Annotated in this window: 38 protein-coding genes and 2 riboswitches (1 of these 40 only partly in view); of the genes, 21 read left to right on the plus strand and 17 right to left on the minus strand. The window is 71.7% G+C overall.

All coding sequences use genetic code 11. The annotated features are described in order from the left end of the window. Positions 1–294 (plus strand): 5-formyltetrahydrofolate cyclo-ligase (locus MXD61_RS03425; RefSeq protein ID WP_248811405.1); only part of this gene is annotated, 294 nt, incomplete at its 5' end. 44 nt (positions 295–338) lie between these two features. After that, a complete protein-coding gene (locus MXD61_RS03430) occupies positions 339–728 on the plus strand; it encodes an FmdB family zinc ribbon protein (RefSeq protein WP_248811406.1) in 390 nt (129 codons plus the stop codon). Between the two features lie 547 nt (positions 729–1,275). Here MXD61_RS03430 and MXD61_RS03435 read toward each other — a convergent pair. After that, positions 1,276–1,506: a hypothetical protein gene (locus MXD61_RS03435; RefSeq protein WP_175084860.1), complete on the minus strand. Its 231-nt coding sequence runs from the start codon at positions 1,504–1,506 to the stop codon at positions 1,276–1,278. A gap of 76 nt (positions 1,507–1,582) precedes the next feature. On the opposite strand from MXD61_RS03435, the gene MXD61_RS03440 reads away from it, so the two are divergent. Together MXD61_RS03440 and MXD61_RS03445 are read left to right on the plus strand one after the other, a co-directional pair. Then, complete coding sequence (locus tag MXD61_RS03440) at positions 1,583–1,870, plus strand: hypothetical protein (protein WP_163548924.1); 288 nt, start codon at positions 1,583–1,585, stop codon at positions 1,868–1,870. 382 nt (positions 1,871–2,252) lie between these two features. Continuing rightward, positions 2,253–2,399 carry a hypothetical protein gene (locus MXD61_RS03445; RefSeq protein ID WP_175084859.1) on the plus strand — a complete coding sequence of 49 codons (147 nt, stop codon included), beginning with the start codon at positions 2,253–2,255 and terminating at the stop codon, positions 2,397–2,399. 246 nt (positions 2,400–2,645) lie between these two features. Here the strand turns inward: MXD61_RS03445 and MXD61_RS03450 are convergent, their stop codons facing one another. Continuing rightward, positions 2,646–3,284 carry an alpha/beta fold hydrolase gene (locus MXD61_RS03450; RefSeq protein WP_248811407.1) on the minus strand — a complete coding sequence of 213 codons (639 nt, stop codon included), beginning with the start codon at positions 3,282–3,284 and terminating at the stop codon, positions 2,646–2,648. Positions 3,285–3,681: 397 nt separating this feature from the next. Between MXD61_RS03450 and MXD61_RS03455 the strand changes: the two genes are divergently transcribed. From MXD61_RS03455 to MXD61_RS03470, 4 genes are read left to right on the plus strand one after another with little or no spacing between them, the layout of a single operon-like run. Then, complete coding sequence (locus MXD61_RS03455) at positions 3,682–4,461, plus strand: GntR family transcriptional regulator (protein ID WP_248811408.1); 780 nt, start codon at positions 3,682–3,684, stop codon at positions 4,459–4,461. Positions 4,462–4,498: 37 nt separating this feature from the next. Further along, positions 4,499–5,353, plus strand: coding sequence for a cysteine hydrolase family protein (locus MXD61_RS03460; protein ID WP_248811409.1), 855 nt, complete (start codon positions 4,499–4,501; stop codon positions 5,351–5,353). Positions 5,354–5,366: 13 nt separating this feature from the next. Then, positions 5,367–7,349 (plus strand): allophanate hydrolase, encoded by a 1,983-nt coding sequence (atzF, locus tag MXD61_RS03465; protein WP_248811410.1) that lies wholly within the window; start codon positions 5,367–5,369, stop codon positions 7,347–7,349. Positions 7,350–7,383: 34 nt separating this feature from the next. After that, on the plus strand, positions 7,384–7,665 hold the full coding sequence (locus tag MXD61_RS03470; RefSeq protein WP_163547498.1) for a metal-sensitive transcriptional regulator: 282 nt from the start codon (positions 7,384–7,386) through the stop codon (positions 7,663–7,665). Between the two features lie 66 nt (positions 7,666–7,731). Here MXD61_RS03470 and MXD61_RS03475 read toward each other — a convergent pair whose 3' ends face one another. Continuing rightward, the gene (locus tag MXD61_RS03475; RefSeq protein WP_248811411.1) at positions 7,732–8,202 is read right to left on the minus strand and encodes a MarR family winged helix-turn-helix transcriptional regulator; all 471 of its coding nucleotides are present in this window, start codon (positions 8,200–8,202) and stop codon (positions 7,732–7,734) included. Between the two features lie 207 nt (positions 8,203–8,409). Here MXD61_RS03475 and MXD61_RS03480 point away from each other — a divergent pair, with 207 nt between their 5' ends. Then, the gene (locus MXD61_RS03480; protein WP_248811412.1) at positions 8,410–9,075 is read left to right on the plus strand and encodes an alpha-ketoglutarate-dependent dioxygenase AlkB; all 666 of its coding nucleotides are present in this window, start codon (positions 8,410–8,412) and stop codon (positions 9,073–9,075) included. Here the strand turns inward: MXD61_RS03480 and MXD61_RS03485 are convergent. The 3 genes from MXD61_RS03485 to MXD61_RS03495 all read right to left on the minus strand — a co-directional run bounded on the left by MXD61_RS03485 (position 9,065) and on the right by MXD61_RS03495 (position 16,133). After that, the gene (locus tag MXD61_RS03485; RefSeq protein ID WP_248811413.1) at positions 9,065–10,474 is read right to left on the minus strand and encodes a serine/threonine-protein kinase; all 1,410 of its coding nucleotides are present in this window, start codon (positions 10,472–10,474) and stop codon (positions 9,065–9,067) included. The genes MXD61_RS03480 and MXD61_RS03485 overlap by 11 nt on opposite strands. A 462-nt stretch (positions 10,475–10,936) precedes the next feature. After that, positions 10,937–11,575 (minus strand): two-component system response regulator, encoded by a 639-nt coding sequence (locus tag MXD61_RS03490; RefSeq protein WP_248811414.1) that lies wholly within the window; start codon positions 11,573–11,575, stop codon positions 10,937–10,939. A 172-nt stretch (positions 11,576–11,747) separates the two neighbouring features. After that, positions 11,748–16,133 carry a HAMP domain-containing protein gene (locus tag MXD61_RS03495; protein ID WP_248811415.1) on the minus strand — a complete coding sequence of 1,462 codons (4,386 nt, stop codon included), beginning with the start codon at positions 16,131–16,133 and terminating at the stop codon, positions 11,748–11,750. A 174-nt stretch (positions 16,134–16,307) separates the two neighbouring features. On the opposite strand from MXD61_RS03495, the gene MXD61_RS03500 reads away from it, so the two are divergent. The 3 genes from MXD61_RS03500 to leuS all read left to right on the plus strand — a co-directional run bounded on the left by MXD61_RS03500 (position 16,308) and on the right by leuS (position 22,534). Further along, positions 16,308–18,500: a SpoIIE family protein phosphatase gene (locus MXD61_RS03500; protein WP_248811416.1), complete on the plus strand. Its 2,193-nt coding sequence runs from the start codon at positions 16,308–16,310 to the stop codon at positions 18,498–18,500. Positions 18,501–18,674: 174 nt separating this feature from the next. Beyond that, positions 18,675–19,694, plus strand: coding sequence for an ATP-binding protein (locus MXD61_RS03505; protein WP_248811417.1), 1,020 nt, complete (start codon positions 18,675–18,677; stop codon positions 19,692–19,694). 335 nt (positions 19,695–20,029) lie between these two features. After that, on the plus strand, positions 20,030–22,534 hold the full coding sequence (gene leuS / locus MXD61_RS03510; RefSeq protein WP_251079385.1) for a leucine--tRNA ligase: 2,505 nt from the start codon (positions 20,030–20,032) through the stop codon (positions 22,532–22,534). On the opposite strand, the gene MXD61_RS03515 is transcribed toward leuS, so the two are convergent. Beyond that, positions 22,497–23,945 (minus strand): alanine racemase, encoded by a 1,449-nt coding sequence (locus MXD61_RS03515; RefSeq protein ID WP_248811419.1) that lies wholly within the window; start codon positions 23,943–23,945, stop codon positions 22,497–22,499. The two genes, leuS and MXD61_RS03515, sit on opposite strands and share 38 nt — an antisense overlap. Before the next feature lie 532 nt (positions 23,946–24,477). Here MXD61_RS03515 and MXD61_RS03520 point away from each other — a divergent pair. The 6 genes from MXD61_RS03520 (at position 24,478) to MXD61_RS03545 (ending at position 34,561) form a co-directional block, all read left to right on the plus strand. Then, positions 24,478–26,013 (plus strand): diaminobutyrate--2-oxoglutarate transaminase family protein, encoded by a 1,536-nt coding sequence (locus tag MXD61_RS03520; RefSeq protein ID WP_248811420.1) that lies wholly within the window; start codon positions 24,478–24,480, stop codon positions 26,011–26,013. Next, positions 26,010–27,605 carry a pyridoxal-dependent decarboxylase gene (locus MXD61_RS03525; protein ID WP_248811421.1) on the plus strand — a complete coding sequence of 532 codons (1,596 nt, stop codon included), beginning with the start codon at positions 26,010–26,012 and terminating at the stop codon, positions 27,603–27,605. The genes MXD61_RS03520 and MXD61_RS03525 overlap by 4 nt, the downstream gene beginning before the upstream one ends. Beyond that, the gene (locus MXD61_RS03530; protein WP_248811422.1) at positions 27,602–29,437 is read left to right on the plus strand and encodes an IucA/IucC family siderophore biosynthesis protein; all 1,836 of its coding nucleotides are present in this window, start codon (positions 27,602–27,604) and stop codon (positions 29,435–29,437) included. The genes MXD61_RS03525 and MXD61_RS03530 overlap by 4 nt, the downstream gene beginning before the upstream one ends. Continuing rightward, complete coding sequence (locus tag MXD61_RS03535; RefSeq protein WP_374628376.1) at positions 29,434–31,035, plus strand: lysine N(6)-hydroxylase/L-ornithine N(5)-oxygenase family protein; 1,602 nt, start codon at positions 29,434–29,436, stop codon at positions 31,033–31,035. Before MXD61_RS03530 ends, MXD61_RS03535 begins: the two co-directional genes overlap by 4 nt. Next, on the plus strand, positions 31,032–33,020 hold the full coding sequence (locus tag MXD61_RS03540; RefSeq protein ID WP_248811423.1) for an IucA/IucC family siderophore biosynthesis protein: 1,989 nt from the start codon (positions 31,032–31,034) through the stop codon (positions 33,018–33,020). Before MXD61_RS03535 ends, MXD61_RS03540 begins: the two co-directional genes overlap by 4 nt. Positions 33,021–33,133: 113 nt before the next feature. Continuing rightward, complete coding sequence (locus MXD61_RS03545; RefSeq protein WP_374628418.1) at positions 33,134–34,561, plus strand: glutamine synthetase family protein; 1,428 nt, start codon at positions 33,134–33,136, stop codon at positions 34,559–34,561. 180 nt (positions 34,562–34,741) lie between these two features. Here the strand turns inward: MXD61_RS03545 and MXD61_RS03550 are convergent, their stop codons facing one another. The 9 genes from MXD61_RS03550 to MXD61_RS03590 all read right to left on the minus strand — a co-directional run bounded on the left by MXD61_RS03550 (position 34,742) and on the right by MXD61_RS03590 (position 50,459). Then, positions 34,742–37,060, minus strand: coding sequence for an MMPL family transporter (locus tag MXD61_RS03550; RefSeq protein ID WP_248811425.1), 2,319 nt, complete (start codon positions 37,058–37,060; stop codon positions 34,742–34,744). A 144-nt stretch (positions 37,061–37,204) separates the two neighbouring features. Then, positions 37,205–38,275 (minus strand): hypothetical protein, encoded by a 1,071-nt coding sequence (locus MXD61_RS03555; protein ID WP_248811426.1) that lies wholly within the window; start codon positions 38,273–38,275, stop codon positions 37,205–37,207. A gap of 680 nt (positions 38,276–38,955) precedes the next feature. After that, the gene (locus tag MXD61_RS03560) at positions 38,956–39,708 is read right to left on the minus strand and encodes an FkbM family methyltransferase (RefSeq protein ID WP_374628378.1); all 753 of its coding nucleotides are present in this window, start codon (positions 39,706–39,708) and stop codon (positions 38,956–38,958) included. A gap of 513 nt (positions 39,709–40,221) precedes the next feature. Beyond that, entirely contained in the window at positions 40,222–43,224 is a 3,003-nt protein-coding gene (gcvP, locus tag MXD61_RS03565; RefSeq protein WP_248811428.1) for an aminomethyl-transferring glycine dehydrogenase, read from the minus strand. A gap of 60 nt (positions 43,225–43,284) precedes the next feature. Then, positions 43,285–43,413: riboswitch (glycine riboswitch) on the minus strand. Next, positions 43,414–43,509, minus strand: a riboswitch (glycine riboswitch). A gap of 138 nt (positions 43,510–43,647) precedes the next feature. Further along, the gene (locus MXD61_RS03570; RefSeq protein WP_248811429.1) at positions 43,648–44,397 is read right to left on the minus strand and encodes a PIG-L deacetylase family protein; all 750 of its coding nucleotides are present in this window, start codon (positions 44,395–44,397) and stop codon (positions 43,648–43,650) included. Positions 44,398–44,603: 206 nt separating this feature from the next. Further along, positions 44,604–44,813: a hypothetical protein gene (locus tag MXD61_RS03575; RefSeq protein WP_163547483.1), complete on the minus strand. Its 210-nt coding sequence runs from the start codon at positions 44,811–44,813 to the stop codon at positions 44,604–44,606. Between the two features lie 20 nt (positions 44,814–44,833). Beyond that, positions 44,834–47,365, minus strand: coding sequence for a transglutaminase-like domain-containing protein (locus MXD61_RS03580; RefSeq protein WP_248811430.1), 2,532 nt, complete (start codon positions 47,363–47,365; stop codon positions 44,834–44,836). Further along, a complete protein-coding gene (locus MXD61_RS03585) occupies positions 47,362–49,092 on the minus strand; it encodes a DUF58 domain-containing protein (protein WP_248811431.1) in 1,731 nt (576 codons plus the stop codon). The genes MXD61_RS03580 and MXD61_RS03585 overlap by 4 nt, the downstream gene beginning before the upstream one ends. Before the next feature lie 362 nt (positions 49,093–49,454). Further along, on the minus strand, positions 49,455–50,459 hold the full coding sequence (locus MXD61_RS03590) for an AAA family ATPase (RefSeq protein WP_374628380.1): 1,005 nt from the start codon (positions 50,457–50,459) through the stop codon (positions 49,455–49,457). An 830-nt stretch (positions 50,460–51,289) separates the two neighbouring features. On the opposite strand from MXD61_RS03590, the gene MXD61_RS03595 reads away from it, so the two are divergent. Continuing rightward, positions 51,290–53,119, plus strand: a complete 1,830-nt coding sequence (locus tag MXD61_RS03595) for a hypothetical protein (RefSeq protein ID WP_248811432.1) — start codon at positions 51,290–51,292, stop codon at positions 53,117–53,119. A 96-nt stretch (positions 53,120–53,215) separates the two neighbouring features. Here MXD61_RS03595 and MXD61_RS03600 read toward each other — a convergent pair whose 3' ends face one another. Next, positions 53,216–53,596 carry a hypothetical protein gene (locus MXD61_RS03600; RefSeq protein ID WP_163550855.1) on the minus strand — a complete coding sequence of 127 codons (381 nt, stop codon included), beginning with the start codon at positions 53,594–53,596 and terminating at the stop codon, positions 53,216–53,218. Positions 53,597–54,107: 511 nt separating this feature from the next. Between MXD61_RS03600 and MXD61_RS03605 the strand changes: the two genes are divergently transcribed. Both MXD61_RS03605 and MXD61_RS03610 read left to right on the plus strand, forming a co-directional pair. Next, entirely contained in the window at positions 54,108–55,058 is a 951-nt protein-coding gene (locus MXD61_RS03605) for a zinc-binding dehydrogenase (RefSeq protein ID WP_248811433.1), read from the plus strand. Positions 55,059–55,438: 380 nt separating this feature from the next. After that, positions 55,439–57,671: the 5' portion of a phosphoketolase gene (locus MXD61_RS03610; RefSeq protein WP_248811434.1), read on the plus strand. It continues 173 nt past the right edge of the window; only the first 2,233 of its 2,406 coding nucleotides appear in the window; its start codon is at positions 55,439–55,441; its stop codon lies off the right edge, out of view.

The raw sequence follows: 57,671 nt of genomic DNA on the forward strand, positions 1-57,671 counted from the left end.
CCCCCGCCCACCCCCCCGGCGCGCTCGTCGCGGGGGCGCGGAGATGTGTATAAGAGCCCGGGCCGGGGCGGGGCCGGCGCCGGCGCCGGCGCCCGCGGCTCCTACGACCGGGCGCTCGTTCGGGTGGCCGCACAGGCCACGGTGATCGCCGTGGTGCACGATCAGGAGCTCCTGGATCATGTGCCCACCGCACCGCATGACCGTGGCGTCCACCTTGTGGTCACCCCGAGCCGTATCCTGCACTGCGAACCGGACGGCGTGACCGGGGAACATCCGGAGCCGTCCACAGGCTAAAGTTGGCAGTCGTCACTTCTGAGTGCCAACTCCGGGAGGAGTACGTGCCTACCTACCAGTACCGCTGCACCGACTGCGGCCGCGACCTCGAGGTTGTGCAGAGCTTCAGCGACGCGTCACTGACCGAGTGCCCGACCTGCGCCGGACGACTTCGGAAGGTGTTCGGTTCGGTGGGCGTGGTGTTCAAGGGCAGCGGTTTCTACAAGAACGACAGCCGTTCGAGTTCGTCCGGCGGGTCGGTCCAGCAACGCCCGAAGGACACCCCAGGCGAGTCGACCGGCGCCGGTTCCAGCTCCGGCGCGGGCGGCTCCAGCGGCAGCGACACGTCCTCGTCGTCCTCGTCGGACTCGTCGTCGTCCTCGTCGACCGGTGTGACAGCGGGCAGCGGAGCGGGCAGTTCGTCGCCCTCGACCTCGAGTACCGCGGCGGCCTGAACAGCCGCGACCCCGGTTCGTCACCGTGAAGGCGCCCCACCCCCGGCAGGGTGGGGCGCCTTCACGGCGTACGAGGACCTCACCGACCCCCCGGGGACGTCACCCCGCCCGCCGTGTTCGCCGTGCTCTGGGGCTTCGCCGTGCCCCGGGGCTTCGCCATACCTGGGCTTCGCCGTGTCCGGCGGCCGAACGCGGCTGATGGCCGCACCCGGCCAGTCGAGCCGCCCGCATCACCCGATCGGGCCAGAGCACACCGAACAGGCACGACTCGTGCCACAGGCGCCGCCGGCGCTCGACAGCCGCCGGACGCCCCCTGCCGCCGGGCCGACCGAGCAGCACTGATCATCACGGCACGTGGTACGCCCGGCCCGTCCGGGGTGTACCGCTTCCATTCCCCCGCGACCGGGAGAATGCACCAACCGACATGCTTCGTCCTGATCGCACGCTTTTTGCTGCATCGCCGAGATCGGCGCCACGATCGGACGTGCCGGCCCGCCGGCGTGGGATCAGACCATCCCACCCACGCCGCCGTCACCAGGCAAAACGCCTACTGTTTGCGCCGCCGATAGTGCTCCACGATCCAGGCGTCTACCTCTCGCTTGCGCCAAACCCGAGTGCCTTTGGCACCACTACCGGTCGGTGCGTTGATGACCTGCAAGGGCGCCGGAAACCGAGCGTCCTTGCGAGTCCAGTAGTCCACCGCCTGGCGGGTGATCTTGAGCTGGAACGCGATGTCCCCGATGCCGACCAACTGCTCACCGTCGTCCACGAGGAACATCGTAACCACTTTGCTCTTCCCCAAGAACCTCGCTAGGGTCTAATTTGCTGGTCAGCAAATTAAGGAGGAGGAAACCATGCACCCCACAGCACGGCGCGCAGACGAGGTCGGAGCCCTGATAGATCGCGACGAGGAGTACGACGAGGAGCCCGTCGGAGATCCTCCGATCACGGTCGCGCGGTACCGCGCGGCTATCCGCGCGGCCCTGTCCGCCAGGCCACCGGAACCCGGAATCGTGGCCACTGCCTGGTCCCAGCGCGAGGCGGACGCCTATCTGGCCGGTAGCCGGGCGGCCCTGCGCCTCGTCATCGAGGTGCTCGGCCATGCCCTCACCACGCCACCCCCCGCCCGCGAAGGGCACTGACCCACACGCCGAGCGGCTGACTGTTCCCGCGCCGATGCGCCCCGCGTGCCCTGCTGCGCCCGCGTGCCCTGCGTCCCATGGCCCTGCCCTGTCCCAGGGCCCTGCGCGGCTCCCATGGGCCCTGCGCGGCCCGCGCGCCTGCGCCGGAACGGCGGTGTGGTGCCGCTGCGGCGGTCAGCGCGACGCCGGCGATCACGACCGGGCCCACGCAACCAGGCTCACAGGTATGCCCATTGCGCCGGTGCCTCACCGCCGACAGGCTGGAACGAGGCTTGGCAGTAGTGGGTCGCGAGGCGCGGCAGACGGATACGAGGTTCTATCCGATCCGGCGACACCGCCATCGTGACAGTGCGTCCACCGCACCGAAGGGGAGAGGAGAAGAATGACAACACCGCGTGACGACTGGTCCGACGACGACCGCGGCGACGATCGCGACATCGGATGGGGAGACGAGTCATTGTCCGAAGGCGAGGACTCCGACATCATCCGGCTACGTGACGATGTGCCCCCGCACCACGTCGACCGCTGACCCTCGATCCCGCGTCAGCGCGACGCGGCGCGGCGCGGTCAGAGCGAAATAGCGACCGATGGCCTTCCCCGCCGGCCCGTCAACTGATTGCGCGTGCGGGCCGTGGCCAGGACTGAATCCGCTATCGGATTACGGTGGGTCCGGCGTCTACGGTCCACCGACCACGGGCCATCGGATCGAGCGGGGAGAAGGGGACCGTGGGGTCGGCCGGATTCATCGCCACATGAATTCGGTTGACCCCACGAATCAGCCGCGGTGGACCATTGCGAGCAGGCGGGCGAAGGCGGCTGGCGCCTCCAGATGGGCGGCGTGGCCACACCCTGGGATGACCCGAACGGGCAGTTCCAGTCGATCGTGGAGCACCGCGGCGGCGCGATGACGTACCGGCGGCGAGTCCGCGCCGACGGTGATGATGATGGGGATGGCCCGATCGGGCAGCGGTCCCGGTTCGAACTCGAGGAACATCGCCAGGTCCCGCTCGACGGCCCCCGGGTCGGACGGTGCGTCCGTCAGCTGCCAGGCGGGGCCGTACAGCGTCCGGGCGAGTGCGGGCACGCCGCCCGCGGCGTAGGCCGCGGCGACCGGCGCGAGCAGGCCCGGCAGCAGCGAGCCGACCGCCGGCTCGTGCAGCACCACGCCGGCCAACGGCACCCCGGCCGCGAGCAGCGCCAGGCCCAGCGTCGCACCTCCACTGACCCCGCCGTAGACGGCGCCGTCCACCCAGGGCCGCAGTGCCGCCAGTTCGGCAGGCAGACTGCCGCTGGACGGCCGGTCCGGCGCGCTGACCCGCCGTCCGACGAGTTCCCGACGCACCCGTCCCCAGATCGCCCCGGTCGTCGCCGTCCCGTGCACCAGGACAACGGGCGGTGCCGCGACCTCACCCACCGACCCCGGGCATCCCGCGGAACCGTCATGCGCAGCCCGGGCTACACCGCCCGCCGTCGCGTCCGGCGCCATCTCGCTCCTCCATCCCGATGTCGCCCCCTCCGACATCCTGGCGAGCCCCGCCGGCGCCGACCGATCAACTGGCCGGTTAACGCGGTCGCAATAACAGTCGGAGTGAACGTAACAACTTCCCGGTTGATGAGAAACGCATTGGTCCTTTACCGTTCTCATCATGTACACGGTCCTGTATACAGGTCAGTATGCAGTGCTGCGGGAAGGGTCGCCACGATCGTCGTCGGGCGCCCTCGGGCAGACCCGGCGTCGGCATCGGCGTCGGGCCGTCGCCGTCCGCAGGCGGTCGGCGCGTTCGGGTCGGCGATGGCGGATGCTCGGCGGTATGACTTCGACGTCCCCCACTGGTCCCCTGTCCACGGGCGCCACCGCAGCGGGGCCCATCGCTGCCCGGCCCGGGTCCGCGCGACCCGCCGCCGGCAACCTGCGCGACCATGCCTATGTCGCGTTGCGTAGTCAACTCATGTCCGGCGAGTTCTCCTTCCGGGACCGGCTTACCGAGGAGCGGCTCGCCGCGCTGCTCGGGGTGTCCCGTACGCCGGTGCGGGAGGCGCTGACCAGGCTGGCCAGCGACGGCCTGGTGGAGAAGCGGCCCGACGGCGGTTACTACCCGGCCGAGCCCGACCTCGGCGGCCTGCGGGATCTGTACGAGATCCGGGTCACCCTGGAGCTGCGGGGGCTGCTGCGGGCCGTGGAGACCGGCACGGCCCATGATCCGGCGTTGCTCGAACCGTTGCGCGATTCCTGGCGGGCGCTGCGGGAAAGCCCGCCGGTCCCCGACCCCGACTTCGTCGCGCTCGACGAGGATTTCCACCTCACGCTGAGCCGCGCCTCCGGCAATGCGGAACTGGCGAACCTCCTGGACTCGGTGAACGCCCGGATTCGGCCGGTGCGGATGCATGACTTCGTGACCGCGGACCGCGTCCACCTGACGATCAGTCAGCACCTCGAGATCGTCGACCGGGTGCTCGCCGGTGATCTCGAGGGCAGCGTCGTCGCGTTGCGCCAGCACGTCGGCGAATCGATGGACGTCGTCGAGAGGCGCGCGGCCCAGGCGATCACCCAGATGGTGCTGCGCCGCAGCCGCCCGTCCGGGCGGCCCTGACCTCGAACCGTCCCCGTCAGAAAGGGCCACCTTCGTCATGACCCTCGCTCCCTCGGCCGCGACCACCGCGACCACCGATGCCGATGCCGATGTCCTGGCCCAGCCGGGCCAGACGCGCCCGGCCGTCTCCGTCGGACCGGCGCTGCCGGAGCCCGGACGCCTCGCCGCGGCCGGGTCACTGCGGATCGGCCCGGTCGAGGCGGCGCCGTACGCCTGGCCCTATGACGGGTCGTTCAGCCCGGCGACCACCGCCGTGGTCAACATCGACTGGCAGGTCGACTTCTGCGGGCACGGTGGCTACGTGGACGCGATGGGCTACGACCTGGCCCTCACCCGTGCGGGCCTCGCGCCGACCGCCCGACTGCTGGCGTTGCTGCGGCCGCTGGGCTTCCTCATCGTGCACACCCGGGAGGGGCATCGCCCGGACCTGGCCGACTGCCCGCCGAACAAGCTGTGGCGCTCGAAGCGGATCGGCGCCGGCATCGGTGATCGTGGCCCCCGCGGGCGCATCCTCACCCGCGGCGAACCCGGCTGGGAGATCGTCCCGGAGGTGGCGCCGCTGCCCGGCGAGGTGGTGATCGACAAGCCCGGCAAGGGCTCGTTCCACGCGACCGACCTGGAGCTCGTCCTGCGCCGGCATGGCATCACCCACATCATCCTGACCGGCATCACGACGGACGTCTGCGTGCACACGACGATGCGCGACGCCAACGACCGCGGGTACGAGTGCCTGTTGCTGTCGGACTGCACCGGTGCCACCGACCCGGCCAACCACGCGGCGGCGCTGCACATGGTCACCATGCAGGGCGGCGTCTTCGGCGCGGTGGCGGACTCCACGGCGGTCGGTGCCGCCGTCGACGCCGCGACCCGCGCCGCGCAGCTGGCCGGCTGACCCGCACCGATCGATGACGACCGAGCTCATGACCGGCCCGCGTCCAGACGGCCTGGTACCGGTCCCCGACCTTCAGGCGACGGTCCTGCGGGACGGCTACCACCGCGGCACCCTGCGGGTCACCGAGGTGATCGCCGCGGTGTACGACCGGATCGAGACCCGCGGCGACGACGCGGTGTGGATCTCGATGGTGCCGCGGCCGCAGGCGATGGCCCGCGCCGCGGCGCTCGACGCGATGCGCGATGCCCTGTTCGGGCCAGCGGGCGGTGGGCGGGCAGGCGCCGACTCGCGGTTGCCTGCCCTGTTCGGACTACCGTTCGCGGTCAAGGACAACATCGACGTCGCCGGGCTGGCGACGACGGCCGGCTGCCCCGGGTTCGCCCGCGAGCCGACCAGTGACGCCCCCGCCGTGGCCGCGCTGCTCGCCGCCGGCGCGGTCTGCCTGGGAAAGACCAATCTCGACCAGTTCGCGACCGGCCTGTCCGGGGCCCGCTCTCCCTATGGCACGCCGGTGTCTCCGTTCGACCCGGAGATGATCGCGGGCGGTTCCAGCTCCGGCTCCGGTGTCGCGGTGGCCGCCGGACTGGTGACCTTCGCGGTGGGGACCGACACGGCGGGGTCGGGCCGGGTGCCGGCGGCACTGACCAACGTCGTCGGCATCAAGCCGTCCCGTGGGCTGGTCAGCACCCGCGGTCTGGTGCCGGCGTGTCGCTCGCTGGACTGTCCGAGTGTCTTCGCGCTCAGCGTGGCGGACGCTCGGCTGGCCCTGTCGGTCATGGCCGGCTACGACCCGGCTGATCCGTACTCCCGCAGGCTGCCCGGCGTCGCCGGGCCCGTGTGGCCGACCGTGTCGAGCTCCGGGCGGCGCCCGCGGGTGGCCATGGCCCGGCCGCGGGAACTGACCTTCTTCGGGGACGCGGGCGCCCGGGCCGTACACGAGCACGGCCTGTCGCTGCTGCGTGAGCTCGGTGTCGAACTCGTCCCGGTGGATCTCGAACCGTTTCTCGCCGCGGGCCGGCTGCTCTACGAGGGGCCGTGGCTGGCCGAACGGTTCGCGTCCGTGGGCGAGTTCGTGCTGGCCCGTCCGGACCAGGTGCACCCCACCGTCCGGGCCGTGATCGAGCCCGGCGCGGCGATCACCGGGGTCGAGGTCCATCGTGGCCTGACCAGGCTGCGCGTGTTGCGTCGGCAGGCGGATGCCCTCTGGCAGGACGTGGACGCGCTGGTACTGCCCACCGTGCCCACCAGCTACCCGGTCACCGCGGTGCTGGCCGACCCGATCGGGCTGAACAGCCGCCTGGGCCGGTACACGACCTTCGCGAACCTGCTCGACCTGGCCGCGGTCGCGGTCCCCGTCGGCTTTCATGGCGGGCTGCCGCACGGGGCGACCCTGCTGGCCCCCGCGGGCCAGGACGCGTTCCTCGCCGACCTCGCCGCCCGCCTGCACGCCAGCACCGGCCTGCCGACCGGCGCCACCGGTCATCCTCTGGCCGAAGCCACCGCGCCTGCCCCACCGACGCCGCCGGTCCCACCGACGCCGCTGGTCCCACCGACGCCGCTGGTCCCGGCGGGGCCGGGACGGGATGTCGTCGATCTGGCGGTGGTGGGGGCGCATCTGAGTGGTCTGCCGCTCAACGGGGAGCTGACCCGGCTGGGAGCTGTCCTCGTCCGACGTGATCGGACGCTGCCGCGCTACCGCCTGTACGCGCTGGCCGGCGGGCCGCCGCGACGTCCGGGGCTGCTGCGTACGACGCGGGGCGGATCGGCCATCGAGGTGGAGGTCTGGCGGTTGTCCACGCAGGCCGCCGGCCGCTTCCTGCTCGGCGTCGGCTCGCCGTTGGCGATCGGAACCGTCGAGCTCGTCGGCGGACCCACCCTCGGCTTTCTGTGCGAGTCCGCGGCGGTCGAGGGCGCCGAGGACATCACCGACCTCGGCGGCTGGCGGCCGTACCTCGCCACCGCGGGTCCATCCCCGTCCACCGTGGACGTACCGTAGGGGGGTATGGATCAGTGGGGGGAGGGCACGGCGGATGCACGGCTACACCGACTCCAAGGACGAGTACACCGCCCGACTACGACGCATCGAAGGCCAGGTCCGAGGCCTGCAACGGATGATCGCCGAGGACAAGTACTGCATCGACATCCTCACCCAGGTGTCGGCGGCGACCAGGGCGTTGCAGTCCGTCGCCCTCGGCCTGCTCGAGGACCATCTCGCGCACTGCGTGGCCCACGCGGCGGCCGAGGGCGGCCCGGTCGCCGACGAGAAGCTCCGCGAGGCCTCCGCCGCCATCGCCCGTCTGATCAGGTCCTGACCGGCCGCGGGCGCTGGCTCGTCCCGCGCGCCGGTGGTCCGGCGGGTCTGCCGCGTGGGGTGCTGCTCAGCGGGCGGCGTCGCCGCGGTCGCCCAGGGCTTCGACGAGGTTCGTCAGCGCGGGCAACGCCGTGACGATGGCCGCGCGGTCCTGCTCGCCGAGGCGGGCCAGCGCCGAGCCCAGCCGCCGCTCATGGGCCTGCTGCCAGCCGCCGAGTGCCTGCCTGCCAGCGGGGGTCAGCCGTAGCAGGGCCGCTCGCCGGTCCGCCGGGTCGCGCTCCCGGTGCAGGTAGCCGGCGTCGACAAGCTGCTGCACCAGGGTCGAGACGCTGTTCGGTGCCAGCCGCAGCAGCACCGCGAGCTCCCCGACCCGGGTGCCGTCCCGCTCGGCCACGCACTGCAGCAGTTCGACCTGGGCCATCGGCAACGACTCCCAGGTGTACTCGGTGCGGATGCTGGCCCGCAGCACGCGACGCAGCCGCGTCACCACCTCGGTGAGCTGACGCACGTCCGGGGACTCGCCGCGCTGGTCGCTCATCGGGTCCGTGGTGCGCCGGTCGTGGCGGGCCCGCCGGGCCGATGGCACCGCGGTGCTGTGCAGCGCATCCTGACATCCATTCCGTGGCTGGTCCCCTGGATCAGCGAGGCTACTCGGCCGTCGGCGGACGTGACCGCCCGCTCGGGCCATCGTCACGGCGGCCGCCCTGAACCGACCGGATCATCCGGTGTCGGTATCCTGCCCAGGGTGACCGATGTCGCGACGGTGGATTCCACGGCGCCCGCCACGCGCATCTGGCTGGATGAACGCTCCTGGGTCGATGTCACGCGTGGCTGGCTGCGCGATGCCGACACGTTGTACGACCAGATGCGCACCGGCCTGCCCTGGCGGCAGGGCACCATGTGGCGCTACGAACGCACTGTCACCGAACCCCGGTTGAGCACGTGGATTCCCCGCGGCGGGCCGGTGCCGTTCCCCGCGCTCACGGCGGCCTACCGGGCGCTGCGGCGCACCTACGGGGTCGAGTTCGACGGCTTCGGCCTGTCGCTGTACCGGGACGGCAACGACGCGGTCGCCCTGCACCGCGACCGGGAGATGCGCTGGCTCGATGACACGGTCATCGCCATCCTCACCCTCGGCGCACGTCGCCCGTTCCTGGTGAAGTCCCGTCATCTTCCCCCCGGCCGGCGGCTGCTCAACGACCCGCAGGACCCTGGCGGGCGGGATCTGGCGCCGGCCGGCGGCGACCTGATCGTGCTGGGTGGACGCGCGCAGGCGGACTGGCTGCACGGCGTGCCCCGGGTGCCGGGCCAGATCGGCGGGCGGATCTCGGTGCAGTGGCGGTGGACGTCACGGACCGGGCGTCCCGAGCAGGGCCCCGGCTACGGCGCCGCTCGTCACTTCAGCCGCTGACGTCCACCCGTCGCCGTGAGGTGCGCCGGCCGGCCAACCCGAGGGCCGTCGTGATCGGACCTGCTCCGCCGGATCGGCGCCGCGTCAGGAGCGCCACCACACCAGCCAGCCGCGGCCGCGGCCCGCTGGACACCGCGGGCACCTCCGGCCTCCCGGACGTCCCAGCTTCGCCGGCGGTCGCCTCCGAGCAGGCCGGTTGTCCCGCGTCCGCGACCTGCGCCGCGGCGCGGCGCGGCCCGGGCAGGGTGAGCAGGAGACCGGCGACCGCGGCCGATGTCACGGTCACTCCCGGCGCCGTCACTCCGGTCACCGCCGTCACCGCCGTCACCGCCGTCACCGCCGGCGCCGCGGTCGCTGCCAGCGCCAGTGCCGGTACGGGCCCCGGTACCGGTGCTGCCGCGGCCACGGCTGCCGCGGTGGCGCGGGCCGAGCTGGGGATCTTCGTCAGGATGACCGGCGTGGGCCGCTGCCCGGCGCGCTGGGTCGGCAGATCATCGAGGACGCTGCGGTCGATCGGCGCACGGTCCACCGAGGCGAGCTCGGTCTTCTGCGTCGGCTCGGCCAGGTCCGTCGCCGTGGGCTGGCGGGGCACCGTCGGCTCGAGCGGGGCAAGCTCGGCGAGTTCACCGAACAGCTCGCCGGCGGTGGGCCGATGCCGGGGATCCTTGCCCATCGCGGCGCCGACCAGCTCACGCAACGTAGCCGGCAGGACGGACAGATCCGGCTCGGCGTAGACCACTCGCTGCAACATCGCACGCCGCGGGCCGCCGCCGAACGGCGCCTGACCGGTCGCCGCGTACAACACGACGCCACCCCAGGTGAAAACATCCGATGCGACTGTGGCGGCCCGGCCCAGAAGCTGCTCAGGACTCAGGAAGGAAAGGTTTCCCATGCCCCGACCGGCCTGACCGGGACGATCCGCTGAAAACGTGTTCAGAACACGAGCGAGACCGAAATCGACCAGTCGCAGGCCACCTCGGGAAAGCACCAGGTTGGTGGGTTTCAGATCCGTGAACGCAAGGTCGTGGCGGTGCAGGGTGGCCAGCGCGGCGGCCAGCCCGAGGGCCAGCCGGACGGTGTCGGCGGTGGCCAGCGGCCCCTCGTCCTCGATGCTCGCGGCCAGGGTCGGCGCGTCCACGTACTCCACCACGACGTACGGCGTCTTCGCCATGATGTCCGCGCCCAGGACCGCGGCCAGGCAGAACGGGTTCAGCTGGCGCAGGCGTTCGATGTCGGCCGCCAGCCGCTGGCGGAACCAGGCATCCCGCGCGAGGTCCGTGGCGATCGTTTTGATCAGGACCGGACGACCATGGCTACGGCCGAGAAAGACCGTGCCGCTTCCGGTGTCCGAGATCCTACGGTCTATCTCGTACGGACCGAGGGTGGCCGGATCATTCACAGTGGATCCATAGGGAGCGCGCCTGGCCATTGCCATACGACGGAACCTCCTACGGCGGAAAAGGCGGCTGCACGGGGCACGGCTGCGGATCTGCCCGACAAATCCATGCTATCGGCGCTGACCGAAGCCGGACGGCGCAACCATTTGGTGCATGCTCCCCGCCGGCCGGCGATCCATCCCACCAGACCATCCGAAGTGGACGGTCAACAGTGACGTTCTGGGAGGTTCAGTCCGCGCCGTGTCGTCCGAGCTGACCGTCCGTAGACGGATCTGGGCGGACAGACACCACAGGCGGGAACCGTCACCGCTGTGACCGGCCGTTCAGGTGTGACGGATTCCACCCGCCGAACGGATGGTCACCGCGACCGGCTCACCCGAACGGACCAGCCAGCCCACCCCCCGCGCGGGGGCACCCGACTCGGCCGAGCCCATCGGGACGGCGCCCATCGGGACGGCGCCGGGTCAGCTGTTGGCGGAGCGGGCGAACGGCTGCAACCGGGCGACCAGCCCACGGACCTCGGCGCCGGCGGCCGCGAGCCGCTCCTCCTTGGTGGCGTCGCTGCTGGCCTCCAGCAGCACGTCGAGCGCGATCAGCCGCTCGGCGACCTCGGTCATCAGGTCGAAGTCCCGCACCCGCTGATGGGCGAGCTCCGACAGCCGCTCGTTCTTTTCGAACAGCTCGACGAAGACGCTGACCTTGGCGCGCAGCAACCACGGATCGAAGGGCTTCGCGATGTAGTCGACCGCACCCACGGCGTACCCGCGAAAGGCGTGATGCGGTTCCCGGTCGATCGCCGTCAGAAAGATGATCGGCGTATCCCTGGTCCGACCCCGCTGCTTGATCCGATGCGCCGTCTCGAAACCATCCATTCCGGGCATCTGAACATCAAGCAGGATCACCGCGAAGTCATCGACGAGCAGCCGCTTGAGCGCCTCCTCGCCGGACGAGGCGGTCACCAGATCCTGGTCCAGCGAGGCGAGAATCGCCTCCAGAGCCATGAGATTGTCGGCACGGTCATCGACCAGCAGGATCTTGCTGCGGGGTCGCTCCGTGGTCGGCCCGCCTTCGCCCTCGACGAAACCGCCGGTCCGCTCGGTCACCCGCCTGCCTCCTCCTTCGCGGTCGCCCTGCCGGCCGACACGGTCGCCCTGCCGGCCCGTACTGGACGCGGCCACCACACCAGCATCGCCCACACCACCATCGCCGACTGCCCGGGTGGACGATGCACCGCCCCACCGATACACGCCCGAATGGGCACCATACGCGATCTGATCAACACAGATGCGCGCGCATCACCCCGAGGAGGTGTTCCAGGTCAACCGGCTTGGTGATGTAGTCCGACGCACCGGCGGTAATGCTCTTCTCGCGATCTCCGGGCATCGCCTTCGCGGTCAGGACGAGGATCGGAAGATCCGCGAACGCCGACATGTCACGGATCATCGACGTCGTCTCGTTGCCGTCCATCCCGGGAAGCATGACGTCCATCAGAACGAGATGCACCGGCCCGGTGTCCTGTTGCAGGGTGCGGATCGCGTCATGGCCGTTGTCGGCGTAGAGGACCCGCATCCCGTACATCTCCAGGGCGCTTGTCAGCGCGAACACGTTGCGGACATCGTCGTCCACGACCAGCACCGTCGTGTCGATCAGCGGATCCGGTCCGTCGTGGGCGTCGACCGGGACCCGTCCGTCCACATCGGCGGGCTCGGTGAGGAACGGGATGCCCGTGTTCTCGGTCGCTCGCCAGCCGCCGCCCGGTTCCGCGGAACCGCCCGTGCCCGTGCCCGAACCCCGCCCCGTCCCGCCGAGGCCGACACCACCGGCGGAGCCCTTCATCACCCCACCAGCGCCCGATGAGGACCACACGGTGTGCGCGCCGCCCGAGCCGCCCGCGGCACCCGACCCGCCGGCCGCGCCACCCTGACCACCGGCGGCACCCGGGCCGGCCGGGCCGGGGGTGAGCCCGGTGCCGGCGGGAAGCTCCGGCACCGCCACAGCGGGGCGCTCGACCGTGGCCGGCGCCTCGCCGCCCCCGCCGGGCGAGGAGGCCGGCAGCAACTCGCCGATGGCACGGCCCGGCCCACTGTCGGCAGCTCCGACGATCATGAGGACATCGTCGGGCTCACCGGGTGTGACGCCGAACGCCGGCATCTGCGCCAACGGCGCCGACGGCAGGTACAGCGTGAACGTGCTGCCATGGCCGACGACGCTGGAGACCGCGATCGAACCGCCGAGCAGGCGGGCGATCTCCTTGGAGATGGACAGGCCGAGCCCGGTACCGCCGTAGCGACGTGAGGTGGTGCCGTCGGCCTGCTGGAACGCCTCGAAGATCATGCGGAGCTTCTCGGCGGCGATCCCGATCCCGGTGTCGCTGACGGCGAACGACAGGACGGTGCCCGCCGAGCGCAGGTGGCTGGCCAGGTGCGGGGTGTCGGGACGGACGAGGGTGACATCCAGACGCACCGTGCCGCTGTCGGTGAACTTCACCGAGTTCGACAGCAGGTTCTTGAGCACCTGCTGCAGACGCTGCTCGTCGGTGACGAACTCGTCCGGCACGTTGGCGGCCAGGCTGACCTCGAACGCCAGCCCCTTCTCGTCCGCGACCGGCCCGAAGACGGTGGCCACCGCGTCGCACAGCGCGCCGGTGCGCACCGTGGTGGCGTCCACGTCCATCTTGCCGGCCTCGACCTTCGACAGGTCGAGGATGTCGTTGATCAGGCCGAGCAGTTCCGAACCGGCGGAGTGGATCGTCTCGGCGAAGTCGATCTGCTTCTGGGAGAGGTTGCGGTCGGGGTTGTCGGCGAGCAGCTTGGCGAGGATCAGCAGGCTGTTGAGCGGGGTTCGCAGCTCGTGGCTCATGTTCGCCAGGAACTCGGTCTTGTACTGCGAGGACAGCGCGAGCTGCTCGGCCTTCTCCTCGAGGCCGATCCGGGCGAGCTCGATCTCGCGGTTCTTGTCCTCGAGCAGCGCCGCCTTCTCCTCCAGCTCGTTGTTGGTGCGCTGCAGCTCGACCGACTGCGAACGCAGTTCCTGGGTGAGCCGCTGGGACTGGGCGAGCAGCTCCTCGGTCCGCGCGTTCGCCATGATCGTGTTGAGCACGACGCCGATGGTGTCGACGAGCTGGTCGACCAGGATGAGATGCAGCTCGGAGAACGGTGTGAACGACGCCAGCTCGATCACACCGAGAACCTGGTTCTCGAACACCACCGGAACGACGACGAGGTCACACGGCGGCGCCTCGCCGAGCCCGCTGCGGATGTTGAGGTAGCCGGCGGGTACGTGCTCGACCCGAATCCGGTTGCGTTCGAGCGCCGCCTGGCCGATCAGACCCTCGCCGAACAGGAACGTGCCGTCCGAGCGGCGGCGCGGCACCGAACCGTAGCCGGCGACGTAGCGCAGCTTGTCGCCTTCGATGAAGTCCAGCAGGTAGACGGTGCCATGCTGGGCGCCGACCGCGGGCGCCATCTCGCTTATGATCATCTGGCAGACCGCGTAGAGGTCGCGCTGGCCCTGCATCTTGCCGCCGATGCGGGCCAGGTTCGACTTCAGCCAGTCCTGCTGCTCGTTGACCTCGGTGGTCTCCCGCAGCCGGGCGATCATCCGGTTGATGTTGTCCTTGAGCTCGGCGACCTCACCCTCGGCCTCCACCGTGATGGACCGGGTCAGGTCACCGCGGGTGACGGCGGTGGACACATCGCCGATGGCACGAAGCTGGATCGTCAGCGTCGTCGCCAGCTGGTTGACGTTGTCGGTGAGGTCCTTCCAGGTGCCGGCGACCCCGGCGACGGTGGCCTGGCCGCCGAGTTTGCCCTCGACACCGACCTCCCAGCCGACCCGGGTGATCTCCGCGGCGAACGAGGAGAGCTGGTCGACCATCGTGTTGACGGTGTCCTTGAGCTCGGCGATCTCACCCTGCGCCGACACGGTGATCTTCTGCGACAGGTCGCCGCGGGCCACCGCCGTCGTCACCAGGGCGATGTTGCGGACCTGGCTGGTCAGGTTCCCGGCCATCGAGTTCACCGACTCGGTGAGATCCCGCCACACCCCGGACACCCCACGCACGTGCGCCTGCCCGCCGAGCGCCCCCTCGGTGCCGACCTCGCGGGCCACCCGGGTCACCTCGTCCGCGAACGACGACAGCTGGTCGACCATCGTGTTCAGGGTGTCCTTGAGTTCGAGGATCTCGCCCTGCGCGGTGACGGTGATCTTCTGCGACAGGTCGCCGCGGGCCACCGCCGTGGCCACCAGGGCGATGTTGCGGACCTGGCTGGTCAGGTTGCCCGCCATCGAGTTCACCGACTCGGTCAGGTCGCGCCACACCCCGGACACCCCACGCACGTGCGCCTGCCCACCCAGGTTGCCCTCGGTGCCCACCTCCCAGGCCACCCGGGTCACCTCGTCCGCGAACGACGACAGCTGGTCGACCATCGTGTTCAGCGTGTGCGCGAGGCCGGCGACCTCACCGCGGGCGTCGACGGTGATCTGCCTGGTCAGGTCGCCGCGGGCCACCGCCGCCGCCACCTCGGCGATGCTGCGCACCTGGGTGGTCAGATTGCCGGCCATCACGTTGACCGAATCGGTGAGGTCCCGCCAGACCCCGGAGACCCCCTTGACCTGGGCCTGGCCGCCGAGCTTGCCCTCGGTGCCGACCTCCTTGGCCATCCGGGTGACCTCGTCGGCGAACGCCGAGAGCTGGTCGACCATCGTGTTGACGGTCGACTTGAGCTCGTGGATCTCACCCCGCGCGTCCACGGTGATCTTCTGGGACAGGTCGCCCTGGGCCACCGCCGTGGTCACCTGGGCGATGTTGCGGACCTGGCTGGTCAGGTTGCCCGCCATCGAGTTCACCGACTCGGTCAGGTCCGCCCAGACCCCGGAGACCCCCTTGACCTTCGCCTGCCCGCCCAGGTTGCCCTCGGTGCCCACCTCGCGGGCCACCCGGGTCACCTCGTCCGCGAACGACGACAGCTGGTCCACCATGGTGTTCACGGTGGTACCGATCCGCAGGAACTCGCCGCGCACCGGCTGGCCGGCGATCTCCAGCGCCATATGCTGGGACAGGTCGCCCTCGGCCACCGCGGCGATGACCCGGGCGACCTCGTGCGTCGGCCGGGCCAGGTCGTCGATGAGGGAGTTGACCGCCTGCGTCATGTCCGACCAGCCACCCGGGCTGCCCAGATCCTCCATCCGCAGGGTGAGCCGCCCGTCCCGGCGGATGACCTTGCTGACCCGGGCCAGTTCGCGCGCGTGGCGCTCCTGCAGCGCCGCCAGTTCGTCGAACCGTCGCAGCACCTCACCCGCCACACCACCCTGGGCCGCCCCCGGCACCGAGAGCCGGGTGGAGAAGTCGCCCTCGCCCAGCCTGGTCAGCCCGACCAGCAGATCGGCGATCAGATCGTCCGACGACGGCCGGGCCACCCCGACATCCCCACCAACCTGGGGTGCATGCGGGTCGTGTGGTGCATGGGGGACGATGGTCGCGGTAACGTCGCGGCCGGACGAGACAGCACCGGACGAGACAGCACCGGACGAGACAGCAGCGGCACCAACGAACAAGGCGTCGGCGCTCGACACGGCAGGATCGGCACTGGGGGCGGGCGCATCGGCGGGCACAGCAGAGTCGCGGCGGGCCGGGGACTGGTGGTCGTCAGTGGCACTCATCGGTCTCCTAGCTGAGCTCGGTCGGCACGATCGTCTCGGACGACAGGCCGGGCGGAGCTGCCCGGACCAGGGGGCGATCTCCATGGGACACCGACGTGGCGGACGTCGGTGGACAGGTGACACCAGCCGCCAGTATCCGCCTCACGACGGACAACGCAGGAGAGACTAAGCGACATGACTGGCGCAGGAGGCGGTCCGGCCACGTCGACGCATGCCATCACGCTGCCGCCCACGCCCGACTCCCCTCGGTCCGCGCGACGGTTCGTACTCGAAACCCTACGCGGACGTCTCGACGATGATCTGCTGGATTCCGCACTGCTGCTCGTGACGGAACTGGTCACCAACGTCGTGGTGCACGCGGGCACCGCCGCCACCGTCGACGTGCGCCCACAGGGCCCCGGCGTGCGCATCGGCGTCGCGGACCGCCATCCCGTGCGCATCGGGATGTCCCGGGTCAAGAAGGTCGAGGTGCCCCGGCCGCCGTCCGCGTTCGCCGAGGAGGCCGACTTCGGCATCGACGGGCTCCGCGAGGACGGTCGTGGCCTCGCCCTCGTGGACGCGTTGGCCACCAGCTGGGGCACCGAGCACGGCCGCGGCGGCAAGACCGTCTGGTTCCTGCTCACACCCCCCGACGTCCCCTCCGAGACCATCTCCGCCGAGACCATCTCCGCCGACCTGACGGACGAGGATGCCGGCCCCGGCCACACCGCCTACAGCGGCGGCACCGGCGGTGACGGCACCGAGGTGGCCGTCCTGGTGCCGGCGCAGGCCCGGCCGCCACGGCTGATCGCCCGCGACACCGCCCGCGCGCTCACCGCCGAAGGTGAGGTGAACGAACTGCTGGCGCAGCTCGTCGACGCGCTCGCGGTCAACGCCGGTGAGGTCCGCCGGCCCGGGCGCGACGGTGGACGGGTCGAGGTCGTGGCGACCCTCGGTGCCCTCGGCGAGGACATCGACGCCCTCGCCTTCCCGCTCGACCCCACCCAGGGCAGCCTCGGTGAACTGCTGCTGTGGCCGGAGTCGACGGCGGGCCTGACCCACGGTGACGTCGAACGGGTGCGGTTGGCCTCCCGCTGGATGGCCCTGGCCCTCGGCGGTGGCGACATGCGCCGAGCCGAGGAACGTCGCATCGGCATGCTGTCGTTTCTCGCCGAGGCGTCCGACCTGCTCGCCGGCAGCCTCGACATCGGCCACTCGATGGCGCTGCTGGCACGGCTGCCCGTCCCGCGCCTCGCCCAGTGGTGCACCGTCTACCTGCATCGGGAGAACGCCGATCCGACGCTGTGGCAGGCCACCCACGCCGAGGAGAGCATGGAGAGCGCGCTCGCCGACGCGGCCGCGGACCCGACCGGCCCGCTGATGGCCGCGGTGCGCGGCGCCAGCGGAGACCGGGCCCGTTCCCTGGCCGCGTTCGGCGGTCCGGCACTCGTCATGGTGCTGCGGGCCCGCCGTCGGGTACTCGGTGTGCTGGCCCTGGGCCGTCCCGAAGGCAACGCGTTCGCCGCCGACGAGATCGACCTGCTCGCCGACCTCGCCCGCCGGGCCGCGTTCGCCATCGACAACGCCCGGCTCTACAGCCGGCAGGTGGAACTCGCCGGCACCTTGCAGGCCGGCCTGCGTCCGCCCGAGCTGCCCGAGATCACCGGCCTCGACCTCGGCTCCGCCTACGGCGCCGCGCAGTCCGCCGGTCTCGACGTCGGCGGTGACTTCTTCGACCTGCTGTGGGGACCGCTCGGTTGGACGATCGCGATCGGTGACGTCTGCGGCAAGGGCGCCGAGGCCGCCACCGTCACCGGGGTGGCCCGCGCCGTGCTGCGGCTGCTCACCGGTCGCGGCACCGACCTCGGTGAGGTCCTGCTCGAACTGAACCGGACGCTGCGTGACGCCGCCGCGGCCCACCCGAACGGTCAGGGACGCTTCTGCACGCTGGCCGCGGCCTCCGTGCTCGGCCCCGTGCTGTCCGAACCGGACCCGTCCGCGAGCGGCGCCGGGGCGGCGGGCGTGCGGCTACGGCTCTTCCTCGCCGGACACCCGCAGCCGGTCGTGCTGCGCGCCGACGGGCAGGCCGTGCTCGTCGGCCGACCCGGGACACTGCTGGGCGTGCTCGACGACGACGAGGTGACCTTCCCCGCCATCGATGTCACGCTACGCCCCGGCGAGGCGTTGATCTTCTACACCGACGGTGTCATCGAGGCCCGGGCCGGCAACGAACTGCTCGGTGAGGACCGGTTGCTGGCCGCCGTCGGCGACTGCGCCGGACTGTCCGCGCAGGGCATCGCCGACCGGGTCCGCACCGCCGCCGAACGCTTCGCCGGTGGCAACCTGCGCGACGACGTCGCGATCCTCGTCGCCCGCGTGCCCGAGTAATCCCCCGGTGGCGATCCCCCGGTGCCCGACATCAGCCCAGGTCAGCAGGCCCGAACCGGGTTGGATGCCCGCCTGGCATCGGGTTAATCGGCGCGATCCGGATACCGACGCTTCAATCCGTCCCGGGCGGGTACACCAGACCTCGATGTCCTCGTTGTTCAGGCTTGGTGGTCGATGAGCGCGTCTTCGGTTCCGATGGACGTGGTGCGGCAGGCGACGACGCGATGCCCGCCCGCAACCCATATTCTCGCCGAACTGCCGTACCTTCCCTCGGCCGTTCCGCAGGCCCGGCATGTCCTGCGGGAGGGCATGCGGCTGGCCTCCATCCCGGAGGACGTCCGCAGCACCGCCGAGCTGCTCGTGAGCGAGCTGGTGACCAACGCCGTCAAGTACGGCGAGCCACCGCTGTGGCTGTTCATCGAGATGCGACCCGGTCTCATCCACGCCTCGGTGTCGGACACGTCCACCGTGCTGCCGCAGCGCCGCACCGCCGACGCCGACGCCGAGGGCGGCCGTGGCCTGCTCGTCCTCGACGCCCTGGCCGGCAGCTGGGGAACCGTGGCCGCGGAGTCCGGCAAGTACCTCTGGTTCGACCTGCCGGTGCCCCCGCTCACCCCCGACGCGAGCACCCCCGACCCGACGACCGCAGGCTCGACCACCTCAGGCTCGACCACCCCCGGCTCGACCGCGCGGGCCCAGGGCTCGTCCGACCGATCCGACCCGCCGGCCGCCCCGCGGGAGGGCACCACCCCGCCCCAGGGCGCCACCGACTCGCTGCCTGACCAGATGGTGCCGCCCACGACTACGCCGAGGTCGGCGCCCGCGCCGGGCGCCACCGACTATCCCCTCGGCGGCGCGCGCCCCGGTGGCACGCCGCCCGTCTCCGCCGCCGGGAGCCCGGCCGCCGCGGGCACGATCGCGGCACCCAGCCGACCACCCGCGTCCTTCTCGTCGTCCCACTCGACCCTGTTCACCATGGGTGGGCTGAGCGACCCGGCCCGGTCGCTGACCGCGCGGCCCCACCCCAGCTCCGATCCCCGCGGCTCCCGGATCCGCCCCGGTCGGGAGTCCCGGCTGGCCCGCGACGCCCAGGCGGGCCACGGCGGCCGGGACAACCACGACGTCCGGGACGACCGGGACAGCCTGGACAAGACGACCGAGGCCGATCCGACGATCGTCACCCGGCTGCTCTGAGGTCCGCCGCGGCGCCGGCCGAGCGCGCACGTCCGCCGGCGGGCCGCGCCCGACGCGGCGACCAGCCCACCTGACGATCATTCGCCCGACCTGACGATCACGGGCCCCGGTGGTCATCCGGCCGGCGCTCGAAGGACCATCGGTACGCGGCGCGCGGCAAACCGCGCCTTTGGCCTGCGGGTATACTTGCGCTCCAGGTTGGAAGTCGCGAGATCCGGTGGGATTTATAGCCAGCAGAAAGCCATGTCAGCGGAATTATAACTGTCGACCGATCACCTCAACAACGGCTGGATGTGCGGGTCGGTGCGGCCGACTCCCCCGACAAGGACTGTTACATGGCGCAGAACGACACCACCGACGTCTTCGAACCGTCCGTGGACAACGAGGCCACGCTCAAGCTCTGGCAGGATCGGCACTCCTTCGAGGTGGCCGACCTTCTGCCCGCGGACGACGACAAGCGGCGGCGTTATGTCGTGAGCATGTTCCCCTATCCTTCCGGGGACCTGCACATGGGCCACGCCGAGGTGTACAGCATCAGCGACGCGATCGCCCGGTTCGAGCGTCTGCGCGGCGGTGCCGTTGTCCATCCCATCGGCTGGGACTCGTTCGGCCTTCCCGCGGAGAACGCGGCGCTGCGCCGAAACCTGGATCCGGCCGAGTGGACGTACCAGAACATCGAGGTTCAGGCGGAGTCGTTCAAGCGGCTCGGCATTTCCTTCGACTGGCGCACCCGGCTGCACACCTCAGACCCCGAGTACTACCGCTGGAACCAGTGGATTTTCCTGCGGATGTTCGAGAAGGGCCTCGCCTATCGCAAGGCGGCCCCGGTGAACTGGTGCCCGACGGACAAGACCGTGCTCGCCAACGAGCAGGTCATCCAGGGTAAATGTGAGCGGTGCGGCACCGAGGTCATCAAGCGGAAACTCACCCAGTGGTTCTTCCGCATCTCCGACTACGCCCAGCGTCTGTTGGACGACATGACCCAGCTCGCCGGCAACTGGCCGGACGACGTCCTGGCGATGCAGCGGAACTGGATCGGCCGTTCGGTCGGCGCCCACATCGACTTCGCCGTCGACGGCCGTGCCGAGCCCGTCCGGGTCTTCAGCACACGTCCTGACACGTTGTACGGGGCGACGTTCTTCGTGGTGGCCGCGGATTCACCGCTGGCCGACGAGCTGTGCGCGCCGGAGCAGGCCGCCGCGCTCGCCGACTACCAGGCACGCACCCGCGCCACACCGGAGCTGGAGCGGCTGGCCACGGACCGGCCGATGACCGGTGTCTCCCTCGGCCGGACCGCCCGCAACCCGCTGACCGGTGACGCGGTGCCGATCTACGCGTCCGACTACGTGCTGGCCGAGTACGGCACCGGCGCCGTGATGGCGGTACCCGCGCATGACCAGCGTGACCTCAACTTCGCGCGGACGCTCGGGCTACCCGTGCGGGTCGTCGTCGCCACCGACGAGCCGGACCCGGCCACGACCGGCGTCGCGACCTCGGGCGATGGTCGGCTGGTGAACTCCGGTCCGCTGGACGGGCTGACCGTGCCGGCGGCGAAGGCCGCGGTCATCGCGGATCTCGAGGCCCGCGGCGCGGGCACCGCCGCGGTGACGTTCCGCGTGCGCGACTGGCTCATCTCCCGGCAGCGTTACTGGGGCACCCCCATTCCGATCATTCACTGCGAATCCTGCGGTGAGGTTCCGGTGCCCGATGACCAGCTGCCGGTCCGGCTGCCGACCACCGGCTATGAGCTGCGTTCCCAGGACGGCAGTTCGCCGTTGCAGTCCGCGACGCAGTGGCTGAAGGTCACCTGCCCCACCTGTGGCGCGCCGGCCACGCGGGACACCGACACGATGGACACGTTCGTCGACTCGTCCTGGTATTTTCTGCGTTTCCCGAACCCGACCTACACCGACGGCCCGTTCGACCCGGCCGGGGTCCGCGCCTGGCTGCCGGTGGACGAGTACGTCGGCGGCAAGGAACATGCCACCGGCCATCTCTTCTACGCCCGTTTCATGACCAAGGTGCTGCACGACCTGGGTTATCTGCCGTTCACCGAGCCGTTCACCCGCCTGACCAACCAGGGTCAGGTCATCATGAACGGCAAGGCGATGAGCAAGAGTCTGGGGAACCTGGTCAACCTGCAGGACCAGCTCGCCCAGTACGGGCCGGACGCGGTCCGGATCACCATGCTGTTCGCGAGCCCCCCCGAGGAGGACATCGACTGGGCCGATGTGTCCCCGGGCGGCTCCACCAAATGGCTCAACCGGGTGCTGCGGCTCGTGCACGACATAGGTAAGCCCACCACGGATGGTTCCGCCCCGGAAGGTCCCGCGGGCGGCGGGTCGGACACCGGTGATCCGGCGGTCCGCAAGCAGGTGCACGCGCTGATCGCCGCGGTGACGCAGGCGATGGAGGGCAAGCGGATCAATGTGGCGATCGCCCGGCTGATGGAGCTGACGACGGCGGTGAAGAAGGCCCACGACGCACGGGCGACCCCGGAGGCCGCCGTGCGCGAGGGAGCGTCCTCGCTCGTGCGGATGCTGTCCGTCGTCGCGCCGTTCACCGCCGAGGAGGCCTGGTCGCTGCTGGGGAACCAGCCGTCGGTCACCGACGCCGGCTGGCCCTCGTTCGATCCGACGCTGCTCGTCGAGGAGACCGTGACCTGTGTCATTCAGGTCAACGGAAAGGTCCGGGACCGGATCGAGGTGCCGACGGCGGTGACCGAGGACGAACTGCGTGACCTCGCCCTCGACGCGCCGAAGATCCGCGGGCTGCTGGCCGGCGCCGAGGTCCGCAAGATGATCATTCGGGTGCCGCGGGTCGTGAACCTGGTGCTCTGATCGCCGTGTCCCCGCCCGGGTCGTCCCCGCTCGTCTCGTCCGCCGGTGCGGGCGCGAGGACGACCCGGCGGGGTCGGGCATGCCCCAGGAACTCGGTGAGGGCGAACTCGTATCCGTAGGCGCCGGCCATCGGGAAGACGACGACGTCACCGGGACGCACCGAGTCGACCGTGATGTCGCGGGCCAACGTGTCCTCCGGGGTGCACAGCTCCCCGACCACGGTCACCGCACGCGGCGCCGACGGCACCGGCGCCGCCGCGGTGCCGCCGCGGCGCACCACGGCGAAGTTGTGCACGATCTCCCAGGAGATCGGCAGCGCGAAGTGGTGGATGCCACCGCGCAGCACGACGAAGTCGGTGCCGTAGGAGTGCTTCACATCGATCACCTCGGCGGTGTACCAGCCGCAGTCGGCGACGAGCAGCCGGCCCGGCTCGAAGATCACACGCACGTCGGCGGGGATCCTCAGGCGGCCCAGCCCCTCCCCGAACCGGGCCAGGGCGAAGGGGCGTTCGCCCCGGCGATCGGGCTCGAACGGCACCCCGAAGCCACCCCCCACGTCGACCACACGCAGCTCCATCCGGGCGGTCCGGGCCGTGCGGATGGCGAAGTCGAGGCACCAGCGGACATAGTCCAGGTGGGCCAGCGCATCGAGGTTCGCGGCCACCGCGTGGACGTGGAAGCCGGCCACGTCCAGATGGGGCAGGCGCCCCGCCAGTTCGAGCACGGCGGGCACCTCCGGTTCCGGGATGCCGAACGCGCTCGGCCGTCCGCCCATCCGCAGTGACCCGGTGAGGCGCACCTGCCGGGGATTGACCCGCAGCGCCACGGTGACCCGCCGGCCGAGGCGGGCCGCGAGGTCCTCCAGCCGGCGCAGCTCGCCCGCGCTCTCCACGTTGATCACGGCGTCCACGTGCTGGGCCGCATCCGGTAGCTCGGCCAGCGCGGTCAGCAGGGCGGCCGACTTGGCCGGGCCCGAACTGACCAGTCGCCACCGGCTGGAGGCCACCCCGGGTCGCCTCGATCCCACCCGGTCGACGGCCGCACGCTCAGCGGCCGCACGGTCGAAGGCCGCCAGGGCGTGGCGCACCTCGCTGGTCGACGAGACCTCGAAACCGTGGATTCCCAGGCCCGGCTGACCCGACGTGGCCGGTTCGGCCCGCCGCGGGCCGGCCAGCAGGGCGTCGAGAACCGGCGGGAATCCGTTCGCCTTGATCGCGTAGCAGATCTCGGCCCAGTCCGGCAGGCACTCCCGCAGGGCCGCGGCCTTACCGGCCGCGACCGCCGGGTCATACAGATAGGCACTGCTGGCGGCCGTGCCGGCCCGGCCCTGGCGCACCGCGTCCAGCACCGTGCTGGGCAGGCTGTGCGCCGCCAGGGCGGGCAGTCCGGCGGCCGACGGCGGCAGTTCCATCCGTGCGCTCCTCTCCGCGGCTCGGGACCGTGTCCGGTGGGCTTCGCGTCGCACGACAACCGATGGGTCCCGGGTCTGGGCCGCAGCCTGCCCCCTGCGGACCATCCATCGGGGCGATACGCTGAAATAGCGCGCGAACGAACATCGCTTCCCGCCAATCCGCACGGATTGGTCACCACGGGCACCCGGAGTGGTCCCACCGGATCACCGCATCCGCGCATCACCACTGTCAGATTGCGGCCGCAACTGGATCACACGCCCAACACCGACGGATTCGGTGTGTCCGCCCCCGGTGACCACCCACACGCATGAGACTGACCGCACACTTCCCGGCCGGCGGCGTGCTCCATCACCTCGTGGAGCGTTCGCGCGACGATGCGGGGTATGCAGGCGGACTATGGGCTGATCGCCGCCCGGCGGTGGCCGCGCCAGGCACGACCGAACCTGCCGTTGCCGGCGCGCGTCACACCATTCTCCGATAAGTTAGGTTAGGCTTCCCTCAAACAGGTCCGCTCAAAAGGGAGTCGCCCCCTTGACGATTTCCGCTCACAGCGGCACAAATGCCGGTTCTTCCGTTCCGGCGGTCGATGCGGCCGCGATCCTTACGCGCCAGCGCAGCCGAGAGTCCGCTGCTCGCACCTATGCACGCACCCTCCCGATCGTCCCGGTCCGGGCGGAAGGCGCGATCATCCATGGCGCGGACGGGCGGCGCTATCTGGACTGCCTGTCCGGCGCCGGCACGCTGGCGCTGGGTCACAACCATCCGGATGTCATCCAGGCGATCAGCGAGACGCTCGCCAGCGGCGCCCCCCTGCACACCCTGGACCTGGCCACCCCGGAGAAGGACGCCTTCGTCGAGGAGCTGCGGGCCAGCCTGCCGGCGGGCCTTGGTCCGGACGCGAAGCTGCACTTCTGCGGCCCGAGCGGCTCCGACGCGGTGGAAGCGGCGATCAAGCTCGCCCAGACCGCGACCGGCAACCAGACCCTGCTGGCCTTCACCGGCGGCTACCACGGCATGACCGCGGGAGCGCTCGCGGTCACGGGCAACGTCGCGGTGAAGAATCCGCTGCCCGCGTCGGGGTCGGTGGTCCGCCTGCCGTTCCCGCACCCCTACCGCTGCCCGTTCGGGGTGGGCGAGGCCAGTGATCGCAACGCCGGTCCGGGCGGTGCCCAGCTGTCCATCAGCTACATCGAACGACTGCTGGATGACCCGCTCGGGGGGGTCACCAGTCCGGCCGCCCTGGTCGTCGAACCCGTCCAGGGCGAAGGGGGGGTGGTGCCGGCACCGGACGAGTGGCTCACGGCGGTCCGCGAGATCACCCGGCGGCGCGGCATCCCGATGATCGTCGACGAGGTGCAGACCGGAGTGGCCCGAACGGGCCGGTTCTGGGCTGTCGAACACAGCGGGATCACCCCCGACATCCTGGTGATGTCCAAGGCGATCGGCGGCGGGCAGCCCCTCGCGGTGATCGCCTATCGGGCGGAGCTGGATGTCTGGCTGCCCGGGGCGCACACCGGCACCTTCCGCGGTAACCAGCTCGCCATGGCCGCGGGGCGCGCCACCCTGCGTCGGGTCCGGCTCGACGGGCTGGACGACCACAGCGCACGCCTCGGTGCGCGGATGCTGGCCGGGCTCGCCGAGATCGCCCATGGGCGCCCGCAGATCGGCCATGTGCGCGGCCGCGGGCTCATGCTCGGCGCCGAGATCGTCGACCCGAGCGGCGAACCGGACAGCGCCGGCGCGTATCCGGCCGACCCTCGGCTGGCCGCCCTGATCCGGGCGGAGAGCCTGCACCGGGGCCTGATCATCGAGCTCGGCGGCCGGCACTCGGCGGTGATCCGCCTGCTACCACCCCTGATCATCACCGAGGCGCAGATCGAACGGGCCCTGGCCATGCTGGCCGACGCGGTCGACGCCGCGGTGCGCCGACTCGGCTCGACGCCGGCCACACCGGCCGCCCCCGGCCCGCCCGGTCTGCCCGGCCTGCCCGGCCCGGGCCCGGGGCGGCGCCTGCACGCCGGCTGCGGATCACGGGAGAGACCGGACACCGGCCGCGAGGCCACATGAGTAGTCCAGCCGAGCCCCCGCTGGTACTCGCCGAACTCGTCGCTCTGTGTCTGGCCGCGCTGGACGACGGGCAACGCCGACGAGGCGGCCCACTGCCCGCCGGTGGGCCCGCGCGGGTGCGGGCCCACATCCTCGCGGCGCTGGGCGCCTCCCCCGAGGGGACCAGCGACCCGACGGAGCCGACGGAGCCGTCCGGGCTGTTGACCGCGGACGGGATCGGCGCCGCGGCGGCGCTGACCGACCTGGTCACCGCGCTTGCCGCGGGCAGCGTGGCACCGGCTGATCCCTGGTGCGCCGCCCATCTGCACTGCCCACCGCTGCCGGTGGCGGTGGCCGCGGACCTCGCGGTCAGCGCGCTCAATCCCTCCCTGGACTCCTGGGATCAGGCGCCGGCGGCGACGACGGTGGAGACCGAGGTCGTCGCCGCCCTCGCGACGCTGGTCGGCTTCGATCCCCGGCGGGCCACCGGCACGATCACCACCGGCGGCAGCGAGTCCAACCTGCTGGGCCTGCTGCTGGCCCGGGACGCGGCCCTGGGCCGCGCGGCGCACCACGACCGACGTGCGCCGCGGGTGTTCCGCTCGAGTGCCGCGCACCTGTCGGTGGACCGGGCCGCCGCCGTGCTCGGCCTGCCCGACCCGGGGGTCGTCGAGATTCCCACCGACGAGCACGACCGGATGCGGGTCGACCTGTTGCGTCAGGCGCTGGCCGAGCACGAGGGACCGGCCGTGGTGGTCGCCACGGCCGGCACCACCGACGCCGGCGCGATCGACCCCCTGCCCCAGATCGCGGCGGCGCTCGCGGAGCACCGCCGTAGGCCCTGGGCCACCGGCGGGCCGGCGGCGGCGCATCGCCCGGACGTGCCCCCCGTCGATCCCACCACCCGCGGCTGGCTGCACGTCGACGCGGCCTACGGCGGCGGGGCGTTGTTCTCCACGCGTCTGGCCGGGCTGCTGGCCGGCCTCACCGAGGCCGACTCGGTCGCGCTGGACCTGCACAAGTGGGGGTGGCAGCCGGCGCCGGCCGGGGTGTTCCTCACCCCCCGTCCGGACGGCTGGCCCAGCCTGCGGGCCGCCCACGCGGACTACCTGCGGGCGGACGACGACGAGGCGGCGGGCTACCCGAGCCTGCTCGACCGTTCACTGCGCACCACCCGGCGACCCGACAGCTTCCCGATCGCCGTGACCCTGCGTGCGCTCGGCCGTCACGGTCTGGGCAGCCGGGTGGACGCCTGCCACGAGCTCGCGCTGCACGCGCAGCGGCAGGTGGCCGCCGATCCGCGGTTGGAACTCGCCTTCCCCGTCACACTGAGCACCGTCGTCTTTCGCTACCGCCCGACCGGCCCGGGCGATCCGGACGAGGTGAACGCGCGGATCCGGCGCCGGCTGCTCCATGACGGTCGGGCCGTCATCGGCCGCACCCGGACCGGGCCGCGACGATCGGTCCAGCTCAAGCTCACCCTGCTCAACCCGGCTGCCACCCAGGCGGATGTGACGGCGCTGCTGCGCCTGATCGCCACCACCGGTGATCTGCTGGCCCAACCGGGCCAGGCCACGGACGAGGAGCCGCCCCCCAGGGGAACCGCGCCGTGAGCCACCAGGCCGGAGCGGACGCGGGCACGGGTGCGGATGGCGCGCTCGGTGGGCAGCCGAGCGCGGCTGTCGTCGCCGCCGACATCACCGCTGAGACCCTGCTGCGCTGCTGGCTGCGGGAAAGCGATCTCCTGCCAGCGGCCAGAATCGACTCGGACACCGTCTGGGTGCCGCTGCTGGCCTCGGGGCTGCGCGTGCGCCTTCGACTGACCTATCGCTCACCGACCGGCTGGCACCGCTTCGACCAGCCCGAACTGGTCGGTGCGGACGGCACCTGCGCCGGACCGATCAGCGCCGGCCTGCTCGCGGCGCTGATCGTCGAGGAGATCACCGGCGGGCGGGGCCCGTCGACGGCGAGCCTGACCGCCCTGCAACGCATCACCGAGGCGACCGCCCGGATCGCCGGCCATCTCCAGGCCCGCCGCGCCTCCCCGCACCCGGCGTCGGCCCTGCCGGTCCGCCAGGCGCCCTTTCTGGTCGCGGAGCAGGCCTCACTCACCGGACATCCGTTCCACCCTGCGGCGCAGAGCCGCCACGGCGCCTCCGACGAGGCGATCGCCCGCTACTCCCCCGAACGGGGGGGCTCGTTCGCCCTGCACTGGTTCGCCGCGCACCCCACCGTTCTGGCCATGTCCGGTGCCGCCCCCCACACGGACCTGATCCGACTGCTCACCGACCTGTACGACGGCGGCCCACCGCCGGCTGGGTTCGTGCCGATCCCGGCGCACCCCTGGCAGGCCCGGGAGCTGCTTTCCGACCCGGCCGGGCCGGTCGCTGCGCTGCTCGCGGACGGCCGGCTGGTCGACCTCGGCGTCGCCGGTGCCGCCTGGCACGCCACCACCTCGGTGCGGTCGGTCTGGCGGCCGGACCGCGCGGTGATGCTGAAACTGTCGTTGGGCCTGCGCATCACCAACTCCCGGCGGGTCCTGCTCCGTGACGAGCTGCGCCTGGCCGAGACGATCACCCGGCTGGTCGATGCCGGGCTCGGCGCCGCCCTCGCCGCCCGGCATCCCGCCTTCCACCTGATCGGGGAGCCGCACTGGGTCGCCGTCGACGCACCGGGCCTGGAGACGGCCCTGCGGATCAATCCGTTCGGGCCCGCCGATCGGGCGGTGTGCCTGTCCGCCCTGCTCGCCATCCGGCCCGATCAGGCGGTGGACGGCCTCGGCCGGGCCCGCGCCGCGATGCTTCCCGCGCTGCTGATCGCCCGCCACACCCGCCACGGCGAGTCGCTCGGGAGCCTCGCCGAGGCGTGGTTCGACCGGTACCTGGCCGTCCTGGTGACCCCCGTGCTGGACCTCTACCTGCACCACGGGGTCGGGATCGAGGCACATCTGCAGAACACCCTGGTCAGCCTGGACGACGATGGCTGGCCGGTGGCCGGCTGGTACCGCGACAGCCAGGGCTACTACATCGGCGAGTCGGCCGTCGAGGCCACGCGCCGTCTGCTCCCGGGCTTCGCCACCGGGCTCGACGTGGTGTTCCCGGACGCGCTGATCATCGATCGGATCATCTACTACCTGTTCGTGAACAACGTGTTCGCGGTCGTCGGCGCGCTGGGAGCGGCCGGTGTCGCCGACGAACACCGCCTCCTTGGCCGGGTCCGCGTGCTGCTCACGCGGCTGGACCGCACCGCCCGCACGGGCCAGGCTGACCACCGCCCGCCGCGAGCTCGTCGCCGGCTGCTGTCGACTCTGCTCGGCGCCACCATGTTGCCCAGCAAGGGCAATCTGCGGACCCTGGTCGACGGACGTGACGAACTGATCGGGCCGGTGGCCACCCAGTCGGTCTACGTGCAGATTCCGAATCCGCTGTTGGAGGGCACCCCGTGAGATCCCCCGTTGCGACCACCGACGGTGACCGGAGCGTGCCGGCCAGCGAGCCGGCCGGGTCCGGTCCGTCCCGGCCGCAGGACACCGTCTACGACGTCGTCGGGATCGGGCTCGGTCCGTTCAACCTGTCGCTGGCCGCGCTCGCCGACGGCCTGCCCGCCGTGCGGTCCGTTTTTGTCGACCAGGCGCCGGCCTTCAGCTGGCATCCGGGGCTGCTGCTGGACGGCACCACGTTGCAGGTGCCGTTCCTGGCCGATCTGGTCACACTCATCGATCCGACCAGCCGGTGGTCGTTCCTGTCCTATCTGCGGGCCCACGACCGGCTGTTTCGCTTCTACTTCTACGAGCGCTTCCACATTCCGCGGCGGGAGTACGACGCCTACTGCCGCTGGGTCGCCCGCGGTCTGCCCTCGACGCACTTCGGTGTCCGGGCCGAGGCCGTCCACTGGGACGCCACCGCCGGCCTGTTCCGGGTCGCGCTGCGCCGCAGCGGTTCCCCCCAGGATGGGGACGCGTCTCCCGAACCGACCAGGGCCTGGTCCGCTCGAGTGATCCACGCCCGGAATCTGGTCCTCGGCATCGGCACCGAACCGGCCGTTCCGGCCGCCTTCACCGGTGTCTCCCCCGATCGGGCCTTCCACAGCGCGCACTACCGGCAGCGCCGGGCGGAACTGGCCGACCGGCCCCGGATCACCGTGGTCGGATCGGGCCAGTCGGGGGCGGAGATCGTCGCCGACCTGCTGCGTGGCCCCGCGCCGGCGGGCCGCCATCTGACCTGGGTGACCCGCACCCCCGCCTTCGCCCCGATGGAGTACTCCAAGCTCGGACTCGAACAGTTCACCCCCGACCACGTGCGCTACTTCCATGGTCTGGCCCAGCACCGCAAGGACGCCCTCGTGCCGGCGCAGTGGCAGCTGCACAGGGCGATCGACACGGACACGATCGCGCAGATCTACGACCTGCTCTACGAGCGCACCATCGACGGCGGCGAGCCTGGGGCCACACTGCTGCCGGGTGTCACGGTCGAGACGGCGAGCCAGTGCCACGAGCGCGACGAGATCACCCTCGCCTGCCGCCATCGGGAGCAGGACGTCCCCTTCGCGCTGGCCGCGGACGCCGTCGTGCTGGCCACCGGGTACGCCGCCCGTCGCCCCAGCCTGCTGGGTCCGATCGCGGGCCTGCTCGAGCTCGATGCCAGCGGGCGGTTCGTGGTCGACGACCGCTATCGCGTGGCGACCACCTCCGAGGTCACCGGACGCATCTACGTCCAGAACGCCGAGCTGCACACCCATGGGGTCGGCGCCCCCGATCTGGGTCTCGGTGCGTGGCGATCCGCCGTGATCCTCGACGACCTGACCGGTGGGCGCGCCCACCGGCTCCCGTCGCCCAACGCGTTCACCACCTTCGGCGCCCCGCCGCCCACGCCACCGCCAGCGGCCACCAACACCGACACCGACTCTGCCACCGACACCGACTCTGCCACCGACTCTGCCACCGACACCGACTCTGCCACCGACACCGCGGCCAGCATCCGGGCCGCCGACGTCCCAGGTGCCACCCGGCCCGATCCGGGGATCCTCGATCGGGTACGACCGTGACGGGCCCGGTCGAGCGCCCGCGGACGTCCGCGGGCGAGACCGCCGCGCGCTGGCGGCAGGCCGGTCGGGCCCTGCTGGTCCGACTTCTCGCCGAGCTGGCCTACGAGGAGCTGATCACCCCCCTGGCCGAACCGGAGATCGGGCCGGCGGCCGGCCGGTCGGGCCGGGTGACGAGCCCCCCGGACATCCGACCGGCGGATGCCGCGATCGGGCGGGGTCCGGTGCATGCCTACCGGGTGCCGACCGCCCACGCCGACTACCGCTTCCAGGCCCGGCGCGGGACGTTCGGTTCCTGGTGGATCGAACCCGCCAGCGTGGCGCGGACTCCCACCGCCGGCGCGGACCAGGCCGCGGACGATCCGGTGATGTTCCTGCGGGAGGCGCAGTCCCTGCTCGGCTGGTCCGATCCCGTCCTCGCCGATGTCATCCGGGACCTGCTCGCGACCCAGGCCGCCGATGCGCGGCTGCTGGCCGGCGCACGGCCCGCGGCGCGGCTCGCGGACCTGTCCCTCACCGACCTCGAGGGATGTCAGAGCGGCCACCCCTGCCTGGTCGCGAACAAGGGGCGCATCGGCTTCGCCGCGGCGGTGGAGCGCTACAGCCCCGAAAGCCATCGTCCCTTCCGGCTGGTGTGGGTCGCCGCCCATCCGGACCTGGCTGTCTGGTCCGAACTCTCCGGTCAGCCGAGCCAGGTCGGGTTCCTGGCACAGGAACTCGACGAGTCGGTCCGGCTGCGGTTCGCCGAGGTGCTCAGGGCGACCCTGGCCGAGCCGGCGTCCTCGGGCGGCACGCGGCCCGCCGCCATCGCTGATCCGGCCGGGCCGGTGTACGTGTGGCTTCCGGTGCATCCCTGGCAGTGGGAGAACGTGGTCGTCACGCTGTTCGCGGCGGAACTGGCCACGGGACGCCTGGTCCGTCTGGGCGAGGCGCCGGACCGCTATGTCCCGATGCAGGCGGTGCGCACCCTGGCCAACGTCGACCGGCCGAGGCGGCGCAACGTCAAACTCGCCCTGATGATCCGCAACACACTGGTCTGGCGTGGGATGTCGGCCGCCGACGCCCTCGCCGGGCCGCCGGTGTCCCGCTGGCTGCTCGCGCTGTGCGCCGCCGACCCGTTCCTGCGTGAGGTCAGCGGTCTCCAGCCGCTGCCCGAGGTCGCCGGGGCCGCCGTCAGCCACAGCGCCTACGAGGCCCTGCCCGCGGCACCGTATCGCCTGCACGAACTGCTCGGGGTGATCTGGCGGGAGCCGGTGGACGCCTACCTGGCCGAGGGGGAGCGGGCCCGCAGCCTCGCGGCGCTGCTCATGATCGGCTCGGACGGGAGATCGCTGCTCGCCGAACTCGTGGCCCGATCGGGCCAGGAGCCCCGGGTCTGGCTACGGGCGCTGTTCACCGCGCTGCTCCCCGGTCTGCTGCACTTCCTGTACCGGTACGGCGTCGCGTTCACCCCACATGGCGAGAACGTGCTGTGTGTCTTCGACGCCGAGCAGATCCCCCGGCGCATCGCGATCAAGGATTTCGGGGCGGACGTCGAACTGGTCGACGGCCACTTCCCCGAGCGTGGGCCGCTGCCGGCGGCGGTGGACGAGCACTGCCGTCGCTGGCCCGGCCGCGAGCTCGCACATGCGGTGCTCTCCGCCGTCTTCGCCGGGCACTTCCGCTACTTCTCGGTCCTCGTCGCCGATCATCTCGAGGTCGACGAGGAGGAGTTCTGGGGGCTGGTCCGCGCGACGATGGACGACTACCACGCCCGTTTCCCCGAGCTCGCCGCCCGCTTCGGCGAGGTCGACCTGCTCATCCCCCGATTCGACCGGGTCTGTCTGAACCGAGAGCAGTTCGCCGGTGCCGGGTTCCACGACCGACCCGCACGTGACGGCGGGTTCGACCTGATGCGGGGTACCGTCGCCAATCCGGTGGCCAGTGTGCCCGGCCGCCCCATCCCACCGGCGCCGCCCAGACGGACGGGACGAACGGAGAGCACATGACGTCGTTGCCGGCGCCGATTCCACCCGCCCGGTCGGGGCAGGAGCTCACCGCCCCGGCCGCCGCACCCGCCGAGGCGACCGACCGTCGAGGAACCCAGACGCTGCACGAACTGATGCACGGTGACGACCCGATCGACGAGGTGGTCGTGGCCACCGTCGACCTGCAGGGCCGGCTGGTCGGCAGCGCGGTGTCCCCGGAGCACTTCGCCGACGAGGTGCTCCCCCAGGGGCTCGGGGCCTGCACCTACCTGCACGCCGTCGACGTCGACATGCGGACCGACGACGGCTTTCCGCACACCCCCTGGCACGGTGGTTTCGGGGACCTGCGGCTGCGTCCCGATCTGACGAGTCTTCGCCGGGCACCGTGGCGCCGCTCGTGCGGGGTGGTCCTCGCGGACGCCTACTGGCCCGACGGGACGGTGGTGGACGTCTCTCCCCGGGCCATCCTTCGCCGTCAGCTCGACGCGCTGCGCGAGGCGGGTCAGCAGGCCCTGGTCGGCACCGAACTGGAGTTTCTGGCCTTCCGCGAGTCCTACGACCGCGCGGCCCGACGTTCGTGGGCCGGACTCACCCCGGCCAGCCGCTACAACATCGACTACGCCCTGTTCGGCACGGAGGGGCTGGACGATCTGACCCGGCGCATCCGGGTGGCGATGCGCGAGGCCGGCATCGCGGTGGAATCGGCCCGGGGGGAGGTCCATCCGGGCCAGTACGAGATCGTGTTCCGGTACGCCGAGGCGCTGGCGGCCTGCGACATCCACGCCCTGTACAAGATCACCGCGAAGCGGATCGCCGCGGCAGGCGGGCAGGCGTTGACCTTCATGGCGAAGTACGACCAGGGCGAGGGCAACTCCTGCCACATCCACCTGTCCCTGCGCGACGCCACCAGTGCGGAACCCGTCTTCGCGGCCGCCCCCGACCAGCACGACGCACCCGGCGCCGGCGCCGGGACCGGGACCGGGACCGGGACCGGGACCGGGCGTCCTCCTCACCGACCAGGGCGGCCCGCCCGCACGGACACCGTCGGCATGTCGCCCCTGATGTGCTCCTTCGTGGCGGGGCAGCTGGCCTGCCTGGCCGACTTCACACTGCTGTTCGCACCGAACGTCAACTCCTACAAGCGGCTCGCTCCCGGGGCGTTCGCCCCGACCGGGATCAGCTGGGGCCGGGACAACCGGACCTGCGCGGTGCGGGTGGTCGGTGCCGGGGCAGGCCTGCGCATCGAGCACCGGGTGCCCGGTGGGGACGCGAACCCGTACCTGGCCGTCGCCGGCATCCTCGCCGCCGGCCTGTACGGAGTTCGCCAGGGGCTGGAACTGGAGCCCGGACGGGTCGGTAACGCGTTCACGATGCCCGGCCTGCCTCCGCTGCCGACGACGCTGCGCGCCGCCGTCGACCGGTGGCGCTCCAGCCCCGTCGCCCGGGCGGCCTTCGGCGAACGGGTCGTCGCCCACCTGGCCCATGCGGCCGAGGTCGAGCTGACCGGCCACGAGCGGACCGTCACCGACTGGGAGCGCCAGCGCGGCTTCGAGCGCAGCTGACCCGCCGGCTCCGGGCGTGGCCCGAACGGACGGCTCCGAGCACCACCCAAGCGGACAAGCGAACGGGCGGGCCAGGACTGACGGGCGGGTCAGGGCTGGCGGGCCAGGACTGACGGGCGGGTCAGGGCTGGTGGGTCAGGGCTGGTGGGTCAGGGCTGGTGGGTCAGGCGGGCTGGCCGGTCAGGGCTGGTGGGCTGGGTCTGACGAGCGGACGGGGGCGTCGGCGTCGGCGGTGGCGCTGTCGCGGGGCGCCGGCGGCGGAGCCCCCGGCTGGGGGACGTCCTCGACGTGCTCATGTAGTCCGAACCGGCGGTGCAGCGCCCGCAACGGGCCGGGCGCCCACCAGTTCGCGCCGCCGGCGACCCGCATGAACGCCGGGACCAGCACCCCCCGGATGAGGGTGGCGTCAAGCACGATGGCCAGCGCCGTGCCGACCCCGAACATCTGGATGAAGCGCACCGAGGAGGTGGCGAACGCGACGAAGGTGACCGCGAGCAGGGCGGCGGCGGTGCTGACGATCCGGCCGACCCTGGCGAGGCCGGTGGCGACCGACTCGACGTTGCTCGCCCCGGTGTCACGCACCTCCTTGATCCGCGACAGCAGGAACACCTCGTAGTCCATCGACAGGCCGAAGGCGATACAGAACAGCAGCACGGGCATGGAGGTGTCGAGCGGGCCCGGGGTGAAGTCGAGCAGGCCGGACAGATGACCGTCACTGAAGATCCAGACCGCGGCGCCGAACACCGCGCAGGTGCACAGTCCGTTGAGCAGAATCGCCTTCACCGGCAGCAGCACGCTGCCGGTGAACAGGAACAGCAGGACGAACGTCGCCAGCGCGATGAGCCCGAGCGCCAGCGGCAGCCGATCACCGATCGCAGACCGGCCATCGACGAGGACGGCGGGCGCACCCCCCACCAGGACGGTGCTGCCGCCGGGCGCGGGCAGCGCACGCGTCGCATGGACCAGCGCCCGGGCCTGGGTGGACGCGTAGTCCACCGCGGGGACCACCTGCAACAGGTCGTCACCCGCGGCGCGGAAACGCACACTGGTCGCGTTGGGGGGTGCGGTCTGCCTCCCACGGACGACGGTGCCGAGGGCGTAGTCCACCCGGGCGACGTCAGGCAGCCGGGACAGGGTGTTCGCATAGGCCGACAGCGCGGCGGGATCGAGCGCGCCGCGCCCGTCCTGCTGGACGACCACCTCCATCGATCCGGACAGGTCAGCGGGGAAGCGTTCGCGCAGCGCGTCGCCGACCGTGCGGCTGGCGGCGGCTCCCGGCCGCAGCACCCGGTCGTCCGGTGTGCCGAACTGGACGTGCAGGAACGGGGCGGCGAGCACGAGCAGGATCACGATCACCGGTAGTCCGGTCAGGACCGGGTGGGCCATGACGGTCGAGGCCACCCGCCGCCAGAACGCCGACTCCGCGGCCTCGGGTGCGGCCTCGGGCGCCTTCTGCCGGCGCCGACGGACCAGTCCGATCAGGCCACCCACGTGCCAGGCGTTCACCCGCTCACCCAGCACCATGAGCAGCGCGGGCAGCACGACCACCGCGGCGAGCACCGCCACCACCGTGACCGAGATGCCGGCATAGGCCATGGAGCGCAGGAAGAACGGCGGGAACAACAACATCACGACCAGGCTCACGACCACCGTGGCGCCGCTGAAGAAGATGGTTCGACCGGCGGAGCGCACGGTGATCGAGACCGCGGACGCACGGTCATGGCCCGCGGCCAGTTCCTCGCGGAATCGGCTGACCATCAACAGCGAGTAGTCGATGCCGAGGCCGAGGCCGAGCGCGGAGGTCAGGTTCACCGCGAAGATCGAGACATCGGTGGCGCTACCGATGACCGCGAGGATCGCGAGGCCACCCACCATCCCGAGCAGACCCACGGCCAGCGGCAGCAGCGCCGCGACCACCCCGGCGAACGCCACGACCAGCAGGACCAGGGTGATCGGGATGGCGATCGACTCGGCCACCGCGAGATCGCTGGAGACCTGATCGCCGATGTCGTTGTTGATCGCGGCCGCGCCCCCGGGCTCGACGGTCACCTCGGGGGGGTCGAACGCCCGGGAGGCATACCGCTTCACCACGTCCGACGCGTCATCGTCGTCGGCGACGCTGGCCACCACCAGGGCCGAACGGCGGTCCTGCGAGCGCAGCGCGCTGCCCGCGCCGGACCAGTAGGACACGACGTCGCGGGCGCCGGGCTGGGCGGCCAGGTCCGCGGCGACCGCCCGACCGGCGGCGACCACCCGAGGGTCGTCGACCTCGCCCACCCGGGCGGTGACGAGCAGCAGCACGTTCGCCCGTCCGTGGAAGTGCTCGTCGAGGACGTCGACGGCACGGCTGGAATCCGAACGGGGGTCGTCGAACCCGCCGGTCCGCAGCTTGCCGAACGCGGTGCTGCCCAGCAGCGCCCCGAGAACCACCAGGACCGCCGTGCCGGCGAGGACCAGCCGCGTCCGTCGCGTGGTCAACGCCACCAGGATCGCGAACACGGTGTCCTCCCTCGATCGGGCTCTCAGGGAGAGACACTGTTCGCGACCGGTGCGCCACGTCAAGGTCGTTTGTGCGCACAATGACCGGTCCGTCCCCCTGTCAGTGCCTGACTCAGGAGATCGGACCGGTCACGTCGAGCAGGGTCAGGCGGAGGCCCGCAACTGGCGGCCGAGGGTGTCCAGGGCCTGTCGGCGAGAGCTCTTGATCTCGGGAAGCCGGGCCTGGTAGGCCGGCGCGGTCGCGAGTGGCTGGTAGAACCCCAGGCGCGGCACGAAGTCCGCGTCGTCGTAACCCGACGGACGGTGCAGGGAGTAGGTACGACCCGGAAACAACAGGTCGTAGTTGTCGGCGATCTGCCAGATCGCCACATGCGGGTCGACCCGACGCCGCTGGAAGTAGGCCTCAAGAACATCGATTGTGAAACTGATCTCATGGAACTGCTTTACCAGTGCGTGGTAATGCTGGCCGACCTGGTACTTGATCGGCAGTTCGATCTGCAGGCTGTCGGAGTAGTCCAACAGATCCAGGGCCAGTACCTTCAGGGATGTTTCGACCCCATAGCCGCGCGAGAAGGCCAGCGAGGCGAAGACATCCGCGTCGATGACGAACTCGCCGATCAGTGGCTGGAGCGTGCGGGTGATCGACGGCACGTAGCGGGCGAGCTGTTTCGACAGCAACGACCGCAGCATCTCGGTCGTGCGCCCGCCGGGCTGGCCGTCACCGGTCACCCTTCGCGAACTACCGTTCACGAACAGCGGGGCATTGCCGGCGGTCGTGGCCGCGGCGAGAACCCCCACCGTCGCGGGATCGTAACTTTCCAGGTCGGCGTCGTGAAAGATCAGCCGGTTTCCGAAGGCGAGATAGGCGAGGCTGCGCATCGCCCCGGCCTTTCCGCCGGTCGTCGTGTCCTCGCGGCCGGCATGCCGCTGCAGCACCGAGTTTCCCCGCACGACCCAGCTCGCGCCGGCTTCGGTCGCGATGCGCATCAGATCATGCTCATCGCCGTCGGAGGTGGGATCGACGACCACGCCGATCTCGTCCAGGACCCGGCGTTCCTGCATCCAGTGCTGCCGATCCCGCGCGATGATATCGCCGAGTGTTCGGGCGGCCTCCGGGCCACGGGCAGGGATCAGCAGGCTCAGGGTGATGCCCTTGGCAAGCTTGTCCGCCTCGATCGCGTCGAGGTCGAGGCCGGTGGGTTCGAGCGTTCGCACGGACGCCCCTCTCTCGTGACCTTTGTGGGGGTACGGATCGCCCGGCAGCGGAGCGGGTGGGGTGGGGATCCGTCGGTGGACAGCGGGGTGAATCACACAGCCTGGCGGAATTTCCGGTCGTGCCGCCGACCGTGGATTAGCCACCTCCGTCCGCTACGGTCCGACCATCACCTGGATTCCGGTGACCTGGCCGTTTCCAGTACCTCCCGTACGCCGGGTTCGCCGCATCGACTTCACGGTCTCCCGGGTACGACCGCTCCGACACATGACACGTGCCGGAGCGTCAAAGTATCGGCGTTGCGACCGAATCCGTCACTCCCCCCGTTTACCGGCTGGTATCCGCCGCTGCCGTCCCGGCAGGTGGCGATCACGCCGCGCCGTCCGCGAGCGGCGGATTCGGCGAAATCAGCACCATTCGCATCCGAACGGACACTCAGAGTCGGGACCATCTGGGTGGGTGGGAGAGAAGTACCCGCACATCGACCCGGCGATGCCAGGCCGGCATCGCCGGGATGAGCCCGCCCGGACCTGCCCCGCCCCGGTCGCACCCCCGCCCAGGAAGCGCACCGGCCACGGCGCGACCCGAAGCGGGGGGAACGAGCGGAGCACCACACGAAAGGAGATTATGTGATCTTCATCACATCATGGGTGGGTGCGCGTGCCCACCCGGACGTGCCGGCTCAGGGGTGCGCGACGAAGTTGAAGTGCCGCCCCGTCTCGAACGTGTCCCGGAACTTCGGCAGGGTGTAGGGGCCCTCGCCGTCGAGGTCGAAGATCCGAAGGCCGAGATCACCGTCGATCAGCAGATACATGTCGTCCGCCGACGTCCCGTAGTCGCGGGCCCCGGCGCCGAACTCGAACACCAGGTGCGGGCGGCTGTTCGCGATCAGCTTGGTGGCGCCACGGAAGACGCCGTATTCGGCGCCCTCGACATCCACCTTGATCAGTGTCGGATGGTAGTCCACCGGCAGCACGTCGTCGAGGACCTCGACGGTGACCTCGATCTGCTCGACATCCTCGGTGTCCGGCACCCGGTCACGCAGCCCGCTGTAGGCCGGCCGGCTGCGCACATAGGTGAAGGGCAGCACGCCCGGCGCGTCGGACAGCGCGGCCTGACGCACGTCGACGGTGGGAAAGTCGGCCCGCAGGGTGGCGGCCATGTGCGGCAGCGGCTCGTAGGCGACATGGGTTCCGTGCGGCGCGTGCCGCAGGATCGTCCGCAGCACATCGCCACGGTGCGCACCCACATCAATACAGTTCGACGTCTCGGTGAGTACGAACGACATCAGCAACGCCAGATGTCGATCATCGTTTCGGTTACGCCGCGCAGTCGGCACAACATTGTCTCGAACCAGCTTCAGCGCCGGCCCGAGCCCCAGATCCACCGCCTTACGGCGGAGTGCGGCAAGCTGTTTCTCCATTCGCGGATCCATTGGCCCCGCCCTTCCGTTGTCCCAGCTACGACCCGCCCGAGTGCAGCAGACCCCGATTTCCACCGGACGGGTGGGTCCAACTATTGGCGCCGGTCCATCCGTGGTCAACAGCAGGGTGGCCCAACGGACCCGCAGGCCCTTCCGCGGAGCGGTTCCTCGACTACGGAACGCCAGCCTGCGAGCAATACCTCACGCTGGGGAAGAGTCGCCGAGAACGACCAGAAATGACACTGAGCCGCAAAGTCGGCTACTTTCCGCGAGGATTCACTACTTTAACGCACCGCAGCATCACGCAAAAAATAACAAGCGACGGGACGGACGTGTGCCGGTCCCGTTACGTCCCCACCCGGACAGGACCCGCCGTGGGTCAGCTACATGCCAACGACCGGGCGGAGCGCGGCCGCCGACGCGCGGATCGCCGTGCGGGCAGCTGACATGCCCGCACGGCGATCCCCGGCGGGGGCGCCGGTCCCAGGGACCTCCGTCCACCGCCCGGGGGCGACCGGTCGGGTGTCAGCCGACGGTCGCGAGCGTCGCCGGCTCGTCCACCGGTTCGGCGAAGGAGGCGACCGGCGGGCAGGTGCACATCAGGTTGCGGTCGCCGTAGGCCCCGTCGATACGCCGCACCGGCGGCCAGTACTTTCCGGTACGCAGCGTGGCCACCGGATAGGCGGCGACCGAACGCGGATACGGGTGCGCCCACTCGTCGGCGGTCACCATCGCCGCGGTGTGCGGCGCGTTGCGCAGCGGATTGTCCTCGAGCGGCCAGGTGCCGTCGCCGACCTTGTCCGCCTCCGCCCGGATGGCGGTCATCGCGTCGCAGAAGCGGTCGATCTCGCCCAGGTCCTCGCTTTCCGTGGGCTCCACCATCAGGGTGCCGGCCACCGGAAAGGACATCGTCGGTGCGTGAAAGCCGTAGTCGATGAGGCGTTTCGCCACGTCGTCCACGGTGACGCCGGTGGCGCGCGTCAGCGGCCGCAGGTCAAGAACGCACTCGTGTGCGACGAGGCCGCCCCGTCCGGAGTAGAGGACGGGATAGTGCGGGCGTAGCCGGTGGGCGATGTAGTTGGCATTGAGCACGGCCACCGAGGTGGCCTCCCGCAGACCGTCCGCCCCCATCATCTGGATATACGCCCACGGGATCATGAGGATGCCGGCGGAACCCCAGGGCGACCCGGAGATGGGGCCGACCCCGGTCGCCGGACCGGCCTCGGCGCGCAGCGGATGGTTCGGCAGATACGGCAGCAGTCTCTCGCCGACGGCTACCGGCCCGACCCCCGGACCGCCACCGCCGTGCGGAATGCAGAAGGTCTTGTGCAGGTTCAGATGGCTGACATCAGCACCGAACTGCCCGGGCTTGGCCAGACCGACCAGCGCGTTCAGGTTCGCCCCGTCGACGTAGACCAGACCGCCCGCCTCGTGCACGAGGGCACAGGCCTGACCGATGCCCTCCTCGTACACACCATGCGTCGACGGATAGGTGACCATCAGCGCGGCCAGGACCTCGGTGTGCGTGCGGGCGGCGCGGGCGAGATCGTCGAGATCGACGTTTCCGTCAGCGTCACACGCGACGACGACGACGCGCATTCCCGCCATCGCGGCGCTGGCCGCGTTCGTACCATGGGCGGACGACGGGATCAGGCACACGTCACGCACGGGCGCACCGGCCGGTGTGTGGTCCCGGTGATAGGCGCGGATGGCCAGCAGCCCGGCCAGTTCGCCCTGGCTGCCGGCGTTCGGCTGCACCGAGACACCGGCATATCCGGTGATCCGGGCGAGCCATTCCTCCAGATCGCGGATCAGGGTGAGATAACCGGCAGCCTGGTCAAGCGGGGCATACGGATGGATGTCGGCGAACTCCGGCCAGGTGACCGCGGCCATCTCGGTCGTGGCGTTGAGTTTCATCGTGCAGGAACCAAGCGGGATCATGCCGCGGTCGAGGGCGAGATCGAGATCGGACAGCCGGCGCAGATAGCGCAGCATCGCCGTCTCGGAGCGGTGCTCGTGAAACACCGGATGCTCGAGGTACCTGTCGGTGCGCACCAGCTCCGTGGGCAGCGCGACCGCGGTCGTCGTCGGGATCGGCCCGTCCAGTTCGGCCTGCGCCGTCACCTCGGCCGCCGCCGCCGGCGGCACCCCGAAGGCGGCCCAGACGGCCCGAAGATCCGCCTCCACCGTCGTCTCGTTGCAGGAGATGCCCACGTGGTCGTCATCGACGAGACGGAGGTTCACCCCGTGTTCCAGTGCCGCGGCCACCACCTCGCCGGCGCGGCCCGGCGCCGCGGCGATGACCGTGTCGAAGAACGACGAGTCACCGAGGGTGACTCCACCGACGCGCAACCCCTCGGCGAGGCGCACCGCGAGCCCGTGGACCCGCCGCGCGATCCCCGCCAGGCCCTGCGGGCCGTGGTAGACCGCGTACATCGAGGCGAGCACCGCGGGCAGCACCTGGGCCGTGCAGATGTTGCTCGTCGCCTTCTCCCGGCGAATGTGCTGTTCCCGGGTCTGCAGGGTGAGCCGGTAGGCCGGGTCACCGGCCGCGTCGATGGACACCCCGACCAGCCGACCGGGCAGCGTGCGTTCGAGACCGGAACGCACGGCGAGGTAGCCGGCGTGCGGCCCACCGAACGACAGCGGCAGACCGAACCGCTGGGTGCTTCCGACCGCGATGTCCGCGCCGAGTTCGCCGGGTGAGCGCAGCAGGGTGAGCGCCAGCAGATCGGCGGCGACGGTGACGATGAGGCCACGCTCACGGGCCCGCGCGAACACCTCCCGATGCTCACGCAGCGCTCCGCTGGGCCCCGGGTAGGACACCAGCAGCCCGAACGCCGCGTCGAGCAGCTCCGCCGGCACCGCCGCAAGCCCGTCGCCGCCGGACGGGCCGTCCGAGAGGTCCACGAGGTGGACGGTGGCGCCCAGGGCCTCGGCGCGGGTCGCCACGACCGCGATCGTCTGCGGAAGCGTGTCGGCGTCGACGAGGTAGACCCGCCGCCCGCCCCTGGCCCGGCGCAACGCGATCTGCATGGCCTCGGCCGCCGCTGTGGGCTCGTCCAACAGCGACGCGCCGGCCACCGCCAACCCGGTCAGATCTGTGATCATGGTCTGGAAGTTGAGCAGGGCCTCGAGCCGGCCCTGGGAGATCTCCGGCTGGTACGGCGTGTAGGCCGTGTACCAGGCTGGGTTCTCCAACACGTTGCGCTGGATGACGCCGGGCATCACCGCCGGGTGAAAGCCGAGGCCGATCATCGAGGGCACCGGCCGGTTCGCCCGACCGAGTGCCCGCAACGCGGCCAGCACGGCCGGTTCGTCGAGCGCAAGCGGAAGATCGAGGGACCGGTCGGCGATGAGCGCGGGCACGGCCGCATCCGTCAGGGACCGCAGCGAGTCATGACCAAGCGTGGCCAGCATCGCCTTACGGGCGCTGTGGTCCGGGCCGATGTGGCGGTCGGCGAAACGCGGATAGGAACCGGGTGGCACCGCCACCGGCGGGACGTTCTGCTCGCTGCCGTCATGCATGAGAGGCCGCTCCGGAGGTCAGGCAGAACCGACAGAGACGCATCGGCGCCGCGACGGGCCTCCCCCTCTGTCATATGGCCTGAGAGCTTCGCCGCGCCTCGATCGCGAGCTCGCCCTGACGGGCGGCGCGCGAGGTCGGGGCGACTTTCACCGTCGGCGGGACGCCTGGACGTCCACTTTCCAGAGTTGCCTGACCCGGCGGTTGGGGGCCTGAGAGTTTATGGGGAGAGCTTGCTCCTTCGGCGTCCCGGCACAGAGCGACCGGGACTCTCCCGCACGGGTGTGAGCGGCAGCGGTATGCAGTTTGTACGTCGAAGACTAGCCGCGATGGCGACCCGCGGCCACCCGTCTCCGTAACTCCCACACCCGCCGCCGTGGCTGCCACTGCGGCTGCCACTGCGGTAGCCACGGCCGCCGGTGCCCTCAGACGAAGACGGTCTCGCTCGCCCGCAGCAACCGCGCCAGAAACGGCGGGGGAAGCACGGCGGCGTCGGCGGGATGCTCCGACAGCGGGGCGATCTGCGTGTGGTAGCAGTCGACGGCCCGCCGCCGGTCGCGCACCACCCGTTCGGGCAGGGACACCGACCTCGCCCGCGACCAGGGCACCGCCGGATCGGCCGGCACCGCCCAGTGCCACGTCCAGACGGGATACTCCACCAGCCGGGCCCCGGCGCGCCGCGCGGCCAGCGCCGCCGCGCGTCCCGTCGCCTCGTGATCGGGATGTCGATCGCCACGCCAGGTGGTGAGAACCCAGGTATCGGCGGTCAGCAGTGGCTCCACGAACGCGGCCAGGGTGGCCTCGTGGCCGGTGACCTGGCCGTCCGGCAGTTCCGCACGGTGCACCGGCGCCTGCCCGAGGCCCAGCGCCGTCAGGGCCGCGTGCTGCTCGGCGATCCGGTGCTGGGCGAGCTGGCGCGCCGAGAGGGTGGGCGAGCCGGGATGCGAGCCGTCCCCGTCGGTCACCGCCACCACCGTGATCCGCGTGCCCAGCTCACTGAGCCGCACGAGCAGCCCCCCGACACCGAGCACCTCATCGTCTGGATGGGGGGCGACGACCACCACCCGCGGCGGGGGGTCGGTCAGGTCGAACTCCGGCCAGCCCGGCTCCCACTGCTGCCAGACCGACGCGGGGGTGCCGGCATCGGTGAACGGCCGCTCTGCGTCGAGTCCCATGCCTTCCTGCATACGGCACCACGGCCCGCCACGCCGGACGAACACCCCACCGGCCCCGCAGTTCACCGGCCCCGCAGTTCACCGGCCCCGGAACTCGCCGGCCCCACAGCTCGCCGGCCCCCCAGATCGCCGGCCCCCCAGATCGCCGGCCCCCCAGCTCGCCGGCCCCACAGCTCGCCGGCCCCACAGCTCGCCGACGCGGCTGGTCACCGATGCAGCAGCTCGCTCTTGGCCGCCTCCTTGTCGGTCAGCGCCCCGTCGTGCTCCCGCCGGAAGACCTCCTCCGCCATCCGATCGGACGAGGTCTGGCTCGCCACCTGTCGGGCCATCTCCTCGTTGGACGTATCCGCCCCGGCGGGCCGGGTGTGCCCCGGCCAGGCCAGGGGTGCGTCAGTTCGCTTCGGTCTCTGGACCATGACTGCTCCTCCCAGGTCACCTACCGAGCTGCAATACCCGATGTAATCGACTGAGAACCATTCGCTATCGGGCGGGGTGTTTTTCGATCTTCGGAACCGGCCCGGCGCCGGCCCGCGGCCGCACGGATCTCGGCGGCCACCGCGGCGGGCGCGATCCGCTGGGCGACGCGGCGACGGCGTGGCACGGATGCGCGCAGTGCCTGGTCCAGCGCGTCGGCCAGCCGCCAGGCCTCGGCGGCGGCGCCACGGCCGGTCGCGGTCCGTCGCCGATCGTCGCCTGGATCACCGAACAGGGCGACGGTGGCCAGCTCCGCCAGGCCGCGCAGCGCTGTCCCGGCCGGTTCACCCGTCTGACTGGCGGCGTCCACCACCTCGACGGGACTCGCGGCGGCCGGCATCGGCTGGCCCGATCGGGCCAGGAGATCCAGCGCGTGAAGCCAGGCCGCGACGATCCGCGTCCGTTCGGTGCCGCGCCGCCGGGCCCGGCGGCGGCGTAGTCCAGGCAGCGCGAAGGCCAGGCCGAGATAGCCGGTCAGCACGAGCAGGGTCGCCGTCCCCGCCACCCGGATGCCCCGCCCCCGGTCGGACCAGGCCGGCGAGGGCCCGGACGGGTGGTGGTGCGCCGCCGTCCCGGTGTCAGGCCGCGGTGGGCCGGTGGGGACGTCCACCGTGGTGCCCAGCACCGCGTTGACGAGTTCGGCCTGCGCCGTGGACTCACCCTGCGTGGCGCCGGCGACAACGGCGCCACGCGCGTCGGCCGCCATCGGCGTCGGGAAGAAGGGCATCCAGCCGGTGCCGGCGAAGTGGATCTCGGCCCAGGCCAGGGCGTCGGCGCCGCGGACCGGGCGGGCGGCGGCGGTATCCGCCCCGGACACGCTGAAACCGACGACGAGCCGGGCGGGTAGACCAAGCAGGCGGGCGGCGAGCACGAAGGCGGTGGCGAACTGCTCGGAGGTCCCGCGCCTGGTCTGCTCGAGGAAGTGGGTGACCTGCGCGAGGCTGTGTCCCGCGGGGGCGGCCGGATCGAACACGAAGTTCGTCCGCAGGTACTGCCGCAGCAGTGCGGCCCGCTGGTAGGGCGAGGTGCCACCGGCGGTGGCGATCGTGGCCAGGCCGCGCAGGACCGGTGGCATGCCGGCTGGCAGCGCGCGCGCACGGGCGTCGGCGGGCGTGCTGGCGGCGGCCAGGGTGAGCGTCTGGCCCGCCGTGGGCACGGCCTGCGGCCAGGACCGCACCCGCAGCCGGGTACCAGCCGTGAGCGGCTCGGTCCGCACCAGCACGCCGTCACAGGCCGCCACCGCGAATCGTCCCCGCGTCACCTGGCCCGCGGCGACCGCGGAGCCGCCCGTCACCGCGCCGTCGGTGGTGGGCGTGCCCGGATCGGGCGTGCCCGGGAGCACGACGAACTGCCTGGGCTCGGCCAGCACCGGGACGAGCTGACCGCCCAGTCCGGCGATGGTCAGCTCCTGGGTCACCGGCGCGGACGCGGCGCCAGCGACCCGCGCGCCGTCGTGGCCCGATCCGGGGGTGGCCGGACCAGTGGTCTCGGGACAGCCCGCGGTACTCGCGCCCGCCGGCAGGTAGCGGGTACTGGAGGTCCAGGTGGCGCCGTCGTAGTCATCGAGCACGGCCAGCCGCAACGCCGCCGGCCCGGCGGTCGCGGAGGTCAGCGCGGCCTGGAACAGGACCTGCTGCGGATGGGCGGTCCAACCCGCGAGCCGACTCAACGGGCTGAGCTCCACCGTGCCCGTGCCCGTGCCCGTGCCCGTGGCGGCGGTCGCGCGATAGGCGCGCGGATCGATGCGCGGGTGGTCGTCGACCCGCAGCGGGCCGCCGGCCAGTCCGATCCCCACCGCGACCACACCGATCACGGCACCCCCCGTGCGGGCCAGCGTGGTCAACCGGCCGGGCGGGCGGCCGGGGCCCTCCAGCACGCTGCCGGGGTCAGGCCGCCCGGGCCTGACCCGACCGGGCCAGGGCAGCTCGACCCGGGGATGACGAACCCGTACCAGCAGGGCGGCGAGCGCGGCGAACCCGGCGGCGGACGGCAGATCCGAGCCACCCGACGCGGTGGCGTAACTCACCGTGACCAGAAACAGCACCAGCCCGGGTAGTGCGGGCAGCAACCGGGTACGGGTGCGGACGACCAGCTCGGCGCCGATCGCCGTCGCCAGCCAGGTCAACGCGACCGGTCCCATCAGCAGCTCCGGCTCGGCCGGCGCTGGGACAGCCGTGTCCAGCAGACGTGCCCACCCGGTGACCATCCCCACCGCGACCAGATGCAACCGGGACCACAGCCCGCCCGCTGGGACGGCGACGGTCGCCGCGGCCCAGGCGACGAACCCGCCGCCCCACGCGACCACCGTCACGATCGGTGACGGCGGCTGGTGTCGGCCACTCAGGACCGCGACCAGCACCACCGGGATGATCACGGCGGCGGCGACATCCACCAGGACCTCGGGCCCGGTGATCACCCGACGCCAGCCGAGGCCGCCGACGAACGACAGCCCACCGGCCAGCAGCACGGCGATCAGACGGTGACGCCCGCTCATCGACCTCGCTCCCCCGCGACGCCGAACCCTCGCGGCCAGGTCGCCGGCCACCTTCCGGCCAGCGCCGCCGCGTCGGGAACATCGATGACGGTCAGTCGCCCAGCCCGGCCCGGACCAGCACCGACCCGGCTCAGGTGCGCCGCGCCGCGCCGCGCGGCAACCGCGCCCGCGACCAGCGACCGGCCGGAGACAACCTCGCTGGCCCGCGTGGGCGATACCGGCCGCAGCCGGGCCCGCTCACCCGAGTCACGTCGCAGGACCGCTCGGGCGGTCGCCTCGGATCTCGGCCCGACCCGCACCAGCACCACCCGGCCGTAGGCATGGCCCACCGGGGTGAGGGCAGCCACCGCGGCCCGGTCAAAACCTCCGGTCACCAGGACGAGCGTGCCGAGTCCACCGCGCCGCAGCGTCCCGAGAACGTCCAGGGTGGCGTCGTCGGCCCACTCGACGGTGGCCAGTTCGTCGAGGAGCAGGTCGGCGTCGCGCCGTCGGCGGCGGCCGAGGACGCGTAGTCCGGCCGTGGTCACCAGGCGCACGCCGAACGCCTCCCGCGCGCAGGTCATCACCGCGGCGGCCGCCACATCGACGGCCGCCTCGAACGCCGCCCGTCCAGCCCCACCGGGGGGGTACGCGTCACGTCGGACATCGAGCACCACGGTGGCCGCGGGCTCCGTGGGGTCCATGTGCGTGCGGACCATCAGCTCGCCTGCCCGCGCGCTCGAGGGCCAGTGCACCAGGCGAAGGTCCTCGCCTGTCGCGTACGGCCGCAGCGTGTGGATCTCGAGTCCCCCGGCCGTGCCATGCCCGGTCTGACCGTCCGGTTCACGCGAGGGAGCCGAGGCGAGCGGTGCGAGCGGTGCGACGATGGGCCGGACGTGCAGGGTCGCGGTGCCGGGCAGCCGCTGGCTACGAAGGACCAGACCAAACGGGTCCGACCGGGTTATCTCAACCGGCCCGACCGTGATCATCCCGCGCTCCTCGGTCGGCAGGACCACCTCGATGGTGCGGGTACCAGCGCCAGGCAGTCGGCTGATCGGAACAAGCACCCGCGCGGAGGCGCGATCGCGACGCGACGACTCGCCACGCGACAGCTCGCTGTCGGATCGCTCGCTGTCGGACGCCAGCGAGTCTCCCGCCGGCGCGGCGGACCCGTCATCGGACGGGTACGGGCGGGCGCTGGCCATGTCCTGCTCCGAACGGGGGACGGTCGTCGTCAGCGGCAGGCGCAGCACGAAGGAAGGCGCCGTCCACCTGGAGTGATTACGCAAAATGATCATCAGGGTGGCGGGTTCGCCCCGCGCCACCCGATGCGGCGACACCCGCAGTTCGGCGGACGCCCGTGGCTGGCGCACCGCGACGATCAGGGACAGCGCCACGGCGGCGGCGGCCGTCCCGCCGAGCACCGCTACCTCGGGGTAGTGCACCAGCCGTGCCCCGGCCAGCAGCACCGCCGCTGTGGCGAGCAGGCCCCATCCCAGCGGTGTCGGCCGCAGCCGTGAGCGGCCCGCCCGTGCCCTCCCCGGCGTAACCGTGCCCACCGCCGGCTGCGCGGCATCAGTCCCGGTGGTGGTCCCGGTCGTCGTACCGATCCCGGTGGTGGTCCCGAACTCGGCGCTGGTCCGGCGGTGGGTCCTCGTCCGGGCTCTGCCTTCGGCTCCGGCCTCGACCAGCTCTCGGCTGGCCGGTTCTCGGGCGGGTCGCCATGCGGGCGGGTCGTCGGCCCGCATGGCGGGATCGGGCGGGCGTCCGGGGCTGGGGCCAGGACCGGGCACGGGATGGGACGTGGGATCCGGGGCGAGGGAGGATCGCCATCCGGACACCTCAGCTGGGCGTGCCGCGGCCGGACCCGCAGGAGGGTCATCGACCGGATCGGTGGGTCGCGGCCGGTGCCGCTCGCCCAGCCCGCGGGCGAGTGGTCCGGTCGGCGGCGTCCGCGGGGTGCGCCACGGGCCACGTTCTGGCCCCGAGTGCCCAGCCCGGTCAGCCCGGTCAGCGCGTAGTGGACGGGTGTCCGCCTCGGTCCTGCTGGCGCGGCGCATCGTGGTCGTCTGGTCGTCGGGACGCGATGGTCGTCCCCGGGATGGCACGGTCAGATCCCGAGCAGCCGACGCGGCGAGGGAACGGACTGCAGGATCTCGTCGACCACGTCCTCGGCCACCACGCGCCGCAGCTCCGCTTCCGGGCTCAGCACGAGCCGGTGGGCGAGCACGGCACCGGCGACCGCCTTGGCGTCGTCGGGCGTGGCGAAGACCCGCCCGTGTGCGGCCGCGCGGACCTGCACCGCGCGCAGCAGCGCGATGCTGCCTCGTGGGCTCGCCCCCAGCCGGACGATGTCGGGGATGGTCCGGGTGGCAGCGACCAGTTGGACCAGGTACCGGCGCAGGTTGGGGGCGACGTGCACGGCCAGTGTCTGGGCCGATCGGGCCAGGACGTCCTCGGCCCGCATCACCGGCTGCAGGTCGTCCACCGCGCGGCCCACCTGCCTGCCCTCGAGGATCTCCAGTTCGGCGTCAAGGGAGGGGTATCCCATCCGCAGTCGCATGAGGAAGCGATCCAGCTGGGCCTCGGGAAGGCTGTAGGTGCCGTCCATGTCGATCGGGTTCTGCGTGGCCACGACCATGAACGGCTGAGGCACCGGATAGCTTGTGCCGTCGGAGGTGACCCGGCCCTCCTCCATCACCTCCAGCAACGCCGACTGTGTCTTGGGGGAGGCACGGTTGATCTCGTCGCCGATCACGATATTGGTGAACACCGGACCGGCCCGAAAGCCGAACTCCTGGGTCCGCTGGTTGTAGACCATGGTTCCGGTGATGTCGGCCGGCAGCAGGTCAGGGGTGAACTGGATGCGCTGGCAGCCGGCGTTCACCGAGGCGGCGAGGCTGCGAGCCAGCGATGTCTTGCCGAGCCCGGGAACGTCCTCCACAAGCAGGTGGCCTTCGGCGAACAGGCAGATCGTGGCGAGTTCAACAACGTCACGCTTACCCCGGATCACCTTTTCGACGTTCGTGACGACGTCCCGGAAGACCGCGGCGAACTCCGCTATCCCGAACTCGTCACCGCGCAGTGGACCGGTGCCATCGCCGTGCCCCGTCACCCCGTACCGCCGGTCGGATCGGAGGAGATCTGACTGCTCATCACCGTGCGCTCCTTGGGGCAGGACCAGGCGAGCTGGTCAGGATCCGGCTGCGGTCGAGGTGACGGGTGAGGCGTTGAAGGAACCCGGTACTGGTGGGGGTCTGAGGCTGGCGGGGACCTGAGGCTGGCGGGTGGGACCGACAGGGGTGGGACGTGGATGGGAAGGCGGACCAGGCCGGTAGGGGGGACGACCGACCCGGTCCGCCAGTCGGACGGTGGGGGGATCCGCCCGGGAACGATCGCCGCCCGGCCGTCGCCGGATGTGCGTTCCCGTTCCACATCGGTAGACGACGGACGAACGACTTTCGTTGTGCCATGACCCGGACAAGTTGTTGACCTGATGGTCGGCCAGCAGACATGTCCGTCACCTGACGAGGTCGTCTCGAGATGGTCGGCTACACCGACGAGAGATCATCACGATTGGCAGCAATCAGGTTGCAACCTGTCGGCGGGGCGTCGCGTCTAACCCGGCGAGAGGGACGCGCCACCCAACCGGACGGCCACTCGTCCAACAATGTATTGACGCGAAACACAATTACTTCCCGTGTGCATTGGGCAGTGCGCACGGGTCATGGTGAGTGCTGCGCCCCTCCCAAGGCACTCACCAGGCGGTGTCCGTGCGGATGGGCGGGGTGGCACGCTCGCACGGACACCGCCCTGCCTCCCCTTTCGCACCGGGTCAGCCGTGCGGCGCGTGCGCACTCCTGCTTCTGCCGTGCCGCGGTGCCTGTGTGCCGCGGTCCTACTCACCCCCCTGTCGGGGCATGAGCATGGGGGGAGAAACCCATCGTGGTCTTCGGGCAGGGGCGACGCAGGATGGCCACCGTCATCTCGGCCGCGGCGGCGGCCGGTCTCACCGGCGCCGTCGTGTTCTGCGCCACGGGGATCGCACCCGTCGCGCTGTCGTCCTCGGACGCGGATGTCTGGCTACCCTGGAACACCGCCGGCCTCATCACCCATCTGCAGAGCACCACCGGACGGGCCGACGCGGCGATCACCATCCCGGCCGCCGCGAGCCATCACCTGACGGTCCTTGCGGACGGCCCAGACCTGCTGGTCGCGGACTCGGATGCGCACCTGCTGCACCTGGTGGAGCCGCAACGGCTGGCGCCGGCCCGCTCTGTCACCCTGCCCGCCGGGGCCAGCGTCGACGTGGCACCCGACGCGGTCGGGGTCATCGACAGCGCGTCTGGGCGGGTCATCCGCCTGGACCGGAAGCGGTTGACGCCGACCGGACCGACCCTGGATCTCGGCGGTCCGCTCGGCACCACCGCCCAGACGGCGGACGGCACGCTGTGGGCACCCGTGCGGGCCAGCGGCTCGGTGGTCCCGATCATGCGTGGCGTGCCGGCCGCCCCGATCCGCGTGGCCCCACCGGGCCATGCCATCGACATGGTGCTCTCCGGTGATCAGCCAGTCGTCCTGGACGCCACGGCAGCGACCCTGGTGCCCCTGGTGGACGGACAACCCGGTCGAACCACCGCCCTCGCCGTACCGCCAGCCGACACCGACACCGACACCGGCACCGGCACCGGCACCGGCACTAATGGCGGTGCCACAGGTGACAGCGGTGCCACAGCGGCTAACGGCGGCGCCACGGCTAACGGCGGCGCAGGTCCGGGCTCTGCTCGAGGGTCCGTCACGGCTCTGGTCGCGGCGGCCCGGTCTCCCCGCGACCTTGTTCTTGTGATCGACACGAGGTCCGGCCGGCTCCTGCTCGCCGACCTGGCGCGCGGCGGGGTGACCTCCATCGACATCCCCGCCAGCGTGCCTCCCGCCAGCACGATCTCCGCCAGCACGCCTGCCGCCGCCACGGCACCGTCCGGACTGCCCGACATCGACCGACCCGCCGGCCTCACCAGCCCGACCGGGCCAGCTGGAGTGGCTGGGGCGACTGGGCAGGCCGGGCCAGTCGGGCCTGCCGCCGCCGTGGTCGCGCCCGTACCGGGCGGGCTGCCCGGCGGGCCGGGCGGTGCGCAACCGGCGGCCGCGCCGACGCGCCGGTTGACGGCCCCGGTCTGGCAGGACGAACGGATCTTTCTGCCCGACCACGACGGCGGCGTCGTCCTGGTCTTCGACCGCGGGCGGCGGAGTTTCACCACACCCATCAGGCCCGGCCCCGCCCTCACCGGCGCGGACGGTGGCAGGCCAGCGCTGACGGTGAGCCTCGACGGTGACCGGGTCTGGATCAACGACCCGGACAGCGCGGAGCTCGTCCTGATCCGTGGGGATCGACAGCTGGTGCTGTCGAAGCAGCCAGCCGGCCTGGCCGGTCAGGCGGACACCATCCCGCCACGTCCGCTGCCGCCCGCACCACCCCGGCCACGGCCGTCGTCAACCCTCCCCGACGGCGCCCCCAGCGGGCCGACCCCGCGGGCCACACCCCACCCGCGGGGCGGGCCGGGCGGGCAACCCGACACCGCCGACATCCCTGGCCCGGCCGGGCCAGGGACGCAGCCGCCACGACCGACGACCGTGGCCACCTCCCCCATCCAGACCCCGGTACCGCCCATCACCAGCCCCAGCACACTGCCGAACATCCCCCATCCGCCCCCCACACCCGCGGGCGAACCTGGCACCGGCGCCACCCGGGACGCCCCCGCCCCGGCCAGGCGCTGATCGGAGCACCGCTGTCCCGGAGCACCGCTGTCCCGGAGCACCGTGGCAGGGCAGCAGCACCAGCGCGGCGCCCGGACCAGGGCCGTCCCGCGTGGGTCAGGAACGGAAGTCGATGGCCAGTCGGTCCGGTGAGCTCAGGCTGACGATCCGGAACTCGGTGGCCCGGGGCAGACCGATTCCGATGTGCACCATGCCCTCGAAGTCCCCGGCGACGGCATAGCTCAGGGCGCCGGTGGAGTCCTGCCCGCTCGCGGCGGTGCGCAGTGTGGACGCGCCCTGGTCGTCATGCGCGGACGCCGAACTCAGTACCAGCTCAAGCTGGGCCTGGCCGACCAGCGGCAGCGGCGCTCCCGAGCCAGGTCGGATCACCTCGGTGACATACCGCGCCTGATAGCCGGGCGTCCCGCCGGTGAACTCGACGACCAGACGTTCGTAGCGGACGCCGTTCTCCTCGTTCGGCGCGCTGCGCAGTGACACCACCCGAACGGGCGTGGTCGGTGCCGGCGCCGGAGCCGAAGCGGGCTGGTCGGACCAGCTGCGCGCAGCAGAGCGCGCTCCCCCGATCGGACCCCCGGGATCCGCGCTCGAGGTCGCACCCCCACCGGCCGCGGCCCCCGTCGCGGCGCTACCCGGGCCACCGGACCCCGACGGCGACGGGGACGCCGACGGCGACACGGCCACCGAAGGTCGCGCGGCGCCATCGGAGCTCGAACCACCGCAGGCGGCCACCAGCGCGGCGACCACCACCAGAGCGGCGAGCGGACGCGCTCTCCCGCCGGCGCTCCTGAAATCCGTCCTCCTGGCCATACGCGACGCCCCGCTCTCCACGACCAACGAACGACAGCCAAGGACACAGGTAGACCCGCGACAAAGACTGGGACCGCAGTACATACCCGGCCTGGACGCGGAAAACGGGTAATCGCCTCGGTAAGGACCGATGGTCCCTGACCGCCCATCCCACGCCGCCCGCCAGGTTATGGTGGCGATTGTGCGCGCCGTGGTGATGGATCGGTTCGGCGGGCCGGACGTTCTCACGGTCCGCGAGCTCGCGAATCCGGTTCCCGGCCCCGGTCAGGTACTGGTGGCGGTCGAATACGCCGGCATCACTTTCGTCGAGACGCAGGTCAGAGCCGGTCGCGGCCCGGCACAGCACAACCTCCCGGCGTTGCCTCGCGTGCCGGGTAACGGTGTCGGCGGTCGGGTCGTCGCCCTCGGGCCAGATGTCGACCAGGCGCTGGCCGAGGCGCTGGTCGTCACCACGACCGGGGGCGCCGGTGGTTATGCGGAGCTCGCCGTCGCCGACGCGGCCGATCTGATCCTGGTGCCTCCCGCCGTCGAGCTGCCCGACGCGGTGGCGCTGCTGGCCGACGGTCGCACCGCCCTTCTGCTGCACAACCAGGCCGACGTGCACCCCGGCGAGTCGGTCCTGGTCGAGGCGGCCGGTGGCGGGCTGGGCAGCCTGCTCGTCCAGCTCGCGACGGCCGCCGGTGCCACCGTGATCGGCGCCGCCCGCGGTGACACCAAACGCGAGCTGGTGCTGTCGCTGGGCGCCGCCAGCTACGTCGACTACGCGCGTCCGGGCTGGGCCCGGGAGGTCATCGAGGTCACCGGCGGTACGGGTGTCGACCTGATCCACGACGGTATCGGTGGGGAGATCGGCGCCCAGGCCCTGACCGCCCTGCGACCCGGTGGGCGCCTGAGCAGCCACGGGATGGCCAGCGGCAGCTGGACCGAGCCGCCCGCCGACGTGACGGTGATCGCCGGTGCCGCACCGACGCCGGCTCAGCTGCGCACGCTCGCCGCGCAGGCTCTCGCACACGCGGCGGCCGGGCGGCTGCGCCCGATCATCGGCCAGACCTTCCCCCTGGCCGAGGCCGCCGCGGCCCACCAGGCGATCGAGAACCGGGCCACGCTCGGCAAGACCCTCCTCATCCCCTGACACCAGAGCCCGGCTACACCAAGGCCCGCCACACCAAGGCCCGCCACACCAGAGCCCGGCCACGCCAGAGCCCGCCGCCCACGGCACGCCACGGCACGGTCTGCCGTGGCGCCCGCGCGGTTACCAGCGAACCGTCGGCCGGTGTGGCCCAATGTGCGGGATGGACACGAACCCGTGGCGACACCGCCGACGCGAGCTCACCGGTCCCTGCGGCCCGGGACCTTCGGCACCGACAGTGGCGACGAAAAGTCCGTACACCGCATGTCGAAACGACGCGACGCTGACCCCATGACGATGACGAAGGCCCGGTCGGGCGTGCTCGTATCGATCGGCCCGGTGGCCGACGCGCCACTGCCCTGCCCGTCCGGAGAGGATGGGCTGTGACGGATCTGGATGCGTACGGCGGCGATTCCGTCCTGGATTCCGCCGACCTCGACCGGCTGGTCGACTACTGGAACGCGGCGAACTATCTGACGGTCGCGCAGATCTACCTGCTGGACAATCCGCTGCTGCGCCGGCCGTTGTCCCGTGAGGACGTCAAACCCCGGCTGCTCGGCCACTGGGGCACGTCCCCGGCGCTGAACCTGATCTACGCGCACCTGAACCGGCTGGTCCGGCACAGCGGTCAGGACGTTCTCTACGTCGCGGGTCCGGGTCACGGCGGGCCGGCGCTGGTCGCGAACACGTATCTGGAAGGCACCTATTCGGAGATCTATCCGGGTGTGTCGAAGGACGAGGCGGGGCTGCGGCAGCTGGTGCGGCGTTTCTCCACGCCCGGTGGGATTCCCAGCCATGTCAGCGTTCCGACGCCCGGGTCGATCCACGAGGGTGGCGAACTTGGTTATGCCCTCATCCACGCCTTCGGCGCGGCCTTCGACCATCCGGACCTGCTGGTCGCGGCGGTGGTCGGGGACGGCGAGGCCGAGACCGGCCCGTTGGAGGGCAGCTGGAAGGGCGTCGACTTCCTCAACCCGGCCCATGATGGGGCCGTCCTGCCGATCCTCAACCTGAACCAGTACAAGATCGCCAATCCGACGGTGCTGGGCCGGCTGCCCCGGCAGCGGGTGACGGCTCTGTTCACCGGCCACGGCTACGACGTGCTGTGGGTGGAGGGCGACGACGTCCCGGCGGTGCACCGGGCGTTCGACGCGGCCCTGCGCACCGCGTACACCCGCATCCGGGAGATCCAGCGGGCGGCCCGGGCGCCGGGGGCGGTCATCACCGAGGCGCCGATCTGGCCGATGATCGTGCTACGGACCCCCAAGGGCTGGACAGGGCCCCACGAGGTGGACGGAATCATGGTCGAAGGGACGTTCCGGGCCCATCAGGTGCCGCTGGCGCACGTCCGTGACAATCCGGCCCATCTGGCCCAGCTCGAGGCGTGGCTGCGCTCCTACCAGCCGCAGCGGCTGTTCGACAAGGAGGGCGCGCTGATCGCCGAGCTGGCCGCGCTCGCCCCGTCCGGCTCGTCGCGGCTGGGTTCCTCCAGCTACGCCAACGGAGGACGACGCACCGAGGCACTGCGGCTGCGCGACTGGCGAACGTACGCGATCGACGTCGACCCCCAGGCCCGCGGCAGCCAGCTGCACGAACCGACCCGCCGACTCGGTCGGCTGCTGGCCGACGCCTACCGGGACAACCCGAGCACCTTCCGGGTGTTCAGCCCGGACGAGCTGGCCAGTAACCGACTTGACGCCGTGCTCGACGTCTCCGACCGCTGCCTGGTCGCGGCGATCGACCCGCGCGATGACCGGGTCTCACCGAACGGCCGGGTGATGGAGGTCCTGTCCGAGCATCTGTGCCAGGGCTGGCTCGAGGCCTACACGCTCACCGGCCGGCACGGACTGTTCGCCACCTACGAGGCGTTCGCGATGGTGTCGGCGTCCATGCTGATCCAGCACACCAAATGGTTGCAGGAGGCCAGCCGGCTGGCCTGGCGGGCGCCGGTGCCCAGCCTCAACGTCCTGCTGACCAGCACCTGCTGGCGTAACGACCACAACGGTTTCTCCCACCAGGGGCCGGGGCTGATCGACACCGTCGTCCCGCTCTCCCCCGGGGTGGTTCGCGTCTGGCTGCCACCGGACGCGAACACCCTGCTCTCGGTCGCCGACCACTGCCTGCGCAGCCACGATCACGTCAACCTGATCGTCGCCGACAAGCAGCCGCACCACCAGTACCTCACCGCGGGCGAAGCCGCCGAGCACGCCGCCCGCGGCGGTTCCGTCTGGGACTGGGCCGGCACCGAGAGAACCCTCCGCCGCGACGCCGACATCGTCCTGGCCGGTATCGGTGACGTCCCGACCATGGAGATCCTCGCCGCCGCCGAACTGCTCCACACGTTCGTCCCGGATCTGGCCGTCCGGGTCGTCAACGTCATCGACCTGATGGCGCTGCTGCGCTCCGATCTGCATCCGCACGGTTTCTCCTCGGCGATGTTCCGTGCGCTGTTCACCGATTCGACCGACGTCGTCGTCGGTTTCCACGGCTACAGCCGGGGCGTCCACCAGCTTCTGCACGGACGGCCGAACGCCGACCGTTTCCACGTCCGGGGTTTCATGGAGCAGGGCACCACGACAACACCGTTCGACATGGTCGTGCGCAACCAGGTCAGCC

Origin of the sequence: Frankia sp. AgPm24 (assembly GCF_023243055.1) — a bacterium.
In the GTDB taxonomy this organism is placed as follows: Bacteria; Actinomycetota; Actinomycetes; order Frankiales; family Frankiaceae; genus Frankia; species Frankia umida.

What these genes read in the sequence shown, in the direction of transcription:
- MXD61_RS03435 (WP_175084860.1), bottom strand. Translation starts at nt 1,506, where the DNA reads ATGTTCCTCGTGGACGACGGTGAGCAGTTGGTCGGCATCGGGGACATC.
- MXD61_RS03440 (WP_163548924.1), top strand. Translation starts at nt 1,583, where the DNA reads ATGCACCCCACAGCACGGCGCGCAGACGAGGTCGGAGCCCTGATAGAT.
- MXD61_RS03445 (WP_175084859.1), top strand. Translation starts at nt 2,253, where the DNA reads ATGACAACACCGCGTGACGACTGGTCCGACGACGACCGCGGCGACGAT.
- MXD61_RS03455 (WP_248811408.1), top strand. Translation starts at nt 3,682, where the DNA reads ATGACTTCGACGTCCCCCACTGGTCCCCTGTCCACGGGCGCCACCGCA.
- MXD61_RS03460 (WP_248811409.1), top strand. Translation starts at nt 4,499, where the DNA reads ATGACCCTCGCTCCCTCGGCCGCGACCACCGCGACCACCGATGCCGAT.
- atzF (WP_248811410.1), top strand. Translation starts at nt 5,367, where the DNA reads ATGACGACCGAGCTCATGACCGGCCCGCGTCCAGACGGCCTGGTACCG.
- MXD61_RS03470 (WP_163547498.1), top strand. Translation starts at nt 7,384, where the DNA reads ATGCACGGCTACACCGACTCCAAGGACGAGTACACCGCCCGACTACGA.
- MXD61_RS03475 (WP_248811411.1), bottom strand. Translation starts at nt 8,202, where the DNA reads ATGAGCGACCAGCGCGGCGAGTCCCCGGACGTGCGTCAGCTCACCGAG.
- MXD61_RS03495 (WP_248811415.1), bottom strand. Translation starts at nt 16,133, where the DNA reads ATGAGTGCCACTGACGACCACCAGTCCCCGGCCCGCCGCGACTCTGCT.
- MXD61_RS03500 (WP_248811416.1), top strand. Translation starts at nt 16,308, where the DNA reads ATGACTGGCGCAGGAGGCGGTCCGGCCACGTCGACGCATGCCATCACG.
- MXD61_RS03505 (WP_248811417.1), top strand. Translation starts at nt 18,675, where the DNA reads ATGAGCGCGTCTTCGGTTCCGATGGACGTGGTGCGGCAGGCGACGACG.
- leuS (WP_251079385.1), top strand. Translation starts at nt 20,030, where the DNA reads ATGGCGCAGAACGACACCACCGACGTCTTCGAACCGTCCGTGGACAAC.
- MXD61_RS03515 (WP_248811419.1), bottom strand. Translation starts at nt 23,945, where the DNA reads ATGGAACTGCCGCCGTCGGCCGCCGGACTGCCCGCCCTGGCGGCGCAC.
- MXD61_RS03525 (WP_248811421.1), top strand. Translation starts at nt 26,010, where the DNA reads ATGAGTAGTCCAGCCGAGCCCCCGCTGGTACTCGCCGAACTCGTCGCT.
- MXD61_RS03545 (WP_374628418.1), top strand. Translation starts at nt 33,134, where the DNA reads ATGCACGGTGACGACCCGATCGACGAGGTGGTCGTGGCCACCGTCGAC.
- MXD61_RS03560 (WP_374628378.1), bottom strand. Translation starts at nt 39,708, where the DNA reads ATGGATCCGCGAATGGAGAAACAGCTTGCCGCACTCCGCCGTAAGGCG.
- gcvP (WP_248811428.1), bottom strand. Translation starts at nt 43,224, where the DNA reads ATGCATGACGGCAGCGAGCAGAACGTCCCGCCGGTGGCGGTGCCACCC.
- MXD61_RS03570 (WP_248811429.1), bottom strand. Translation starts at nt 44,397, where the DNA reads ATGGGACTCGACGCAGAGCGGCCGTTCACCGATGCCGGCACCCCCGCG.
- MXD61_RS03575 (WP_163547483.1), bottom strand. Translation starts at nt 44,813, where the DNA reads ATGGTCCAGAGACCGAAGCGAACTGACGCACCCCTGGCCTGGCCGGGG.
- MXD61_RS03580 (WP_248811430.1), bottom strand. Translation starts at nt 47,365, where the DNA reads ATGAGCGGGCGTCACCGTCTGATCGCCGTGCTGCTGGCCGGTGGGCTG.
- MXD61_RS03585 (WP_248811431.1), bottom strand. Translation starts at nt 49,092, where the DNA reads ATGCGGGCCGACGACCCGCCCGCATGGCGACCCGCCCGAGAACCGGCC.